The sequence below is a fragment of the Streptomyces sp. bgisy027 genome (assembly GCF_057710365.1).
In genome coordinates this window covers 1-57,288 of sequence record NZ_JBYIVZ010000064.1, presented here as the reverse complement: position 1 = coordinate 57,288, position 57,288 = coordinate 1, and the positions used below count along the sequence as shown (strand labels likewise).

46 protein-coding genes and 1 pseudogene are annotated in these 57,288 nt (G+C 70.8%); 16 read left to right on the top strand and 31 right to left on the bottom strand.

Annotation, left to right across the window (positions count from 1 at the left end):
* Window positions 1–43: 43 nt before the first annotated feature.
* On the bottom strand, window positions 44–3,583 hold the full coding sequence (dnaE, locus tag AC3ETA_RS41430; RefSeq protein WP_432198069.1) for a DNA polymerase III subunit alpha: 3,540 nt from the start codon (window positions 3,581–3,583) through the stop codon (window positions 44–46).
* 255 nt (window positions 3,584–3,838) lie between these two features.
* Here dnaE and AC3ETA_RS41425 point away from each other — a divergent pair, with 255 nt between their 5' ends.
* From AC3ETA_RS41425 to AC3ETA_RS41405, 5 genes are all read left to right on the top strand, one after another.
* Window positions 3,839–5,164, top strand: a complete 1,326-nt coding sequence (locus tag AC3ETA_RS41425) for a DUF2252 domain-containing protein (RefSeq protein WP_432198068.1) — start codon at window positions 3,839–3,841, stop codon at window positions 5,162–5,164.
* 89 nt (window positions 5,165–5,253) lie between these two features.
* Window positions 5,254–5,952 carry a hypothetical protein gene (locus tag AC3ETA_RS41420; RefSeq protein ID WP_432198067.1) on the top strand — a complete coding sequence of 233 codons (699 nt, stop codon included), beginning with the start codon at window positions 5,254–5,256 and terminating at the stop codon, window positions 5,950–5,952.
* A 97-nt stretch (window positions 5,953–6,049) separates the two neighbouring features.
* Window positions 6,050–6,862 (top strand): thioredoxin domain-containing protein, encoded by an 813-nt coding sequence (locus AC3ETA_RS41415; protein WP_432198066.1) that lies wholly within the window; start codon window positions 6,050–6,052, stop codon window positions 6,860–6,862.
* 80 nt (window positions 6,863–6,942) lie between these two features.
* The gene (locus AC3ETA_RS41410; RefSeq protein ID WP_432198065.1) at window positions 6,943–8,604 is read left to right on the top strand and encodes an alkaline phosphatase D family protein; all 1,662 of its coding nucleotides are present in this window, start codon (window positions 6,943–6,945) and stop codon (window positions 8,602–8,604) included.
* Between the two features lie 318 nt (window positions 8,605–8,922).
* On the top strand, window positions 8,923–9,915 hold the full coding sequence (locus AC3ETA_RS41405) for a zinc metalloprotease (RefSeq protein ID WP_432198064.1): 993 nt from the start codon (window positions 8,923–8,925) through the stop codon (window positions 9,913–9,915).
* Between the two features lie 2 nt (window positions 9,916–9,917).
* Here AC3ETA_RS41405 and AC3ETA_RS41400 read toward each other — a convergent pair whose 3' ends face one another.
* The gene (locus AC3ETA_RS41400; protein WP_432198063.1) at window positions 9,918–10,487 is read right to left on the bottom strand and encodes a dienelactone hydrolase family protein; all 570 of its coding nucleotides are present in this window, start codon (window positions 10,485–10,487) and stop codon (window positions 9,918–9,920) included.
* 95 nt (window positions 10,488–10,582) lie between these two features.
* Here AC3ETA_RS41400 and AC3ETA_RS41395 point away from each other — a divergent pair, with 95 nt between their 5' ends.
* Entirely contained in the window at window positions 10,583–11,704 is a 1,122-nt protein-coding gene (locus AC3ETA_RS41395; protein WP_432198062.1) for a mechanosensitive ion channel family protein, read from the top strand.
* Between the two features lie 105 nt (window positions 11,705–11,809).
* Here the strand turns inward: AC3ETA_RS41395 and AC3ETA_RS41390 are convergent, their stop codons facing one another.
* The 6 genes and pseudogenes from AC3ETA_RS41390 to AC3ETA_RS41365 form a co-directional block, all read right to left on the bottom strand.
* Window positions 11,810–12,550 (bottom strand): SDR family oxidoreductase, encoded by a 741-nt coding sequence (locus AC3ETA_RS41390; protein WP_432198061.1) that lies wholly within the window; start codon window positions 12,548–12,550, stop codon window positions 11,810–11,812.
* A gap of 38 nt (window positions 12,551–12,588) precedes the next feature.
* A pseudogene (locus AC3ETA_RS41385) lies at window positions 12,589–13,410 on the bottom strand (hypothetical protein).
* A 132-nt stretch (window positions 13,411–13,542) separates the two neighbouring features.
* Window positions 13,543–14,013: a GNAT family N-acetyltransferase gene (locus AC3ETA_RS41380; RefSeq protein WP_432198060.1), complete on the bottom strand. Its 471-nt coding sequence runs from the start codon at window positions 14,011–14,013 to the stop codon at window positions 13,543–13,545.
* The gene (locus tag AC3ETA_RS41375) at window positions 14,010–14,954 is read right to left on the bottom strand and encodes an RluA family pseudouridine synthase (protein ID WP_432198059.1); all 945 of its coding nucleotides are present in this window, start codon (window positions 14,952–14,954) and stop codon (window positions 14,010–14,012) included. Before AC3ETA_RS41375 ends, AC3ETA_RS41380 begins: the two co-directional genes overlap by 4 nt.
* Window positions 14,955–15,042: 88 nt before the next feature.
* Entirely contained in the window at window positions 15,043–15,618 is a 576-nt protein-coding gene (lspA, locus tag AC3ETA_RS41370; RefSeq protein WP_432198058.1) for a signal peptidase II, read from the bottom strand.
* Between the two features lie 71 nt (window positions 15,619–15,689).
* On the bottom strand, window positions 15,690–16,793 hold the full coding sequence (locus AC3ETA_RS41365; RefSeq protein WP_432198057.1) for a TraR/DksA family transcriptional regulator: 1,104 nt from the start codon (window positions 16,791–16,793) through the stop codon (window positions 15,690–15,692).
* Window positions 16,794–17,395: 602 nt separating this feature from the next.
* On the opposite strand from AC3ETA_RS41365, the gene ileS reads away from it, so the two are divergent.
* Complete coding sequence (gene ileS, locus AC3ETA_RS41360) at window positions 17,396–20,551, top strand: isoleucine--tRNA ligase (protein ID WP_432198056.1); 3,156 nt, start codon at window positions 17,396–17,398, stop codon at window positions 20,549–20,551.
* Window positions 20,552–20,761: 210 nt separating this feature from the next.
* Here ileS and AC3ETA_RS41355 read toward each other — a convergent pair whose 3' ends face one another.
* The 16 genes from AC3ETA_RS41355 to rsmH form a co-directional block, all read right to left on the bottom strand.
* A complete protein-coding gene (locus AC3ETA_RS41355) occupies window positions 20,762–21,922 on the bottom strand; it encodes a DivIVA domain-containing protein (protein ID WP_432198055.1) in 1,161 nt (386 codons plus the stop codon).
* A gap of 55 nt (window positions 21,923–21,977) precedes the next feature.
* Window positions 21,978–22,265 carry a YggT family protein gene (locus AC3ETA_RS41350; protein ID WP_432198054.1) on the bottom strand — a complete coding sequence of 96 codons (288 nt, stop codon included), beginning with the start codon at window positions 22,263–22,265 and terminating at the stop codon, window positions 21,978–21,980.
* A gap of 59 nt (window positions 22,266–22,324) precedes the next feature.
* Window positions 22,325–22,966, bottom strand: a complete 642-nt coding sequence (locus AC3ETA_RS41345; protein WP_030950524.1) for a cell division protein SepF — start codon at window positions 22,964–22,966, stop codon at window positions 22,325–22,327.
* 125 nt (window positions 22,967–23,091) lie between these two features.
* Complete coding sequence (locus tag AC3ETA_RS41340) at window positions 23,092–23,811, bottom strand: YggS family pyridoxal phosphate-dependent enzyme (protein ID WP_432198070.1); 720 nt, start codon at window positions 23,809–23,811, stop codon at window positions 23,092–23,094.
* 6 nt (window positions 23,812–23,817) lie between these two features.
* The gene (pgeF, locus tag AC3ETA_RS41335; protein WP_432198053.1) at window positions 23,818–24,546 is read right to left on the bottom strand and encodes a peptidoglycan editing factor PgeF; all 729 of its coding nucleotides are present in this window, start codon (window positions 24,544–24,546) and stop codon (window positions 23,818–23,820) included.
* A gap of 10 nt (window positions 24,547–24,556) precedes the next feature.
* Window positions 24,557–25,753, bottom strand: coding sequence for a cell division protein FtsZ (ftsZ, locus tag AC3ETA_RS41330; protein ID WP_432198052.1), 1,197 nt, complete (start codon window positions 25,751–25,753; stop codon window positions 24,557–24,559).
* 287 nt (window positions 25,754–26,040) lie between these two features.
* Window positions 26,041–26,838, bottom strand: a complete 798-nt coding sequence (locus AC3ETA_RS41325) for a cell division protein FtsQ/DivIB (protein WP_432198051.1) — start codon at window positions 26,836–26,838, stop codon at window positions 26,041–26,043.
* 23 nt (window positions 26,839–26,861) lie between these two features.
* The gene (murG, locus tag AC3ETA_RS41320; protein WP_030955152.1) at window positions 26,862–27,956 is read right to left on the bottom strand and encodes an undecaprenyldiphospho-muramoylpentapeptide beta-N-acetylglucosaminyltransferase; all 1,095 of its coding nucleotides are present in this window, start codon (window positions 27,954–27,956) and stop codon (window positions 26,862–26,864) included.
* A 6-nt stretch (window positions 27,957–27,962) separates the two neighbouring features.
* Window positions 27,963–29,336, bottom strand: a complete 1,374-nt coding sequence (gene ftsW / locus AC3ETA_RS41315; RefSeq protein ID WP_432198050.1) for a putative lipid II flippase FtsW — start codon at window positions 29,334–29,336, stop codon at window positions 27,963–27,965.
* A 103-nt stretch (window positions 29,337–29,439) separates the two neighbouring features.
* A complete protein-coding gene (murD, locus tag AC3ETA_RS41310) occupies window positions 29,440–30,864 on the bottom strand; it encodes a UDP-N-acetylmuramoyl-L-alanine--D-glutamate ligase (protein ID WP_432198049.1) in 1,425 nt (474 codons plus the stop codon).
* Entirely contained in the window at window positions 30,846–31,919 is a 1,074-nt protein-coding gene (gene mraY / locus AC3ETA_RS41305; protein WP_030956450.1) for a phospho-N-acetylmuramoyl-pentapeptide-transferase, read from the bottom strand. The genes murD and mraY overlap by 19 nt, the downstream gene beginning before the upstream one ends.
* Window positions 31,916–33,337 (bottom strand): UDP-N-acetylmuramoyl-tripeptide--D-alanyl-D-alanine ligase, encoded by a 1,422-nt coding sequence (locus tag AC3ETA_RS41300; RefSeq protein WP_432198048.1) that lies wholly within the window; start codon window positions 33,335–33,337, stop codon window positions 31,916–31,918. The genes mraY and AC3ETA_RS41300 overlap by 4 nt, the downstream gene beginning before the upstream one ends.
* 4 nt (window positions 33,338–33,341) lie before the next feature.
* Window positions 33,342–35,006, bottom strand: a complete 1,665-nt coding sequence (locus tag AC3ETA_RS41295; protein ID WP_432198047.1) for a UDP-N-acetylmuramoyl-L-alanyl-D-glutamate--2,6-diaminopimelate ligase — start codon at window positions 35,004–35,006, stop codon at window positions 33,342–33,344.
* Between the two features lie 37 nt (window positions 35,007–35,043).
* A complete protein-coding gene (locus tag AC3ETA_RS41290; RefSeq protein WP_432198046.1) occupies window positions 35,044–37,005 on the bottom strand; it encodes a peptidoglycan D,D-transpeptidase FtsI family protein in 1,962 nt (653 codons plus the stop codon).
* 5 nt (window positions 37,006–37,010) lie between these two features.
* Window positions 37,011–37,616: a cell division protein FtsL gene (ftsL, locus tag AC3ETA_RS41285; RefSeq protein ID WP_432198045.1), complete on the bottom strand. Its 606-nt coding sequence runs from the start codon at window positions 37,614–37,616 to the stop codon at window positions 37,011–37,013.
* Window positions 37,617–37,694: 78 nt separating this feature from the next.
* Window positions 37,695–38,651, bottom strand: coding sequence for a 16S rRNA (cytosine(1402)-N(4))-methyltransferase RsmH (gene rsmH, locus AC3ETA_RS41280; protein ID WP_432198044.1), 957 nt, complete (start codon window positions 38,649–38,651; stop codon window positions 37,695–37,697).
* Between the two features lie 442 nt (window positions 38,652–39,093).
* Between rsmH and AC3ETA_RS41275 the strand changes: the two genes are divergently transcribed.
* The 4 genes from AC3ETA_RS41275 to AC3ETA_RS41260 all read left to right on the top strand — a co-directional run bounded on the left by AC3ETA_RS41275 (window position 39,094) and on the right by AC3ETA_RS41260 (window position 44,753).
* Complete coding sequence (locus AC3ETA_RS41275; protein WP_030955286.1) at window positions 39,094–39,642, top strand: beta-class carbonic anhydrase; 549 nt, start codon at window positions 39,094–39,096, stop codon at window positions 39,640–39,642.
* 316 nt (window positions 39,643–39,958) lie between these two features.
* Window positions 39,959–41,002 (top strand): AAA family ATPase, encoded by a 1,044-nt coding sequence (locus AC3ETA_RS41270; protein ID WP_432198043.1) that lies wholly within the window; start codon window positions 39,959–39,961, stop codon window positions 41,000–41,002.
* A complete protein-coding gene (locus AC3ETA_RS41265) occupies window positions 40,999–42,372 on the top strand; it encodes a DUF58 domain-containing protein (RefSeq protein WP_432198042.1) in 1,374 nt (457 codons plus the stop codon). The genes AC3ETA_RS41270 and AC3ETA_RS41265 overlap by 4 nt, the downstream gene beginning before the upstream one ends.
* Window positions 42,369–44,753: a transglutaminase TgpA family protein gene (locus AC3ETA_RS41260; protein WP_432198041.1), complete on the top strand. Its 2,385-nt coding sequence runs from the start codon at window positions 42,369–42,371 to the stop codon at window positions 44,751–44,753. The genes AC3ETA_RS41265 and AC3ETA_RS41260 overlap by 4 nt, the downstream gene beginning before the upstream one ends.
* 123 nt (window positions 44,754–44,876) lie before the next feature.
* On the opposite strand, the gene AC3ETA_RS41255 is transcribed toward AC3ETA_RS41260, so the two are convergent.
* From AC3ETA_RS41255 to AC3ETA_RS41245, 3 genes are all read right to left on the bottom strand, one after another.
* On the bottom strand, window positions 44,877–45,269 hold the full coding sequence (locus tag AC3ETA_RS41255; RefSeq protein WP_030956416.1) for a DUF3040 domain-containing protein: 393 nt from the start codon (window positions 45,267–45,269) through the stop codon (window positions 44,877–44,879).
* 290 nt (window positions 45,270–45,559) lie between these two features.
* On the bottom strand, window positions 45,560–46,387 hold the full coding sequence (locus tag AC3ETA_RS41250; RefSeq protein ID WP_432198040.1) for a class I SAM-dependent methyltransferase: 828 nt from the start codon (window positions 46,385–46,387) through the stop codon (window positions 45,560–45,562).
* A 401-nt stretch (window positions 46,388–46,788) separates the two neighbouring features.
* A complete protein-coding gene (locus tag AC3ETA_RS41245) occupies window positions 46,789–47,367 on the bottom strand; it encodes an SAV_6107 family HEPN domain-containing protein (protein ID WP_432198039.1) in 579 nt (192 codons plus the stop codon).
* A gap of 166 nt (window positions 47,368–47,533) precedes the next feature.
* Between AC3ETA_RS41245 and AC3ETA_RS41240 the strand changes: the two genes are divergently transcribed.
* The 5 genes from AC3ETA_RS41240 (at window position 47,534) to AC3ETA_RS41220 (ending at window position 53,717) form a co-directional block, all read left to right on the top strand.
* Entirely contained in the window at window positions 47,534–48,418 is an 885-nt protein-coding gene (locus AC3ETA_RS41240; RefSeq protein WP_432198038.1) for an ATP-binding cassette domain-containing protein, read from the top strand.
* Window positions 48,390–50,474 (top strand): YhgE/Pip family protein, encoded by a 2,085-nt coding sequence (locus AC3ETA_RS41235; RefSeq protein ID WP_432198037.1) that lies wholly within the window; start codon window positions 48,390–48,392, stop codon window positions 50,472–50,474. The genes AC3ETA_RS41240 and AC3ETA_RS41235 overlap by 29 nt, the downstream gene beginning before the upstream one ends.
* A gap of 23 nt (window positions 50,475–50,497) precedes the next feature.
* Window positions 50,498–51,127, top strand: a complete 630-nt coding sequence (locus AC3ETA_RS41230; protein WP_030954870.1) for a TetR/AcrR family transcriptional regulator — start codon at window positions 50,498–50,500, stop codon at window positions 51,125–51,127.
* Window positions 51,128–51,526: 399 nt separating this feature from the next.
* Window positions 51,527–52,141, top strand: coding sequence for a DUF4126 domain-containing protein (locus AC3ETA_RS41225; RefSeq protein WP_432198036.1), 615 nt, complete (start codon window positions 51,527–51,529; stop codon window positions 52,139–52,141).
* A 55-nt stretch (window positions 52,142–52,196) separates the two neighbouring features.
* Window positions 52,197–53,717, top strand: coding sequence for a phytoene desaturase family protein (locus tag AC3ETA_RS41220; protein ID WP_432198035.1), 1,521 nt, complete (start codon window positions 52,197–52,199; stop codon window positions 53,715–53,717).
* Between the two features lie 28 nt (window positions 53,718–53,745).
* Here the strand turns inward: AC3ETA_RS41220 and AC3ETA_RS41215 are convergent, their stop codons facing one another.
* From AC3ETA_RS41215 to AC3ETA_RS41200, 4 genes are all read right to left on the bottom strand, one after another.
* A complete protein-coding gene (locus AC3ETA_RS41215) occupies window positions 53,746–54,696 on the bottom strand; it encodes an SCO2102 family sporulation regulator (protein ID WP_432198034.1) in 951 nt (316 codons plus the stop codon).
* Window positions 54,697–54,753: 57 nt separating this feature from the next.
* The gene (metF, locus tag AC3ETA_RS41210; RefSeq protein WP_432198033.1) at window positions 54,754–55,677 is read right to left on the bottom strand and encodes a methylenetetrahydrofolate reductase [NAD(P)H]; all 924 of its coding nucleotides are present in this window, start codon (window positions 55,675–55,677) and stop codon (window positions 54,754–54,756) included.
* A 178-nt stretch (window positions 55,678–55,855) separates the two neighbouring features.
* Window positions 55,856–56,518 (bottom strand): thiamine phosphate synthase, encoded by a 663-nt coding sequence (thiE, locus tag AC3ETA_RS41205; RefSeq protein WP_432198032.1) that lies wholly within the window; start codon window positions 56,516–56,518, stop codon window positions 55,856–55,858.
* Between the two features lie 326 nt (window positions 56,519–56,844).
* Window positions 56,845–57,210, bottom strand: a complete 366-nt coding sequence (locus AC3ETA_RS41200) for an Rv2175c family DNA-binding protein (protein WP_126898988.1) — start codon at window positions 57,208–57,210, stop codon at window positions 56,845–56,847.
* Window positions 57,211–57,288: the final 78 nt, after the last annotated feature.

The following is a 57,288-nucleotide window of genomic DNA, read 5'->3' as shown; positions in this document are numbered from 1 at the left end:
GCACACCCCGCGCGCGGGGTGCGCCCCTCTCGCATCACTCGGCTCAGCCGGCCAGGCAGGACGGTCCCAGCAGCACCTTCAGGTCACCGAACAGCGCCGGGTCGGGCTTCACCCGGTGCCGGTCCAGTCGGAGCACCGTCGTCCTGGTCGGGCCCTGGAGCTTGATGCGGACCTCGCTCTCGCCCTTGTGGTGGCTGAGGATCTCGCCGAGTCGGTTCACCATCGGCGGGGTGACCCGGGTGGCCGGGATGGTGAGGATCACCGGCGCGTTGGTGCCCGCGTTGGACAGGTCGGGGACCTGGAGCTCCATCGCGACCAGCCGCGGCACGTCCTCACGCTTGTCGAGGCGGCCCTTGACGAACACCACCGCGTCCTCGACGAGTTGGGTCGACACGAGCTGGTACGTCGCCGGGAAGAACATGCACTCGATGGAGCCGGCGAGGTCCTCGACGGTGGCGATCGCCCAGGCGTTGCCCTGCTTGGTCATCTTGCGCTGGAGGCCCGAGATGATGCCGCCGATGGTGACGACCGCGCCGTCCGCGTGCTCACCGCCGGTGAGTTGGGCGATGCCCGCGTCGGCCTTGTCGGACAGCACGTGCTCCAGGCCGAAGAGCGGGTGGTCGGAGACGTACAGACCGAGCATCTCCCGTTCCTGGGCGAGCAGATAGGTCTTGTCCCACTCGTCCTCGGTGAAGACGACGTCGAGTCCGAAGCCGGGCTCGTTGCTCTCCTCCTCGCCCATGCCGCCGAAGAGGTCGAACTGGCCCTCGGCCTCCTTGCGCTTGACCGCGACCACGTTGTCGATCATCGGCTCGAAGTGCGCGGTGAGGCCCTTGCGGGTGTGCCCCAGGCTGTCGAACGCGCCCGCCTTGATCAGCGATTCGGTGGTGCGCTTGTTGCACGCGGTCGCGTCGACCTTGTCGAGGTAGTCGGGGAAGGAGGCGTACTTGCCCTTCGCCTTGCGGCTCTTGATGATCGACTCGACGACGTTGGTGCCGACGTTGCGCACGGCCTCCAGGCCGAACAGGATCACGTCGTCGCCCTGGGCGGCGAAGTTGTGCACCGACTCGTTGACGTTCGGCGGGAGCACCTTGATGCCCATGCGCCGGCACTCGTTCAGGTAGACGGCCGACTTGTCCTTGTCGTCCTTGACGGAGGTCAGCAGAGCGGCCATGTACTCGGCGGGATGGTTCGCCTTGAGGTAGGCGGTCCAGTACGACACCAGGCCGTACGCGGCGGAGTGCGCCTTGTTGAACGCGTAGCCGGCGAAGGGGACCAGCACGTCCCACAGGGCCTGGATGGCCTCGTCGCTGTAGCCCTTGTCGCGGGCGCCCTTCTGGAAGAGGACGAAGTTCTTCGCCAGCTCGTCGGGCTTCTTCTTGCCCATCACGCGGCGGAGGATGTCGGCCTCGCCGAGGGAGTACCCGGCGATGATCTGGGCGGCCTTCTGCACCTGCTCCTGGTAGACGATCAGGCCGTAGGTGACGGCCAGGACCTCTTCGAGGGGCTCCTCCAGCTCCTTGTGGATCGGGGTGATCTCCTGGAGCTTGTTCTTGCGCAGGGCGTAGTTGGTGTGCGAGTCCATGCCCATCGGGCCCGGACGGTACAGCGCGGAGACGGCGGAGATGTCTTCGAAGTTGTCGGGCTTCATCAGCCGCAGCAGCGAACGCATCGGACCGCCGTCGAACTGGAAGACACCCAGGGTGTCGCCGCGCTGGAGCAGTTCGAAGGTCTTCGGGTCGTCGAGCGGCAGGGAGAGCAGGTCGAGGTCGATGCCCTTGTTGGACTTCACCATCTTGTTGGCGTCGTCCATGATCGTCAGGTTGCGCAGGCCGAGGAAGTCCATCTTCAGCAGGCCGAGCGACTCGCACTGCGGGTAGTCCCACTGCGTGATGGTCACGCCGTCGGTGTGCCGCACCCAGATCGGGGCGTGGTCGACGATGGGCTCGCTGGACATGATCACGCCGGCGGCGTGCACGCCCATCTGCCGGACCAGGCCCTCGACGCCCTTGGCGGTGTCGATGACCTTCTTGACGTCCGGCTCGTTCTCGTACATCCCGCGGATCTCGCCTGCCTCGCTGTAGCGCGGGTGCGAGGGGTTGGTGATGCCGTCGAGGTCGATGCCCTTGCCGAGGACGTCGGCGGGCATCGCCTTGGTGAGGCGGTCGCCCATCGCGTACGGGTAGCCCAGCACGCGCGCGGAGTCCTTGATGGCGTTCTTCGCCTTGATCTTGCCGTAGGTGCCGATCATGGCGACCTTGTCGGCGCCGTACTTCTCGGTGACGTACCTGATCACCTCGACGCGCCTGCGCTCGTCGAAGTCGATGTCGACATCGGGCATGGAGACGCGCTCGGGGTTGAGGAACCGCTCGAAGATCAGGCCGTGCGGGATCGGGTCGAGGTCGGTGATGCCCATGGCGTAGGCGACGATCGAGCCGGCCGCGGAGCCTCGGCCGGGGCCGACCGCGATGCCGTTGTTCTTGGCCCACATGATGAAGTCGGCGACGACGAGGAAGTAGCCCGGGAACCCCATCTGGATGATGACGTCCATCTCGTACTCGACCTGCTTCTGGCGGTCGTCGGGGACGCCGCCGGGGAAGCGGCGCTCCATGCCGCGGCGCACCTCCTCCTTGAACCAGGTGACCTCGGTGAAGCCCTCGGGGATGTCGAACTTCGGCATGAGGTCGCGCTTTTCGAACATGCCCTCGGTGTCGACCATCTCGGCCACGAGGAGCGTGTTGGCGCAGCCCTCCTGCCAGGCGTCCGAGGAGTCGACGGCGTACATCTCGTCCGTGGACTTCAGGTAGTAGCCGGTGCCGTCGAACTTGAAGCGGTCGGGGTCGGAGAGGTTCTTGCCGGTCTGGATGCACAGCAGGGCGTCGTGGGCGGTCGCCTCGTGCGCGTACGTGTAGTGCGAGTCGTTGGTGACCAGCGGGGGGATGCCGAGCTTCCTGCCGATCTCCAGGAGGCCGTCGCGGACCCGGTGCTCGATCTCGATGCCGTGGTCCATCAGCTCCAGGAAGTAGCGGTCCTTGCCGAAGATGTCCTGGTAGTCGGCCGCCGCCTTCAGGGCCTCGTCGTACTGTCCGAGGCGCAGCCGGGTCTGGAGTTCTCCGGAGGGGCAGCCGGTGGAGGCCACGATCCCCTCGGACCACTGGGAGATGGTCTCCTTGTCCATCCGGGGCCACTTCTGCAGCCAGCCCTCGGCGTACGCGTCCGAGGAGAGCCGGAAGAGGTTGTGCAGGCCCGTCTTGTTCACGGCCCACATCGTCTTGTGGGTGTAGCCACCGGAACCGGACACGTCGTCGCGCTTCTGGTGCGGCTGGCCCCACTGGATCTTGCGCTTGTTGCGCCGGGACTCGGGGGCGACGTACGCCTCGATCCCGATGATCGGGGTGACCCCGGCCTTCTTCGCGGTGTGGAAGAAGTCGTACGCCCCGTGGAGGTTGCCGTGGTCGGACATGGCGATGTGCGTCATGCCCATCTCGTTGCACGCGTTGAACATGTCCTTCAGCCGCGCGGCACCGTCCAGCAGCGAGTACTGGGTGTGGACGTGCAGGTGCGTGAACGGCGGCTTTGACACGGCTTGGCCTCCATGGATCAAACGCTGCGGCGCGAAGCGCCTCGTTGAGGGGTGGTGGTCGGGCGACGGGTGGGCGCTCGGTGACAGGCGGGCGGACACTTCTGGGGACAGCGTCGAAGTCTATGCCTCGGGACTGACACTCACGGGGCTGCCCCGCGTACCTTCACAGCGAGGGCTTCGGGCACTTTCCGGACGGCCCGCCCGTTGGATACGACAGAAACGCTGTCGTACACATGCACCAGGAGGCACCCAGCGATGTCGGTCCCCCAGCTCAACGACGAGCAGCGCGGCGACGAGATCCTCGCCGTCTTCGACACCGCCTTCGGCGAGCTCCTGGCCGCCGATCCGGCCGCGTTCCGTGTGAAGTTCCGGAAGATGGCGGCCTCGGCGTTCGCGTTCTACCGCGGCACGGCGTGCCTCTTCTACCACGACCTCGACGCAGAGAAGCGCGGCGGCCCGTTCCTCGACGAGCGCACCTCGCGCGTGTGGATCCACGGCGACCTGCACGCGGAGAACTTCGGCACGTACATGGACGCCAACGGCCGGCTGATCTTCAACGTCAACGACTTCGACGAGGCCTACGTCGGCCCCTTCACCTGGGACCTCAAGCGCTTCGCCGCCTCCGTCGCGCTCATCGGGTACGCCAAGGCGTTCGGCGACGACCAGATCAGCGAGCTGGTGCGGATCTATGCGGCCGCCTACCGCGAGCGCGTGCACGCCCTGGCCACCGGCGCCAAGAGCGACGAGGTGCCGCCGTTCACGCTGGACACCGCCCAGGGCCCGCTGCTGGACGCGCTGCGCGACGCCCGCGCGCTGACCCGCTTCGGGCTGCTGGAGACCATGACGGAGATCCGCGACTTCGAGCGCCGCTTCGCCCCCGGCGGCGGCTCCATCGAGCTGGACGCCGCCACCCGCTACAAGGTGCTCGCCGCCTTCGACGGCTACCTGGAGACGCTGCCGGACGCGTCCCTGGCCCGCCCGGACTCCTACCGGGTCAAGGACGTCGTCGGCCGCCGCGGCATCGGCATCGGCTCGGCCGGGCTGCCGTCGTACAACATCCTGCTGGAGGGCCACACCGACGCCCTCGAGAACGACGTCGTGATCTACATCAAGCAGGCCCAGACCCCGGCCGTCTCCCGGCACATCACCGACCAGGCGCTGCGGGACTACTTCCAGCACGAGGGCCACCGCACGGTGATCTCCCAGCGCGCCCTGCAGCAGCACGCCGACCCGTGGCTGGGCTGGACCGAGCTGGACGGCGCGGGCCAGCTGGTCGCCGAGGTCTCGCCGTACGCCGTGGACCTGGACTGGGGCGACATCGACGACCCGGAGGAGATCGCCTCGGTGGTCGCCGACCTCGGCCGGGCCACGGCCACGATGCACGCGGCGGCGGACGACACCTCCGGAGAGTCCCTGGTGCCGTTCTCCACGGAGCGCGCCATCGACGCGGCCATCGCGGCCGACGAGGACGGCTTCGCGGAGCTCCTGGTCGACTTCGCGCACGGCTACGGCGCACGCGCGCGTGCCGACCACCAGACCTTCGTGGACCTGTTCCGCAACGGCCGGATCCCGGGTCTGTGACGGACAGGCCACGCACGGTCGCCCTCCGACCGTTCACAGGCACCCTTTAGGGGTCTCTTACAGGAGCACGTGACACACTCTCCACCGCTATGGACATATCCGGGACCCAGCTGCGAGCCGTACGCGCGGCGCTCTTCACGGCACTCGTCGTGACACTGAGCACCGCGTCGCACGTGCTGCTGTCCCGGGCACCCCTGCCGCTGAACACGGTGACCCTGCTCACGGGCGCCGTGTTCGTCATCGCCTACGCCCTGGCCGGCCGCGAGCGGAACTTCGGCCGGATCGCCGCTCTGCTGGTGCCGCTGGAGCTCGCCGCCGACACGATCCTCACCACCGGCCAGCACGTCTGCTACGGCAGGGCGGGCGGCCCGGTCGCCGGTCCGCTGGCGTCGGTCGGCTGGGACGTGCTGTGCGGCGAGGGCACCCAGGTCGGGGCCCCGCTGGCCCAGGTCACCGGCACCGACCCCGAGCGGCTCGGCGGCCTGCTCGGCCATGTCGACCCGGTCACCGCCTGGTTCCTGCTCGCCGCCCACATCGGCGTCGGCCTCCTCGCCGCGGCCTGGCTGCGCCGCGGCGAGCGGGCCCTGGCCCAGCTGCTGAGCGCGGTCGCGGCGACCACGTTCCGGCCGCTGCTCACGGCGGCCGCCGCGGTGACGGTCCCGACGACCGCCCCCACCCGCCGTCTGCCGCGCCCCACCGACCGTACGGCCGCCGCCCGCAGCCGCCTCTTCGTGCACTCCCTGGGACGGCGTGGACCGCCGTGCTCGCCCGCCTTCACCTGCGTGTGACCAGCGTCCGACGCGCGTGAACGGCAGCTGAGCAGCACAGCCCACCCATACGTAATCCCGCACACGACGTGTGCGCGTCCCCATGGAGATCACCAACATGAGCAAGCGAAACAGCCAGGCCGCGAAGACGGCGGCCCGGGAGCGGCTGCGCATCGAGCGCGAGCGTGAGGCGAAGCGGGCGAAGATCAAGCGGCAGCTGATCGTCGCCGGCTCCATCGTCGGCGTCTTGGCCATAGCGGGCGGCATCAGCTACGCGGTGGTGCAGGGCAACAAGCCCGGCTACTGGGAGGCCGCGAAGGACGACAAGCTCGTCAAGCCGGCCAACACCTCGGGCAAGAACGGCACGACCGTCACCATCGGCGAGGACAGCGCCAAGAAGACCCTCGTGATGTACGAGGACCCGCGCTGCCCGGTCTGCGCCTCCTTCGAACAGGCCGTCGGCACGACCGTCGACAAGGGCGTCGAGGACGGCAAGTACAAGATGCAGTACGTCGGGGCCACCTTCCTCGACAACGGTCTGGGCGGCGAGGGCTCCAAGAACGCCCTCAGTGCCCTGGGTGCGGCGCTGAACGTCAGCGACGAGGCGTTCCTCCAGTACAAGGCCGCGATGTACTCGACGAAGTGGCACCCGGAGGAGTCCGACGACAAGCTCAAGGACGACGCCTACCTGATCAAGATCGCGGACACGGTCGACGCCCTGAAGGGCAACAAGGAGTTCCAGAACGCCGTGAAGAACGGCACCTACGACAAGTGGGCGCTGGAGATGTCGGCGACGTTCGACGACAGCGGTGTGCAGGGCACCCCGACCCTGAAGATGGACGGCAAGACCCTCACCGGGGCCGACGGGAAGAACGCGCCGATGACGGTGGCCGACTTCAACAAGGCGATCGAGACGGCCCTCAAGGGCTGATCCGACCTTCGGAGGAAGAGCGGGCGAACTTTTGCGAGTTCGCCCGCTCTTGCGCATACCGCTCAGTAACCTGATCGGCTGTGACCAGTCGATACAGATCATCCGAGACGTTCAATTCCCCTACCCCGCGCCGCCGTACGGTCGTCAAGGCCGCGGCGGCGACGGCTGTCCTGGCGGGTCCGCTCGCCGCCGCGCTGCCCGCGCGCGCGGCCGGGCAGGGGCCCGCCTTCCTGCACGGCGTCGCCTCCGGTGACCCGCTGCCCGACGGCGTCCTGCTGTGGACCCGTGTGACGCCCACCGCCGACGCCGCACCCGGCTCCGGGCTCGGACCGGACACCGAGGTCAGCTGGGTCGTCGCCCGGGACAAATCGCTGATGAACATCGTCGCCAAGGGCTCGGCCACCGCGACCGCCGCCTCCGACCACACCGTGAAGGCGGACATACGGGGCCTGGAGCCGGCCACCGATTACTGGTTCCGCTTCTCGGCCGGCGGCACGGACTCCCCGGTGGCGCGCACCCGCACCGCGCCGGCGGCGAACGCCTCCGTGGCCGGCCTGCGCTTCGGCGTGGTCTCCTGCGCCAACTGGGAGGCCGGCTACTTCGCCTCGTACCGCCACCTCGCCGCCCGCGGCGACCTGGACGCCTGGCTGCACCTCGGGGACTACATCTACGAGTACGGCACCGGCCAGTACGGCACGCGCGGCACGGTGGTGCGGCAGACGGCGCCCGCCAACGAGATCCTCACGCTCGCCGACTACCGCGGCCGGCACGGCAAGTACAAGACGGACACCGATCTCCAGGCCCTGCACGCGAAGGCACCCGTCATCGCCATCTGGGACGACCACGAGATCGCCAACGACGCCTGGTCGGGCGGCGCCGAGAACCACACCGAGGGCGCCGAGGGCGCGTGGGCCGCGCGTCAGGCCGCCGCAAAGCAGGCCTACTTCGAGTGGATGCCGGTGCGTCCGGCCGTCGCCGGCACCACCTACCGGCGGCTGCGCTTCGGCAAGCTCGCCGACCTGTCCCTGCTGGACCTGCGTTCCTTCCGCTCCGAGCAGGTCAAGGTCGGCAACGGCGAGGTCGACGACCCGGACCGCACGCTCACCGGCCGCGCCCAGCTGGACTGGCTGAAGGCGGGCCTGAAGTCCTCCGACACCACCTGGCGGCTCGTCGGCAACTCGGTGATGATCTCGCCGTTCGCGATCGGCTCCCTCTCCGCGGACCTGCTCAAGCCGCTGGCCAAACTGCTGGGCCTGCCGCAGGAGGGCCTCGCCCTCAACACCGACCAGTGGGACGGCTACACGGACGACCGCCGCGAGTTGCTCGCCCATCTGCGCTCGAACGCGATCCGCAACACCGTGTTCCTCACCGGCGACATCCATATGGCGTGGGCCAACGACGTGCCGGTGAACGCCGGCACCTACCCGCTGTCCGCCTCCGCGGCCACGGAGTTCGTCGTCACGTCGGTCACCTCCGACAACCTCGACGACATCGTGAAGGTCCCCGAGGGCACCGTCTCCGCGATCGCCTCGCCGCTCATCCGGGCCGCCAACCGGCACGTCCACTGGGTCGACACCGACCGCCACGGCTACGGAATCCTGGACATCACGGCCGGCCGCGCGCAGATGGACTACTACGTCCTGGCCGACAAGACGAAGCAGGACTCCGGCGCGTCCTGGGCGCGTTCGTACCGCACCCGCACCGGCACGCAGAAGGTCGAGCGCACCTACGACCCTGTGTAGCCCCTGTGCCTCGTGGTCGATTTTCGGCCACTCCTGGCCCGATTGCGGGCCGTTAACCGGAGATCACATCGCTACGGCGGGTGGTGCGAGTCGCGTTCCGAATACGGACACACCACCCGCCCAGGCATCGGAACCCGTTACGCCGCGATCTCGCACTCCGGACAGTTGATCATTCACTTACCCCAAATACCCCCATCTGTCGGGTACTTGATTGGGCCTGATCGATTCTCTTCGGACATGGGCATGTCCACGTAATGTCCGGGCGGCGGCCAGGAAGACCCCTGCGCCCCCTCCCCAACGCATCAGCCAGGAGTCAGCATGCGTGTGCTTGCCCGAATATCCCCCTCTACGCGCAGACGTGTTCTCGCCACGACAGCCGTGGCCGGAACGTTGATGCTCACTCCGCTGTCGGCTCCCACCACGGTCGCGGCGGCCCAGGCTCCGGCCGCCGACTGCGCAGAGGAGAGCGGCCACGCCGCGGCCCGCGAGGCCCGCCCCGGCCACGGCGACGAGGCCGTCGCCGAGCCCAACGAGGTCAGCGCGGCCAAGGCCCAGGCGATGGACGCCGATCTGCGGAAGAAGCTCGACAAGCTGCCCGCCACCGGCAACCGCAGCCTCGCGGCCGCCGCCTCGACCACCATCCCGGTCTACTTCCACGTCATCCACGACGGCGCGACCGGGCAGCTCGACTCCGCCGACATCGACGCCCAGATGAACGTCCTGAACGCGGCCTACGCCGGCCAGGGCACCGGAAACGTCGACTCCGGCTATCAGTTCACCCTGGCCGGCACCGACTACACCGACAACGCGGCCTGGTACGGCGTCGGTTACGGCTCGCCGGAGGAGAAGGCGATGAAGTCCGCCCTGCGCAGGGGCGGCGCGAACGCGCTCAACGTCTACACCGCCGACCTCGGCGACGGCCTCCTCGGCTGGGCGACCTTCCCCAGCTCCTACAAGTCGAGCCCGTCCATGGACGGCGTGGTCCTGCTCGACACCTCGCTGCCGGGCGGCTCGGCCACCCACTACGACGAGGGCGACACCGCGACCCACGAGGTCGGCCACTGGATGGGCCTGTACCACACCTTCCAGGGCGGCTGTAACGGCAAGGGCGACTACGTCGACGACACCCCGGCCGAGAAGAGCGCCGCGTACGAGTGCCCGGAGGGACGGGACACCTGCACGCGCAAGGCGGGCGCGGACCCGATCCACAACTTCATGGACTACACGTACGACGCCTGCATGTACCAGTTCACCGCCGGCCAGGTGAGCCGCATGCAGCAGAACTGGGCGGCGTACCGGGCGGCGGGCTGAGCCTAGAGGGAGTCCAGGAAGCCGAGCGCCACCCGCCAGGTGGCCTCGGCGGCCTGCTCGTCGTGGTCCGGCAGGTCGGGGTCGGTGTAGATGTGGCCGGCCCCGGCGTATCTGTACACCTCCACGTCGGCGCCCGCCCTGCCCATCTGGAGGTACCAGGCGCTCAGCCAGTCGTCCGTCTCGAACGGATCCGGCTCGGCGACATGCAGCTGCACCGGCAGTTCGTCCACCGAGGCGTTCGCCGCGATGTCCGACGTGCCGTGCAGAAGCAGCAGTCCGCGCGCCTTCTCGTCCCCGAGCCCGAGGGTCTGCGCGACGGAGGCGCCGAGTGAGAACCCGGCGTAGACCAGCCCCCGCTCCGAGTAGGGCGCGGCGGCGAGCACGGCCCGCTTCAGCAGTTCGTCCTTGCCGATCTGCCGGTTGAACTCCATGCCCTCCTCGACCGTGTCGAACGTACGGCCCTCGAAGAGGTCCGGCGTCCACACCTCGTGTCCGGCGGCGCGCAGCCGGTCCGCGGCCTGGCGCACGGCGGGCCTGAGGCCGTACGTCGAGTGAAACAGCATGATGTTCATGAGGCCATGGTGCCAGCCGGGTACGACAGCGCCGTGACCACCGCCTCACCGACGCGGATGTTCATGACCCCCCGATGCTGGTTACGTTCGGAGGCATGGAGAACATACTCCGACCGCTGATCGTGGTCGGTGGCTCGGTGCTGCTCACCCTGATCATCGGGTGGGCCACCGACCGCCTCATGCGCAAGGCCGACGAACGGCACAGCGAGACCCCGCTGTGGGGTCTGCTGCGCCAGGCCCGCATTCCCTACCAGCTCGTGCTGTGCACGGCCCTGCTCAGAGGGTCCTACGACGAGGCCGAGCTGTTCCTGGAGAACCGGGTCGCCGTCGGCAGGGTGCTGACGCTGGTGCTGATCGGAGCGGCGGCCTGGCTGGCGATCCGTATAGCGGCGGCCGTCGTGGAGACGTCGTACAGCCGCTATGCCCGGGTGCACCGCGATCCGGCACGGGTCCGCAGGGTGCGGACGCAGGTGACGTTGATCATGCGTGTGGTGTCCGCGGTCGTCGGCGTGGTCGCGGCGGCGTCGATGCTGCTGACGTTCCCGGCGATGCGGGCGGCGGGTGCCTCGCTGCTGGCCTCGGCCGGCATCCTCGGCATCGTCGCCGGTGTGGCGGCCCAGTCGACGCTGAGCAACATGTTCGCCGGGCTGCAGATCGCCTTCGGGGACATGGTGCGCATCGGGGACACCGTCGTGGTGGACGACGAGTGGGGCACCGTCGAGGAGATCACCCTGACCTTCCTGACGGTGCGGACCTGGGACGAGCGCCGGATCACGATGCCTGTGTCGTACTTCACGTCGAAGGCCTTCGAGAACTGGTCGCGCGGCGGCGCCCAGATGACCGGAACCGTCTTCCTGCATCTCGACCACTCCGCCCCGCTGGAAGCCATGCGCGAGCGGCTCCGCGACATCCTGCGCGACTGCCCGGCCTGGGACGGCCGGGACTACGGCCTGGTCGTCACCGACTCCACACCCAGCACGATGGAGGTACGGGCCCTGGTCACGGCGAAGGACGCGGACGACCTGTGGACGCTCCGGGTCACGGTGCGCGAGCAGCTGATCCGCTGGGTGTCCGAGCGCCACCCGTACGCCCTGCCGCGGGTCAACGCGGCGGACGCGGCCCTGCCGCCCGGCTTCCCCGTCCCCGGCCGGCTCTCGGGCGCCCGCCGCACCTACCAGCACGACCACCAGCCTCCACCACGACCGGACCGCCTCTGACCGCCGGGGCCGGCAACGCCGAAAAGGGGCGCGGGGAACTGCGCGGCCGGCCAGGACGGCGCCGCACACGACCACGCGTCTCCCACGCCCGCCGGCGCGAAGCGCTCAGTGGCCACGCTCTGCCCCTCCGTTGACCTGGATGATCTGCGAGGTGATGTGCCCGGCGCCGTGCGACGCCAGCCAGTGCAGGGTCGTGGCGACGTCCCCGGGCGTCCCGGCGCGCCCGGTCGAGGTCTCGGCGACCAGCCGGGCGTGCCGCGCCTCGTCCATCCCGTCGCCGAAGAACTCGGTGTCCTCGACGTAGCCGGGCGCGACCACGTTCACGGTGATCCCGCGCGGGCCCAGCTGCCGGGCCAGGTCGTGGGCGTACGGGTGCAGCGCGGCCTTGGACGCCGCGTACGCCCCGCTGCCGGACCCCCGGAAGGCGGCGATGGAACTGAGGAACAGCACCCGCCCGCCGGGGTCGGCGAGCCGGTCCTTCAGGGCCTCGGTGAGCAGGGCGGCGGTCAGGGTGTTGAGGCCGAAGTTGAGAGTCCAGTTGTGCAGGACGACGTCGAGGGGCTCGTCGCTGTCGACCTGGGGCTCCAGATGGCCGGAGCCGCCGGCGCTGTGGATGAGGACGTCGACGGTGCCGAGCTCCGACGCCACGAACCGCTCCACCCCCCGCACCCCGCGTGGCCTGCTCAGATCCGCGGCGCAGGTGAGGGCCCCGGGCACATCGGCCTGCTCCAGCACCTCCGCGCGGCGCCCGAGCAGGAGCACCCGGTCTCCGTCCGCCGCGAACAGCCGGGCCGCCGCGAGCCCGATTCCGGTACCGCCACCACTGATGACAACGTTGCGAGCCATGATCAGATCGTACGAAGCCGGAGCCCCTCGCGGCGAGGTCAGCGCAGACTCCGCACGTCCAAATGCCGCAGCACCCGGTCCACCACCTCCAGGTCGGCGCCCGGCTCTCTGCGTGCCGCCGGCACCTCGTGGCGTGCCGCGCTGAGCATCTCGCCCTGGATCCGGCGCACCCGCTTGAGCCGCCGCACCCGCTGCTGCTGCGCCTCACGGCGTTCGTCCTCCGCCATGTCGGGGCTGATCCGCACGCCGATCTCGAACGCCCGGCGCAACATCTGCTCGGACAGGTCCTCGGGCAGTTCCTCGACCGCCTCGATCTCCTTCAGCCTCCGTTTCGCAGCCTTCGCCGCGCGTACCGCCAGCTGCTTCTCGAACTCCTGCTCGCGTTCGCTGTCGGCGCGCACACCGAGCCATCTCACCAGCCGCGGCAAGGTCAGCCCCTGCGCCACCAGCGTCGCGTGGTCAGGCGGCGCGATGAGCGCCCCCAGCGCCACGGCGGCGGCGAGCGGCAGCCCCGGCACGATCGCGTGGGCGACCGCGGCCACGCAGAACGTCGTGACGAACACGAGCGCCACGGCGAGGAGGAAGATGGGCCGCACTCCCCCACTGCCCTATGGCGTGGGGGGGACCCCAGCCGCGAACTGCCGCCACGAGGTCCGCCGTACGGCGTACAGCAGGGGCGGCAGCAGCAGCGGGAGGATCAGGTCCGGCGGGATCTCGACGTTCGGCACGAACTCCAGCAGCGCGAGCACGATCCCGAGCAGCGTCTTCAGCACCGGCGCGGGCAGTCCGAACCGGTCCCCCACCGGGACACTCACCACGGCCCCGAGCAGCAGCACGAACAACAGGGCCAACTGATCCACGGTCAGCGCTCCGCAGGTCTGGGCGATCAAGAACCTTCAAACGTCCAGCGTGCCACGCCCACCCGCGCAACGGCCGCCTTGCCGGGCGGCGGCGGTCGCCGGCGTCGGCGTCGGCGTCGACGCCGGCGTCGGCTACAGAGCGCGCCGCATGGCCCGGTGCGGCATCCCGGCGTCCGGGAACTCCGGGCCGTACGCGACGTACCCCAGCCGCTCGTAGAAGCCCAGGGCGTGCGTCTGGGCGTGCAGGTCCACGGCCGCGAGGCCACGCGCGCGGGCCGCGTCCTCTATCGCCCGCACCAGGGCCGCCCCGACGCCGAGTCCGCGGGCCTCCTGCGTCACGGCGAGACGGCCCAGCGACCCCACCGACAGGTCCCCGTCGGTCTTGGCGGCGGTCGCCTCGCCGTACAGCAGCCGCCCGGTCCCGAGCGGCAGCCCGTCCTCCCGGACCGCCAGCACATGCACGGCATCGGCGTCGTGGGCGTCGTACTCGATCTCCTGCGGGACGCCCTGCTCGACGACGAAGACCTCCTTGCGCACCGCGAAGCACGCCTCGCGGTCGGCGGGGTCGTCGGCGACCCGCACGGCGTACGTCACCGGGCTCATCCCCACGTCTCCTCGCGGACCTGGTCCAGCGCCTTCTGGAGGTCGGCCGGGTACTCGCTCTCGAACTCCACCCACTGCCCGTCCCCCGGGTGCTCGAAGCCGAGCCGCACCGCGTGCAGCCACTGGCGGGTCAGCCGCAGCCGCTTGGCGAGCGTGGGGTCGGCGCCGTAGGTCAGGTCTCCGACGCAGGGGTGCCGGTGGGCGGCCATGTGGACGCGGATCTGGTGGGTGCGCCCGGTCTCCAGCTTCACGTCGAGCAGGGAGGCCGCGCGGAACGCCTCGATGAGGTCGTAGTGCGTGACCGACGGCTTGCCGTCGGCCGTGACGGCCCACTTGTAGTCGTGGTTGGGGTGGCGGCCGATCGGGGCGTCGATGGTGCCGCTGGTGGGATCGGGGTGGCCCTGGACGAGCGTGTGGTACCGCTTGTCGACCGTGCGCTCCTTGAACTGGCGCTTGAGCGAGGTGTACGCCCGCTCCGACTTGGCGACCGCCATGAGGCCGGAGGTGCCCACGTCGAGGCGGTGCACGATGCCCTGGCGCTCGGCGGCGCCGGACGTCGAGATCCGGTAGCCGGCGGCGGCCAGCCCGCCGATGACGGTCGGCCCGCTCCAGCCCGGCGACGGATGCGCGGCGACGCCGACCGGCTTGACGATCACGACCACGTCATCGTCGTCGTGCACGATCTCCATGCCCTCGACCGGCTCGGCGACGATCTGCACGGGCGCGGGCGCCTGCGGCATCTCGACCTCCAGCCAGGCCCCGCCGTGCACCCGCTCCGACTTCCCGACCACCGCCCCGTCGACCATGACCTTCCCCGCCGCGGCGAGCTCGGCCGCCTTCGTACGGGAGAAGCCGAACATGCGGGAGATGGCGGCGTCGACGCGCTCGCCCTCCAGGCCGTCGGGCACGGGCAGGGTACGGATCTCGGGAATCGTGCTCACCCGACGAGTATGCCGGACCGGGCGGACAGCCCCGTACGGAGCCTGTGGACAACTCCCGCGGGCCCGCTGTCGCGGCCCCTTGCGGGAATCAGTCCTTGTGCACGGTGCCGTCGGGGTCCAGCCCCCGGAACGACAGCAGCACGATCAGGATGCCGCCGCACACGATCGCCGAGTCCGCGAGGTTGAACACGGCGAAGTGCTTGGGCGCGATGAAGTCCACGACCGCGCCCTCGAAGACGCCGGGCGAGCGGAAGATCCGGTCGGTGAGGTTGCCGAGGGCACCGCCGAGCAGCAGGCCGAGCGCGATCGCCCAGGGCAGGCTGTACAGCTTGCGGGCGAGCCGGGCGATCACCACGATCACGGCCGCCGCGATCACCGTGAAGATCACGGTGAAGGCCTCGCCGAAGCCGAAGGCCGCGCCCGCGTTGCGGATCGCCTCGAACTTCAGCCAGTCCCCGATGATCTCGATCGGCGGGTGGTGCTCCAGCTTGGCGACCACGATCATCTTGCTGATCAGGTCGAGGGCGTACGCGAACCCGGCCACGCCGAACAGCACGGCGATCCGGCGCTTGCCCCGGGGCCGCTCCGCGCCGGACTCCTCCGGCTCGGCCGCCGCCGGCTCTGGGGTATCCGGCGTACCGATGATGCGCTCCGCCTCTGCCACGTGAGTCCCTCGACCTAGGTACCTGACTGAGGACGAGAGTACGACACGTCCCGCGGGGCCCGGGCCACCGGTCAGTACCGCCGTTCCTGCTTCTGCTTGCACTCGACGCACAGGGTCGCGCGCGGGAAGGCCTGCATGCGGGCCTTGCCGATCGGGTTCCCGCAGTTCTCGCACAGGCCGTAGGTGCCCGCGTCGAGCCGTTCCAGGGCGCGCTCGGTCTGGGTGAGCATCTCGCGGGCGTTCGCGGCGAGCGCCAGCTCGTGCTCACGCGTGATGTTCTTGGCGCCGGTGTCGGCCTGGTCGTCGCCCGCGCCGTCGCCGGAGTCGCGCATCAGGCCGACGAGGGACTGCTCGGACGACTCGATCTCGTCGCGCAGCCGCATCACCTCGGCCATCAGCTCGGCTCGCGCCTCCTCGACCTCCTCCGAGGTCCAGGGGTCCTCACCGGGGCGCACCGCGAGCTCGCCGGGCTCCACCGCCGCGGCGATGCGTGCCTTGGGAACGGCGGTCTTGGCCGCCGTGGCCGTGCCAGGGGTCTTCTTCGCAACCACCGTCGTGGCTCCTGTCTGCTCCGCGGCCTGCGCCGCGCCCACCTTCTTGACCCTGCTCTCGGCGACCGCACGCTTCCCGGCCGCGCTCTTCCTGGCGGTGCTCTTCTTGGCAGTGCCCTTCTTGGCAGTGCCCTTCTTGGCAGTGCTCTTCTTGGCAGTGCTCTCCCCGGCCGCGGCCTCCTCTGCCTCGCCCTTCTCCGCCGGCTTCCTGGCGACGGGCTTGGCCGCGGCCGCCTCCTTCTTGCCGGCGGCCTTCTTGCCCACGGCCTTCTTGCCTGCCGCCTTCTTCCCGGCCGCCCGGGGAGCGGCGGCCGTCTTCTCCGCAGTCTTGTGGGCGGCAGCTGCCTTCTTCTCCGCAGTCTTGTGGGCTGTGGCCGCCTTCTTCCCCGCGACCTTGCCGGACACCGCGGCCTTGCCGGACGCCGCAGCCTTGCCGGACGTCCCGCCGGCCTCCTGACCGGCCCCTTTGCGGCCCTTCTCCGTCTCCTGAGCCGCGCCCCCCTGCGCGGTCTTCTTCCCGTGAACGTCCTTGGCCGCCCCGCCGGCGGAACCGGCACGCGCATGTGTGGATCTGGTGGATCTGCTCGACGCCGACTGCTGTACGGCGGTCTTCTTCGCCACCATGCCGCGGCCCCTTCACATATTGTGATCTTGCTCGCGAATCGTGCTGGGACGATAAATCGACTTGAGTCCCGCGGCAACGGGGCACACCGCCCGATTCGCCCGCCTCGCGCACGGAGCGCGGGAGACATGCATGCGTTGTGCCCAGCTCCCCGCGGGGTATGCCGACGAGCCGGACGTCCCAGAATCCGAACAGGGGTACCGCACCATTCGGGTCATCGCGTCCCGTTCCCGATGCCCGCCCCCGCGCCCCGGAAATACGGTCGGCCACTGTCCGCGCGGCGCCGTACACTGGGCGGAGCGAAAAGCGTGGATGGGGACGAGTAGCGACGTACGCAGCCCAGAGCGACCCGGGGACGGTGGAAGCCCGGGGGCGAGCGCGACGTGAAGATCACCCCGGAGCCGCCGGAAGAAAGCCACGGCCGAGAGGCACAGGCGAGTAGACCCGGTATCGCGACCCCAATGAGGGGGTTCGCCGACGCACACCCCGCGTCGGAGGGCCAAGGAGGGTGGTACCGCGGGAGCGCGCCGAAACCGGCGTAAGGAAGAATCGGCTCTCGTCCCTCCGGACGGAAGGCAGCAAGTCCGCCGGAGGAAGCTCGCTGATGACAACGCCGACGTACCGCCAGGTGCCCGCCCAGGTCGACCTGCCCGCGCTCGAGCACGCGGTGCTCGACTTCTGGCGCGAGCAGAAGATCTTCGCCAAGACCCTGGAGCAGTCCGAGGGCCGCCCCGAGTGGGTGTTCTACGAGGGCCCGCCCACCGCCAACGGCATGCCCGGCGCCCACCACATCGAGGCCCGCGTCTTCAAGGACGTCTTCCCCCGCTTCCGCACCATGCGCGGCTACCACGTGGCCCGCAAGGCCGGCTGGGACTGCCACGGCCTCCCGGTGGAGCTGGCGGTCGAGAAGGAGCTCGGCTTCAGCGGCAAGAAGGACATCGAGGCGTACGGCATCGCCGAGTTCAACGCCAAGTGCCGCGAGTCGGTACTGCGCCACACCGACGCCTTCTCCGACCTGACGACCCGCATGGGCTACTGGGTCGACCTCGACGACGCCTACGTCACGATGGAACCCGAGTACATCGAGTCCGTCTGGTGGTCGCTGAAGGAGATCTTCAACAAGGGCCTGCTGGTCCAGGACCACCGCGTCGCCCCCTGGTGCCCGCGCTGCGGCACCGGCCTGTCCGACCACGAGCTGGCGCAGGGCTACGAGACGGTCGTCGACCCGTCCGTGTACGTCCGTTTCCCGCTCACCTCCGGTCCGCTCGCCGGCGAGGCCGCACTCCTGGTGTGGACGACCACGCCCTGGACGCTCGTCTCCAACACGGCCGTGGCCGCCCACCCCGAGGTCACCTACGTCGTGGCGACGAACGGCCCGGAAGGCACGGAGAAGCTCGTCGTCGCCGAGCCGCTCCTCGCCAAGGCCCTCGGCGAGGGCTGGGAGACCACCGGACAGAGCTTCACCGGCGCCGAGATGGAGCGCTGGACGTATCAGCGACCGTTCGAGCTCGTGGAGTTCCCACAGACCGAGGGCGGCACCCACTACGTGGTCAACGCCGAGTACGTCACCACCGAGGACGGCACGGGTCTGGTCCACCAGTCCCCCGCCTTCGGTGAGGACGACCTCAAGGTCTGCCGCGCCTACGGCCTGCCGGTGGTGAACCCGGTCCGCCCGGACGGCACCTTCGAGGAGGACGTCCCCCTCGTCGGCGGCGTCTTCTTCAAGAAGGCCGACGAGGCGCTCACCGAGGACCTCCAGCAGCGCGGCCTGCTCTTCCGGCACATCCCGTACGAGCACAGCTACCCGCACTGCTGGCGCTGCCACACCGCGCTGCTCTACTACGCGCAGCCGTCCTGGTACATCCGCACCACCGCCGTCAAGGACCGCCTCCTCCAGGAGAACGAGGACACCAACTGGTTCCCGGAGACGGTCAAGAGCGGCCGCTACGGCGACTGGCTGAACAACAACATCGACTGGGCGCTGTCCCGCAACCGCTACTGGGGCACCCCGCTGCCGATCTGGCGCTGCGAGGACGACCACCTCACCGTGGTCGGCTCCCGCGCGGAGCTCTCCGAGCTGACCGGCACCGACCAGTCGAGCCTTGACCCGCACCGCCCGTTCATCGACGACGTGACCTTCGACTGCCCGAGCTGCGCGAAGACGGCCACGCGCGTGCCGGAGGTCATCGACGCCTGGTACGACTCGGGCTCGATGCCGTTCGCACAGTGGGGCTACCCGTACAAGAACAAGGAACTGTTCGAGGCCCGCTACCCGGCGCAGTTCATCTGCGAGGCCATCGACCAGACCCGCGGCTGGTTCTACACACTGATGGCGATCGGCACGCTGGTCTTCGACAAGTCCTCGTACGAGAACGTCGTCTGCCTCGGCCACATCCTCGCCGAGGACGGCCGCAAGATGTCCAAGCACCTGGGCAACATCCTCCAGCCGATCCCGCTGATGGACCAGCACGGCGCCGACGCGGTGCGCTGGTTCATGGCGGCCGGCGGCTCGCCGTGGGCGGCCCGCCGCGTGGGCCACGGCACGATCCAGGAGGTCGTCCGCAAGACGCTCCTGACGTACTGGAACACGGTCGCCTTCCAGGCCCTGTACGCCCGTACGTCGAGCTGGGCGCCCTCCGCGGCCGACCCGGCCCCGGCCGACCGCCCGGTTCTGGACCGCTGGCTGCTGTCCGAACTGCACGCGCTGGTCGACCAGATGACCCAGTCCCTGGACGCCTACGACACCCAGCGCGCCGGCAAGCTGCTCTCGGCGTTCGTCGACGACCTGTCGAACTGGTACGTCCGCCGCTCGCGCCGCCGCTTCTGGCAGGGCGACAAGGCGGCGCTGCGCACCCTGCACGAGGTCGTCGAGACGGTCACCAAGCTGATGGCCCCGCTGACGCCGTTCATCACCGAGCGGGTCTGGCAGGACCTGGTCGTCCCGGTCACCCCGGGCGCCCCCGAGTCGGTCCACCTGGCGGCCTGGCCGGAGGCGGACCTGTCCGCGATCGACCCGGAGCTGTCGCAGCAGATGGTCACGGTGCGCCGGCTGGTCGAGCTGGGCCGTGCCACACGCGCGGAGTCGGGCGTCAAGACCCGCCAGCCGCTGTCCCGGGCCCTGGTGGCCGTCGCGGGCTTCGAGACCCTCGGCCCCGAGCTGCACACGCAGATCACCGAGGAGCTGAACGTCTCGTCGCTGGCGTCGCTCTCCGAGGTCGGCGGCAGCCTGGTGGACACCACCGCCAAGGCGAACTTCCGCGCCCTGGGCAAGCGGTTCGGCAAGCGCGTCCAGGATGTGGCGAAGGCCATCGCGAACGCGGACGCGGCGGCGCTGTCCCTGGCCCTGCGCGAGGGCACCGCGTCGGTCGAGGTCGACGGTGAGACGGTCGCCCTCGCCCCGGACGAGGTGATCATCACGGAGACCCCGCGCGAGGGCTGGTCGGTGGCGTCCGACGCGGGTGCCACGGTCGCCCTGGACCTGGAGATCACGGAGGAGCTGCGCCGTGCGGGCCTGGCCCGTGACGCGATCCGCCTGATCCAGGAGGCCCGCAAGAACAGCGGCCTGGACGTGGCCGACCGCATCGCCCTGCGCTGGACGGCGACGGACCCGGCGATGATCGCGGCGCTCGCCGAGCACGCCGAGCTGATCGCCGACGAGGTCCTGGCGACGGACTTCGCCCAGGGTGAGGCGGACGACACATACGGCTCCGCCTTCGCGGACGAGGGTCTGACCCTGACGTTCCGCCTGCGCAAGCAGTAGCGGGACCCGGCCGCACGACCGAAGGCCCGGGACCACCAAAGAATCTTGGTGGTCCCGGGCCTTCGGCGTTGCGTACGCCGGACACGCACACCCGGCTCCGAACAAACACCGCAAACTCCGTGAACACGCGTAGCAAAAGGGCGGGGCCCCGGATCGAAATCCGGGGCCCCGCCCTGAACGCTGCCGACGCCTGAGGCGTACTACCAACCGTCAGTTGTCGTCCTCGTCGATGAGGAACCCGCGCATGGGCGACGGGGCCTGACCCATGGGGCCGGGGCCCTGCGGCCGGACCGGAGCCATCGGCTGGGTCATCGCCGGGGACATCTGCTGCTGACCGCCGTAGGACGGAGCAGCCGGGGACGGGGCGCCGCCCATGCCCTGGTTGCCGCCGTACGACGGGGCACTCGCACCGGCCGGAGCCATGGAAGGCGCCGGGGACGGCGGGAGCGACGCGGCGGCCGGAGTGCGCGGCGGGGCGAGCGAGTCGTCCGCCTGCGTCTCCAGCTGGCGCAGCTGGGACTCGAGGTAGGACTTCAGCCGCGTGCGGTACTCGCGCTCGAAGCCGCGCAGGTCCTCGACCTTGCGCTCCAGCGTGGCGCGGGCGGACTCCAGGGAGCCCATCGCGACGCGGTGCTTCTCCTGCGCGTCCCGCTCCAGGGCGTCGGCCTTGGCACGGGCGTCACGCTCGAGACCCTCGGCACGCGAACGCGCCTCGCCGACGATCTTGTTGGCCTCGGAGCGGGCCTCGGCGATCGCCTGGTCGGCGGTCTGCTGTGCGAGCGACAGAACGCGTGCGGCACTGTCGCCGCCGGGGCCGCCCTGACCGGGACCGCCCATCGGGCCACCCATGGGACCGCCCATGGGGCCGCCCATCTGCTGCATGGGGGGCTGACCCATCGGCCCCGGACCCTGGCCCATCGGACCGGGACCCTGAGGGCCACCCTGACCGCCGGGACCGGCGGGCAGCTGCGGGGCACCGCTCGGCAGCTGGGGCGGACCACCCATGGGGCCACCCATCTGCTGCTGCGGCGGGCCCGATATGCCGGCGGGGACAGGAGACCCCGGCCCGCGCATGCCCTGCTGCGGCATTCCGCCCTGGGGCATGCCGCCCTGCTGGGGCATACCGCCCTGCTGCTGGTCCTGCGGACCGCCGGGCCCCTCCGGAGGCTTGCGCATGTTCTGCTGGTTCTGGGCAGCAGCACGCGTGGCCGCGGCCAGCTTGGCGCGCAGGTCCTCGTTCTCGCGGAGCAGACGCGTCAGTTCGGCTTCGACCTCATCGAGGAAGGCATCGACCTCGTCCTCGTCATAGCCTTCTCGGAGGCGGACGGTCGTGAACTGCTTGTTCCGCACGTCCTCGGGGGTCAACGGCATCTCTTCACCTCAACGTAGTCGTCGGCAGTCGGCAAGACCGTATCTGTCACATCGTTCACATCGCGCCCCGTACAACGGTGATCAGGATGTAGACGATGATCATCAGTACGAAGAAGGACAGGTCGAGCGCCACGCCCCCGAGACGCAGCGGCGGGATGAACCGCCGCAGAAGCTTCAACGGTGGATCGGTGACAGTGTAGGTGGCCTCCAGAACGACCACCATCGCCTTGCCGGGTTGCCATGAGCGGGCGAACTGGAAGACGTAGTCCATGACCAACCGGAAGATGAGCACGATGAGGAACACCATCAGCGCGATGTAGAGAACCTGCAGGACCACGCTCATGACTGGTGTTTCCCTCTCCCCTGTTTCCCAGTTCCGTGCTGTTCTTCCGGTGGTGCGTCTCAGCTCTGGTTGAAGAACCCGCCCTCTGCGATGCGGGCCTTGTCCTCCGCCGTGACATCGACGTTAGCAGGCGACAACAGGAACACCTTCTGCGTCACCCGCTCGATGCTGCCGTGAAGACCAAACACCAAACCTGCCGCAAAGTCGACAAGTCGCTTCGCGTCTGTGTCATCCATCTCAGTCAGATTCATGATCACCGGGGTGCCCTCACGGAAGTGTTCCCCGATGGTACGGGCCTCGTTGTAGGTCCGGGGGTGAAGTGTGGTGATCCGGTACGGCTCTCGTTCCGACACGACCTTGGGCATGATCACCGGTGCGTTCTTCTCCAGGCTTGCGCGTTCTTGTGTGATGGACGCCACGGGCGCGATGCGCGCCGGGCGGCCGGATTCCGCGGGTAGCGAAGTCGCACGGGCCACAGGTTCGCGAGGCGCGGGCGGCTGAACGATTCGCACCTCTTCGTCCCTTTGGGACTGATGTGCGCTGTGGGACTGGTGGGACGGCTCGTGCCGTCGGTGGTCCCGCTCGGGCTCCGGGTCCAGTTCGGGCTCGAAGTCGTCATCGGGGTCGAACCCCCGGCCGTCGTACCCATCGTCCTCCACGAGGCCGAGGTAGACCGCCATCTTGCGCATCGCGCCGGCCATGCTCTGAGTCCTCCGCTCTGTGGTGGATCGGCGACTGCCAAGTGCCCGCCATCCACGCGGTCGTTACGCCCGCCTTTCGGCGACATTGACCATATTTTCTGCTGTGGTCCGACTTCTTGGCGACGTTACCCGAGCCTGGGGCGGACTCCGAGTACCGCAGTGCCGACGCGCACATGTGTCGCACCCGCCGCCACCGCCTCTTCGAGATCCGCACTCATCCCTGCCGACACCATGTTCGCAGCCGGATGAGCTCGGCGCAGGTCGGTCGACAAATCCATCAACCGCTCGAAGGCCGCCCGTTGGCGGCCCGCATACTCCCCGGTGAGAGGGGCGACGGTCATCAGTCCGGCCATCCGCAGCCCCGGAGCCTTCGCGACGAGCCCGGCCAACTCCTCGATGCCGCCCGGCGCCACACCGCCCCGCTCGCCCCGGGCGCTCTCACCGGCGTCCAGCGCCACCTGGATCAGGCAGCCCACCTCCCGCTCCTGGCGTACGGCCTCCTTGGAGAGCGCCGTCACCAGCCGGGAGCGGTCGACCGACTGCACCAGGTCCGCGTAACCGACCACGGACCGCACCTTGTTGGTCTGCAACTGCCCGACGAAGTGCCAGGCGAGGGGCAGGTCCGAGCATTCGGCGGCCTTGGGTGCCGCGTCCTGGTCGCGGTTCTCGGCGACATGCCGCACACCGAGTTCCGACAGGATCCGCACATCGCTCGCGGGGTAGGTCTTGGTGACCACGATCAGGGTCACCTCCTCGCGGGCCCGCCCGGCGGCAGCGCAGGCGGCGGCGATTCGTTCCTCCACCCCCGCCAGGTTTGCGGCGAGTTCGTCCTTGCGGTCCTTGATGTTCATTCAGTCCAGCCAGACATATCCCGCGAGCCGCCCTGTGGAGCGGTCGCGGCGGTACGAGAAGTGGTCACCCGACTCCAGCGTGCACACCGGCGACTGCGCCCGGTCGTGCACTCCGAGCCGCGCGAGCTGGGCGTGCACCCCGGCGGCCACGTCCACCGCCGGCGTGCCCCAGCTCGTCTCGGCGTACGCCGTCGGTTCCTCGGCGGTCACCTCGGCGCGCATCGCATCCGGCACCTCGTAGCACCGGCCGCAGACGGCGGGGCCGGTGCGGGCGACGATCCGGGCGGGGTCGGCGCCCAGTTCCGTCATCGCGCGCAGCGCCGCCGGGACGACCCCGGCGATCATGCCGGGGCGTCCCGCGTGTGCAGCGGCGGCGATCCCGGCGACCGGGTCGGCCAGCAGGACCGGCACGCAGTCGGCGGTGAGGACGGCGAGGGCGAGACCCCGCCGGGCGGTGACGATCGCGTCGACCTCGGGCACCGGACGATCACGCCACGGCCCGTCGACCACGGCGACGTCCGCCCCGTGCACCTGGTTCATCCAGACGACGTCACCCGGGTCGAGCCCGAGCGACTTGGCGGCGATCTCACGGTTGGCCGTCACGGCCCCGGGGTCGTCGCCGACCGCCCCGCCGAGGTTGAGCTCCTCATACGGAGCGGCGCTCACCCCGCCCCACCGGTCGGTGAAAGCGAAGTGCGCGCCGCTCACGATGTCGCGCTGTCCTATCACGTCAGAAGGATCACTTAAGGAAGTCCGGGACGTCCAGTTCCTCGGCCGCGCTGTCGGCGTAGGTCCTCGACGGCGGGACCGGCGGGGCGACCGGGATGTCGGCCACCGGCTCCGGCGTGGGCTCCGGCTCCTCCTTCGGCGTGACGCTGCCGAGCGAGCCGAAGGACGGGCGGCTCTCGGGCTGCCGTGCCGGAGCGGGCTCCTCGCGGCGGGGCGCGGAGGAGGTCGAGCCGAGGACGTTGTCCCGGCGGGCCGGCGGCTGGCCGCCGTCGAAGCCGGCGGCGATCACGGTCACCCGGACCTCGTCGCCGAGGGCGTCGTCGATCACCGCGCCGAAGATGATGTTGGCCTCGGGGTGGGCGGCCTCGCTGACCAGCTGGGCCGCTTCGTTGATCTCGAACAGGCCGAGGTCGGAGCCGCCGGAGATGGAGAGCAGTACGCCCCGGGCGCCGTCGATGGACGCCTCCAGCAGCGGCGAGGAGATCGCCATCTCGGCCGCGGCCACCGCGCGGTCGTCGCCGCGGGCCGAGCCGATGCCCATGAGGGCCGAACCGGCCTCGGACATGACCGACTTGACGTCGGCGAAGTCGAGGTTGATCAGGCCGGGCGTGGTGATGAGGTCGGTGATGCCCTGGACACCGGAGAGCAGCACCTGGTCGGCCGACTTGAAGGCGTCGAGCACCGAGACCTGGCGGTCCGAGATGGACAGCAGCCGGTCGTTCGGGATGACGATGAGGGTGTCGACCTCTTCGCGGAGTTCGGCGATGCCGTCCTCGGCCTGGTTGGCGCGGCGCCGTCCCTCGAAGGTGAACGGGCGGGTGACCACACCGATGGTGAGGGCACCCAGGGAGCGGGCGATGTTGGCCACGACGGGCGCGCCGCCGGTGCCGGTGCCGCCGCCTTCACCGGCCGTCACGAAGACCATGTCGGCCCCCTTGAGGACCTCCTCGATCTCCTCGCGGTGGTCCTCGGCGGCCTTGCGGCCGACGGCCGGGTTGGCTCCGGCGCCGAGTCCGCGGGTGAGTTCCCGGCCGACGTCGAGCTTGACGTCGGCGTCGCTCATCAACAGCGCCTGTGCGTCAGTGTTGATGGCGATGAACTCGACGCCCTTGAGACCGACCTCGATCATCCGGTTGATGGCATTGACACCACCGCCGCCGACACCGATGACTTTGATGACTGCGAGGTAGTTCTGCGGTGCTGCCACGTCGAAGGCCTCTCGCCTCGAGTTACGGGTCGTCGGTTCACAAGAAGCGCTGCGCTTCCGGAACCGGCGACTGATGCCGAATGGGACGGTCCGTAGCGCCGACCCGAACCCTAACCCTGAAGTTTAGGGTTACCAGTGTGTCTGTTCCTTGAAGTCTTCTGAACAGGACACTAAGTCGACAAGTGGCGCACGTTCAACGAACACGCCGAACCTCCCGTTTTTCTTTTCACCCTATGTGATCAGCCATGTCGCTGCCCAACCAGGGTGCTGGCCTGCGCAGATGTGCGTCAACTCGCCGATGACGCGGGGGCGGTGGGAACGCTCACGTCGAAGTGCCGCGCACGCGGCGAGGCTTTCATGAGAGCGGTGAGTGTGCGAGCCTTGGCGGCTCCCTTCTCGCCACTGCCCCACGCGACGGTCCGGCCGTCGCGCAACTCCAGCGAGATGTCGTCGTAGGAACGGACCTTGACGACCAGGGTGTCCTGGGAGACGGCGGCCGGAATGGCGCCGGCGACGCGCACCGCCTCGCGCACCAGACGAGCCTCTCCGAAGCGGCGCAGGCTCGCGGCGGCGGAGCTCGACCGGGACACCGTCAATTCCAGCGCGGGAACACCTTTAGGTGGCGTGGAAACCGTGGCGAAACGGACACCTTCATCGTCCACTTCGATGAACTTTCCGCCTTTTTGCACCATGAGAACCGGAGTACGCTCCATCACTTTCAGGCTGATTCCATGGGGCCAGGAGCGGACCACGTCAACCTCGTCAATTCGGGGCAATTTCCGGCGCAGGCGCGCCTCAATCGCCTCGGTGTCGACGGAAATCAGCGGTGCCCCGACGGGGGTGTCGGCCGCGTCCAGGACCTGCTCGGGCGTCAGAACCCGGGTTCCCGCGACCGATACGCGCTCGACGCGCAGCCACTTGGAGCCGTAGAGCAGCCACACGGAGCTCCCGCCCAGGAGCGTCAGGACGACGGTAAGGATGATGATCGTACGAAGACGCGACCTCCTCAACCGCCGCCGGGCGAGGGGCGGGTCGGACGACTCCTGCTGGCGTTCACCGCGCTCGGCGGTCGTCGGTCCGGCCACGCTCCCTGCCCTCCGTCACACGGTTACTGGCGGCGGTGCGAGGCGATCGCCTCGTACACCATGCCGACGAGCAGGTCGTCGGCGTCCCGGCGGCCGAATTCGCTTGCGGCGCGGGACATCTCGTACAGCCGGTGCGGGTCGGCGAGCACGGGCAGGACGTTCTGCTGCACCCATTCGGGCGTGAGTTCCGCGTCGTCGACCAGCAGTCCGCCGCCGGCCTTGACCACCGGCTGGGCGTTCAGCCGCTGTTCGCCGTTGCCGATGGGCAGCGGGACGTAGGCGGCCGGGAGTCCGACGGCGGAGAGTTCGGCGACGGTCATCGCGCCCGCGCGGCAGAGCATCATGTCGGCCGCGGCGTACGCGAGGTCCATCCGGTCCAAGTAACTTACCGGGATGTAGGGGGGCATCCCCGGCATCTGATGCACCTGTGGCAGTTCGTTCTTCGGACCGACCGCGTGCAGGATCTGGATCCCGGCCTGCTGGAGCCAGGGCGCGACCTGCTGGACGACCTCGTTCAGGCGCCGTGCGCCCTGCGAGCCGCCGGAGACCAGCAGCGTCGGCAGGTTCGGGTCGAGGCCGAACATCGCGCGGGCCTCGGGGCGGCGGGCGGCCCGGTCCAGGGTGGCGATGGTGTGGCGCAGCGGGATGCCGATGTAGCGGGAGTTGCGCAGCTTGCTGTCCGGCGTGGCGACGGCGACCTGGGCGGCGTAGCGCGAGCCGATCTTGTTGGCCAGGCCCGGGCGGGCGTTGGCCTCGTGGATGATGATCGGCACGCCGAGGCGCTTGGCGGCGAGGTAGCCGGGCAGGGCGACATAGCCGCCGAAGCCGACCACGGCGTCCGCCTTGGTGCGCTCCAGGATCTGCTCGGTCGCCTTGATCGTGCCGCGCAGCCGGCCCGGGACGGTGATCAGCTCGGGAGTGGGCTTGCGCGGCAGCGGTACCGCCGGGATCAGCGCGAGTTCATAGCCGCGCTGCGGCACCAGCTTGGTCTCCAGGCCGCGCTCCGTGCCCAGGGCCGTGATCCCCACGGTCGGGTCCTGCCTGCGCAGGGCGTCCGCGAGGGCGAGCGCGGGCTCGATGTGGCCGGCGGTCCCCCCACCGGCGAGTACGACATGCACCGAAATTCACCGCTCTCCGGACGAACGCGCCGCCGAGGCACGCCGTCGCATCGTGTTCCATCTCCGAGGAGTCCCGGTCGCGCCTTTGACCGGCACCGAGCCTCCCGCACGCTTTCTACCAAAGCGGGGTTGCCGCACGGAAAGCGCTGCCCGCGCAGCGGGCTCGTCGCGTGCGAAGGCGATGAGCAGCCCGATGGCGAACATGGTCGGCAGCAGGGCGGACCCCCCGTACGAGAACAGCGGCAGGGGGACGCCGGCGATCGGCAGCAGGCCGAGCACCGCACCGATGTTGATCACGGCTTGCGCGGTGATCCAGGTGGTCACGCCTCCCGCGGCATACCTCACGAAGGGGTCCTCCGTGCGTCCGGCCACGCGGATACCCGCATAGCCTAGAGCCGCGAAGAGGGCGAGCACCGACAGCGTCCCCGCCAGGCCCAGTTCCTCACCGGTGACGGCGAAGATGAAGTCGGTGTGGGCTTCGGGCAGTTGGCCCCATTTCTCCACACTCGCGCCGAGCCCGGAGCCGAAGATTCCGCCGGATGCGAGCGCATAGATGCCGTGCACGGCCTGCCAGCAGTCGACGGCTCCGCCGCGCGGTTCGGTGGCGCCCAGGCACTCCAGTCGGGCCATGCGGTTGGCGCTGGTCTTGATCAGGAGCAGCCCGATCAGTCCGGCGACCGACAGGACGCCCACGAACAGCCTGGTCGGGGCCCCGGCCAGCCACAGCAGGCCGAACAGGATCGCCGACAGGATGATCGCGGTGCCCATGTCGCCGCCGAGCATGATCAGCCCGAGCAGCATGAACGCGACCGGCACGAGCGGGACCAGCATGTGCTTCCACTGGTTGAGCAGCTTCTTGTCCTGCTTGCGGGCGATCAGGTCGGCGCCCCACAGCACGAGCGCGAGCTTGCCGAACTCACTGGGCTGGATCTGGAAGGAGCCGCCGAGGGCGATCCAGTTCTGGTTGCCGTTGACCGCGACTCCTATCCCGGGCACCTGCACCAGCGCCATCATGAAGACGGCGCCCGCGAGGATCGGGTAGGCCAGCGCCCGGTGCAGCTTCACCGGCATCCGGGAGGCCGCGAACAGCAGCCCGGCGCCGATGACCGCGGCCAGCAGCTGCTTGCGGAAGAAGTACGACCCGGGCAGCGACATCTGCAGCGCGGTGATCTGCGAGGCCGAGTAGACCATCACCAGACCGAGCACCGTGATCAGCAGGCTGCCGCCGAGGATCAGGTAGTAGGCGGTCAGCGGCCGGTCCCACGCCCGTTGCAGACGTGTGTAGAGCCGCCGTACCGGGTTGTCGCGCAGCGGCCCCGGCGTCGCGGGCCGCCGAACGGCCCGCTGCACGGGCGGCCGGCCCGTACGGCTACCGGGCATCGGCGCTCACCGCCTCGCCGTGGGCGTACGAACCGTCCGGCCACATCCGAGTCACGCGTCCCTCCAAGGGTCCCGAAGCACCCGCTGTGGCCGAGACCCGCCGTCAGGCGCCCGCGCCGAGTTCGCGAACCGCTTCCGCGAACGCGTCACCGCGCTGGTTGTAGTTGGCGAACATGTCCATCGAGGCACACGCGGGGGCGAGAAGCACCGTGTCGCCTGGCCGGGCGAGCCGCTGCGCCTCCTGGACTGCCGCGAGCATCGCCCCAGTGTCGGTCCGGTCGAGGTCGACGACGGGTACCTCCGGCGCGTGTCGCGCGAGGGCTTCCCGGATCAGGGCACGATCGGCGCCCATGAGGACGGCCGCCCGCAGGTGTCCGGCCGACTTGGCGACCAGCTCCTCGAAGACGGCGCCCTTGGCGAGCCCGCCCGCGATCCACACGATGGACTCGTACGCCGCCAACGAGGCTTCCGCCGCGTGCGTGTTGGTGGCCTTGGAGTCGTCGACGTAGGAGACCCCGGCGATGTCCGCCACGTGGGCGATGCGGTGGGCGTCGGGGGTGAAGGCCCGCAGACCGTCCCGTACGGCCTTGGGGGGCACCCCGAAGGCCCGGGCGAGGGCCGCCGCCGCAAGGGCGTTGGCGATGTTGTGCGGGGCCGGCGGTTCGACGTCGGAGATCTCGGCGAGTTCCTGGGCGCTCTTGTGCCGGTTCTCGACGAAGGCGCGGTCGACGAGGATGCCGTCGACGACGCCGAGTTGGGAGGGGGCGGGCGCACCGAGGGTGAAGCCGATGGCCCGGCAGCCCTCCTCCACGTCCGCCTCGCGCACCAGGTCCTCGGTGGCCTTGTCGGCGACGTTGTAGACGCAGGCGACGCGGTTGCCCTCGTAGATGCGGCCCTTGTCGGCGGCGTACGCCTCCATGGAGCCGTGCCAGTCGAGGTGGTCGGGCGCGAGGTTCAGCACGGCGGCCGAGTGTGCCCGCAGCGAGGGCGCCCAGTGGAGCTGGTAACTGGACAACTCCACGGCGAGGACGTCGTACCGCTCCTCGCCGAGCACCGCGTCCAGCAGTGAGACGCCGATGTTGCCCACGGCGGCGGTGCGCAGGCCCGCCGCCTTCAGGATCTCGGCGAGCATCTGCACGGTCGTGGTCTTGCCGTTGGTGCCGGTGACGGCGAGCCAGGGCGCGGCGTCCGGGCCGCGCAGCCGCCAGGCGAGCTCCACGTCGCCCCAGATGTCGACGCCCGCGTCACGGGCCGCCGTGAACAGCGGCTTGTCCGGCTTCCAGCCCGGCGCGGTGACGACGAGTTCGGTGCCTTCGGGCAGGGTCGCCCCGTCACCGAGGCGCACGGCGATGCCCAGCGCCTCGAGTTCGGCCGCCTGGGCACGCGCGCGTGCGTCGTCGCCGTCGTTGACGACGGTGACCTTCGCGCCGAGGCCGTGCAGCACCTTGGCCGCCGGGATCCCGGAGACGCCGAGCCCGGCGACGGTGACGTTCTTCCCCTGCCAGTCGGTCACTTGTCCGCTGCCCATCCCGCGTAGAAGAGGCCCAGTCCGACGATCACACAGATGCCCTGAATGATCCAGAAGCGGACCACGACGAGCACTTCTGACCAGCCCTTGAGTTCGAAGTGGTGCTGGAGTGGCGCCATTCGGAAGACACGCTTGCCGGTGAGGCGGAAGGAGCCGACCTGGATGACCACCGACATGGTGATCAGCACGAACAGGCCGCCGAGGATGGCGAGCAGCAGCTCGGTGCGCGAGCAGATGGCGAGACCCGCGAGCGCGCCGCCGAGGGCCAGCGAACCGGTGTCACCCATGAAGATCTTGGCCGGCGAGGTGTTCCACCACAGGAAGCCGAGGCAGGCACCCATCAGCGCCGAGGAGACGACGGCGAGGTCGAGTGGATCTCGCACTTCGTAACAGGCGCCCGGGTTGGTCAGGGTCTGCGCGTTGGCGCAGGACTCCTGGAACTGCCATACGCCGATGAAGGTGTAGGCGCCGAAGACCAGCACGGAGGCGCCGGTGGCGAGGCCGTCCAGACCGTCCGTCAGGTTCACGCCGTTCGACATGGCGAGGATCATGAACAGCGCCCAGACCACGAACAGCACCGGGCCGATGGACCAGCCGAAGTCCTGCACGAAGGAGAGCTTGGTGGAGGCCGGGGTGTTGCCGCGGTTGTCCGCGAACTGGAGCGAGAGCACCGCGAAGGCGATACCGCCGAGCAGCTGGCCGGCCATCTTGGCCTTGGCCCGCAGCCCCAGCGAACGACGCTTGACGATCTTGATGTAGTCGTCCAGGAAGCCGACCAGACCCATGCCGCCCATCAGCCCGAGCACCAGCAGGCCCGAGTAGGTCACCGGCTTCCCGGTGATCACCTTCGACAGGAAGTACGCCACGATCGTGGCGAGGATGAAGGCGATACCACCCATGGTCGGCGTACCGCGCTTGCTGGCGTGCTCGCGCGGGCCGTCGTCGCGGATGTACTGGCCGTAGCCCTTGCGGGCGAGGAGCTTGATCAGCAGCGGTGTGCCGATCAGTGTCAGGAAGAGCCCGATGACACCCGCGAAGAGGATCTGATTCATCATCGGGCGTCGACCTCACCCTGGGCACCGCCCGCGAGCAGCGCTTCGGCGATGCTCTCCAGACCCACCGAACGGGACGCCTTCACGAGCACGACGTCCCCTGGGCGCAACTCGCTGCGCAACAGGTCGACCGCCGCCTGTGCGTCGGACACGTGCACCGACTCCTCACCCCACGAACCCTCGTTATATGCGCCCAGTTGCAGCCAGGACGCTTCCCTGCCCCCGACCGCGACGAGCTTGCTGACGTTGAGCCGGACGGCGAGCCGTCCGACCGCGTCGTGCTCGGCGAGCGCCTCGTCCCCGAGCTCGGCCATCCTGCCGAGCACCGCCCACGTACGACCCCCCTTTGCCCGTCGGGCGCCGCCCATGGCAGCCAGCGCCCTGAGGGCGGCCCGCATGGACTCGGGGTTCGCGTTGTAGGCGTCGTTGACGATGGTCACGCCGTCCGGGCGCTCGGTGACCTCCATACGCCAGCGGGAGAGGGAGCCCGCCTCGGAGAGCGCGGTGGCGATCTCACTTGCGGACATGCCCAGCTCATGGGCGACGGCGGCCGCGGCGAGCGCGTTCGACACGTGGTGCTCACCGTACAGGCGCATGGTCACATCGCTGCACCCGGAGGGTGTGTGAAGCACGAAGGAAGGCTGTCCGCTGTCCGTGAGTCGCACGTTCTCGGCGCGTACGTCCGCTTCGCCGGACTCTCCGAAAAGGATCACCTTCGCCTTCGTACGGGACGCCATGGCCCGTACGAGGGGATCGTCGGCGTTGAGGATGGCGGCGCCGTCCTCCGGCAGGCTCTCCACGAGTTCGCCCTTGGCCTGTGCGATCTGCTCGCGGCCGCCGAACTCGCCGATGTGGGCGGTTCCGACGTTGAGGACGAGGCCGATCCGCGGCGGTGTCAGATCGGCGAGGTAGCGGATGTGGCCGATGCCCCGCGCGCCCATCTCCAGCACGAGGAACCTCGTCTCCCCGGTGGCGCTGAGGGCGGTCAGCGGCAGCCCGATCTCGTTGTTGAGCGAGCCCGGCGTGAACACGGTGGGCGCCTTGCTCTGGAGCACCTGGGCGATCAGGTCCTTGGTGCTGGTCTTGCCGGCCGAGCCGGTCAGCGCCACGAGGGTCGCGCCGAGGCGCTGGACGACATGGCGGGCGAGGGCGCCGAGCGCCTTCTGCACGTCCGGCACGACGATCGCGGGCACCCCCACGGGCCGCGAGCCGAGGACGGCGACCGCGCCGGCCGCGACGACGGCCTGCGCGTAGTCGTGCCCGTCCACGCGCTCGCCGACGAAGGCGACGAAGAGACTGCCGGGCCCCACTTCACGGGAGTCCCGGACGACGGATCCGGTGACCTGGACCGACGGATCCGGTATGTCGTGCGTCTGCCCGCCGACGACTTCTGCGATCTCGGCGAGGGAGAGGGCGATCACAAGTTCATCCCTGGGTCTTCTGGATAGCTTCGCGAAGCACCTGGCGGTCGTCGAAGGGACGGACCACTCCGGCGATGTCCTGGCCCTGCTCATGGCCCTTGCCCGCGACCAGCACCGTGTCGCCGGGCCGGGCGCGTGCGACGGCCGCGGCGATCGCGGCGGCCCGGTCCTCGAAGACCTGGACCTCGCCACGCTCGTGTACCGGCACGGACGCCGCGCCCTGCAGCATGGTTGCAAGGATCGCGAGGGGGTCCTCGGAGCGGGGGTTGTCGGAGGTCAGTACGGCGGTGTCGGCAAGCCTGGCCGCGGCGGCGCCCATCGGCTCCCGCTTGGTCCTGTCGCGGTCCCCGCCGCAGCCGAGCACGACGTGCACCCGGCCCTCGGTGACCTTGCGCAGCGCCTTGAGCACCGACTCGACGGCGTCGGTCTTGTGGGCGTAGTCCACGACCGCGAGATACGGCTGCCCGGCGTCCACGCGCTCCAGGCGGCCCGGCACACCCGGCACGGCGGCCACGCCGTCGGCCGCGGTCTGCGCGTCGAGGCCGGCGGCGGCCAGGGCGACGATGGCGGCGAGGGTGTTCGCCACGTTGAAGGGACCCGGCAGCGGCGAAGTGGCGGCGATGCGCTCGCCCTTGGGGCCGATCACGGTGAACGTGGCGTCCATCGGGCCGACCTGGACGTCCTCGGCGCGCCAGTCGGCGTCGGGGTGCCCCTCGGCGGAGAAGGTGACGACCGGGACGGTGGCCTCCTCGGCGAGCCGGCGGCCGTACTCGTCGTCGAGGTTGACCACGCCGAGCCTGCTGCGCTTCGGGGTGAACAGCTGCGCCTTCGCCCCGAAGTAGTCCTCCATGTCGGAGTGGAACTCCATGTGTTCCGGGCTGAGGTTGGTGAACACCGCGATGTCGAAGACGCAGCCGTCGACCCGGCCGAGGACCAGGGCGTGGCTGGAGACCTCCATGGCGACCGCGTCGACGCCGCGCTCGCGCATGACGGCGAACAGCGCCTGGAGGTCGGTGGCTTCGGGGGTGGTCCGCTCGGACTTGATGCGCTCGTCGCCGATGCGCATCTCGACCGTGCCGATGAGGCCGGTCGACCTGAGTGTCTTCAGGCCGCCCTCGACCAGATAGGCGGTGGTGGTCTTGCCGGAGGTGCCGGTGATGCCGATCTGGAGCAGATCGCGGCCGGGCCGGCCGTAGATCGTGGCCGCCAGTTCACCCATCCGCCCGCGCGGATCGTCGACGACGAGGACCGGCAGGCCCGTCTCCGCGGCGCGTTCGGCGCCGGTCGGATCGGTCAGCACGGCGACCGCGCCGAGGCCCGCGGCCTGCGTGACGAAGTCGGCGCCGTGCATGCGGGCACCCGGGAGGGCGGCGTACAGGTCGCCGGGGCGGACGGCTCGCGAGTCATGGGTGATGCCCGTGACCTCGGCGGGGCCGTCCTGCTGTTCCGGCGCGGGGACACCCAGCTGGTCGGCAAGTTCCGCGAGGGGTGTGGCGGAGACCTGCGCCGGCCTGGGCGGTCCCGGATACGTCACAGGATGCCCCTTCTGGGTGGTTTGGGACTGATCAGCGTGTGGCACGGCGGTGAGCGTACCGGGCGCACCGGCGTCAGGGCGAAGTGAGGGGCGGGGCGTGCCCTGGTTCCCGGAGTCGGGGGTGATCGTCGTCACGAGGTGGTTCCTGGCTGCTCGGTGCTGATCAGGGTGGTCAGGGTTTGTAGGAGACCGGGAGCTTGGCGGCTTTGGCCCCGGTCGGCGGGACCTGGAGGGTCTTCAGCGCGAACTCCATCACCTGCTTGTAGATGGGGCCGCAGATCTGGCCGCCGAAGTAGTTGCCCTGGGTGGCGTTCTGGATGGCGCAGTAGACCGTGATCCGGGGGTTGTCGGCGGGCGCGAAGCCGGCGAAGGAGGACGTGTAGCCGCGGTACTTTCCGGTGGCCGGATCCACGCGGTTCGCCGTACCGGTCTTGCCCGCGACCCGGTAGCCGGGGATGCGCGCCTTGGTGCCGGTGCCCTCCCGGTCGTCCACGACGGACTCCAGCATCTGGGCGAGGGTCCTCGCCGTCTTCGCGCTCACGACCCGGGTCTTCTTGGGCTTCGGCGCCTCGGTGAACTGCCCGTCGGGTCCCTCGGTGCCGCGCACCAGCGTGGGTTCGACGCGTACGCCGCCGTTGGCGATCGTCGAGTAGATCGATGCCGCCTGCATCGCGTTCAGGGAGAGACCCTGGCCGAAAGGAATCGTGTACTGCTGCGAGGTCGACCACTTGTCGGGGGCGGCCAGGATGCCGGGGGTCTCGCCGGGGAAGCCGAGCCCGGTGTAGCTGCCGAGGCCGAACCTGCGCAGGTAGTCGTAGAGGACCTTGTTGGACTGCCGCTGGGTCTTGCCGAGCTGGCCGGTGGCGAGGATGGTGCCGATGTTGCTGGACTTGGCGAGCACGCCGTTGAGCGTGAGGTACCAGGTCGCGTGGTCGATGTCGTCCTTGAAGAGCCGGTCGCCGCGGTGCAGCCGGTTGGGCACGATGACATGCGTGCCGGGCGTGGCCACGTTCTCCTCCAGTACGGCGGCCATGGACATGACCTTCGCGGTGGAGCCGGGCTCGTAGGCGTCCTGGAGGGCGGCGTTGCCCATGTTCGCGCTGGAGGCCTCGGAGAGGTCGTTCGGGTCGAAGCCGGGCGAGTTGGCCATGGCGAGGATCTCGCCGGTACGGGTGTCCTGGACGATCACATAGCCGCGGTCCGCCCTGGACTCCTCGACCTGCTTGGTGATCGCGTTCTGCGCGGCCCACTGGATGTCGCGGTCGATGGTGAGCTCGACGTCGCTGCCGGGCACGGCAGGCGTCTCGGTGGAGTTCACCGTGGGAACCTGCCGGCCGCCGGACTGGGCGTAGCGGATCTCGCCGTCCTTGCCGGCCAGCGTCTTGTTCAGCTGCTGCTCGACACCGCCGCCGCCCTTGCCGTCGGCGTTGACCCAGCCCAGTATCCCGGCGGCGAGGTCGCCGTTCGGGTACACCCGCTTGCTGCTGGCGACGGAGAGGACGCCCGCGAGGACGTTGACCGCGCTCTTGTCGGTCTCGGCCTTGGTGGCCAGCGCGCTCTTCAGGTCCTTGATCTGCTTCCAGACCTGCGGGGTCTGACGGCTGGCCAGCAGCGTGTAGCGCAGGTTCCGGTTCGCCGGCCGGAGCTTGTCGACGATCTTCTCCTGGTCCTGGCCGAGGATCGGGGCGAGCAGGGCTGCCGCCTGCTCGGGACCGTCGTCGATCTTCAGCTGGTCACGGGAGAACAGCGTGGGGTCGGCCGTGATGTCGTACGCGTCCACGCTGGTCGCCAGCGCCACGCCGTTGCGGTCGGTGATGCCGCCGCGCTCGGCGGCCAGGGTGTAGCCGACATAGCGGTTCTTCTCGGCCTTGGCGGCATAGGTGCTCGCGTCGACGCCCTGCACCTGGAGCAGTCGTACGACGAAGGCGAGCAGGACCAGCGTCAGAGCCAGGCTGACCATGCGCAGCCGGGGGCGGGGGCTGCCGAGCCGGATGGCGGCGGGCGCCCCGGGACGCGGGCGGGCCGGGCGGCGGGCCGGGCGGGCGCCGGGACCCGGGCGCCGCTGGACGCCGCCGGAGCGGGCGGGCTTGGCGGGTCCGGGCACGCGGCGCCGCGGCGGTTCCCTGTCGGACACTTCCGTCACCTGCCGGGGGTCGGGTACGTGGAGGCCTGGGCGGACGGGGCGGAGGGGGCGGACTGCTGGAGGGGGGCCGTGCGGTCGGGAACGGTCTGCGGGGTCGCCTGGCCGGCGCCGGGCGCGGCCGGTGTCGTCGCGGAGCCCGGCGAGGTGGTGTCCGGGCCGGACGTCGAGGGCGTCGCGGGCGAGCCGGGGATGGCCTCGGGGGCGAGGACGAGGGCGTCGCGGGCGGCGGTCTGCCCGGCGGGCGCGGCACTGGGGACGCCCTTGACCGTGCCGTCCGGGGCGATGAAGGCGGGGTCGCCGCCCGGGACCATGCCGAGTTCGCGGGCCCGGCGCAGGAGCGCGTCGGGGGCGGAGTAGGCGTCGATGTCCCGCTGGAGGGACTGTTCCTCGTCGGTGAGGGCCTTCGTCTCCTTCTGGAGGTCGTCCTTCTGGAAGGCGCCCTCGCTGAGGGCGGAGTTCAGCACGAGGAGGCCGATGAGGCCGCCGCCGAGGAGAAGGACGACCAGGAGGACGAACGGGGCACGGGCCGCCTGCCCGGCGCCCGGGGGCAGGAGCCGCGCGAGCCGGGCGGCCCGCCCCCTCAGTTCGGGTTTCCTACTCACTCGCCCTCCCCCGGGTCCGGTTCTCCAACCGATGCCTTCGCGTCGCGGACCCGGACTCCCGCCCCTGCCTCACGGCCTTCATTCGATGGACTCCCTGATGCGCTCGGCCCCGCGCAGCCGCGCCGGTGCCGCGCGCCGGTTCTCGGCGATCTCTTCCTCGGTGGGAAGTTCGGCACCGCGCGTCAGCAGCTTGAGCCGGGGCTGGTACTGCTCGGGGACGACGGGCAGCCCGGGCGGCGCGGTGTTGGCGGCGCCGGCCGCGAACACCTGCTTGACCAGGCGGTCCTCCAGCGAGTGGTACGACAGCACGGCGATCCGCCCGCCGACGGCCAGGGCCGCCACGGCGCCCGGGATCGCCCGCTCCAGGACGGAGAGCTCGCCGTTGACCTCGATGCGCAGCGCCTGGAAGGTGCGCTTGGCCGGGTTGCCGCCGGTGCGCTTGGCGGCCTGCGGCAGCGCGTCCCGGATCAGCTCCACGAGCCGGGCGCTGTTGCTGAACGGCTCCTTGGCGCGCTCGCGCACGACGGCGGCCACGATCCGCTTGGCCTGCTTCTCCTCGCCGTAGGCGCGCAGGATCCGGACCAGCTCGCCGGGCGGGTAGGTGTTGAGGACCTCGGCGGCGCTGATGCCGGTCGTCTGGTCCATGCGCATGTCGAGAGGGGCGTCCTGGGCGTAGGCGAAGCCCCGGTCGGCCTCGTCGAGCTGCATGGAGGAGACGCCGAGGTCGAACAGGACGCCCTGCACGCGCGCGATGCAGAGCCTGGCCAGGACGTCCGGGAGCTCGTCGTAGACGGCGTGCACGAGGGTGGCGCGCTCGCCGTACGGAGCGAGCCGCTCGCCGGACAGGCGCAGGGCCTCCTTGTCGCGGTCGAGAGCGACGAGCCGGGCCTCGGGGAACTGCGTCAGCAGGGCCTCGCTGTGGCCGCCGAGCCCGAGCGTGCAGTCCACGACGACCGCGCCCGGCCGCTGCAGGGCGGGGGCCAACAGGTCCAGGCACCGCTGGAGCATCACCGGGACGTGTCGACTGGAACTCAAGGGGCCCTCTCAGATCCGGCGGGACGGTGCGCACCGCCGGGTCCCCACCCTCCCCCGACAAATTGGGGGACCCCCAGTGAACGGGAGGCCGGCCGGCGCCGGAAGCGTCAGCCGACCGGGAGCGGGAGGAGGCCGAGCCGTACGTACGCGCCGCGCACGCGGGGAGATCTCCGGACAAAATCGCCGGTGTCTCCGGGAAAATCAGTCCAGCAGGGAGTCACGCCTCCCGCTTCGCGTCACTTTAGTCCACCGTGTGGCACGGTCAATCAACCGGCCTGCGCGTCGCCGCTTCGGGTTCGGCGGAAGTCGTACCGCCGGGAAAAAGGCTCGTACGGGGGCACTCACACCACCCCTGTGGGTTAGCTCACAACAAGCCTCGATGACGTTCTTTGTCCCCTCTCACAACAGGACCGCCCTGGACGTGACCAGTAACGTCATGGGTATGACGACTTCTGCATCGGTTCCCACCGGCCCCGACAGTGCGATAGTCCGCCGCGGCACGGTCACCGACCGTCTCGTCGACGCCAACGAGCGCTACGCCGACGCCTTCACCGACCCGGGCATGGACGCCCGCCCCGTCCTGCACGTCGCCGTCGTGGCCTGCATGGACGCCCGTCTCGACCTGCACGCCGCGCTGGGTCTGGAGCTCGGCGACTGTCACACCATCCGCAACGCGGGCGGCGTGGTCACGGACGACGTGATCCGCTCGCTCACCATCAGCCAGCGCAAGCTCGGCACCCGCAGCATCGTCCTGATCCACCACACCGGGTGCGGTCTGGAGAGCATCACCGAGGACTTCCGCAACGAGCTGGAGCTCGAGGTGGGCCAGCGTCCGGCCTGGGCGGTGGAGGCGTTCCGTGACGTCGACCAGGACGTCCGGCAGTCGATGCAGCGCGTGCGCACCTCGCCGTTCCTGCTGCACACCGACGAGGTGCGGGGCTTCGTCTTCGACGTGAAGACGGGTCTGCTGCGCGAGATCGACCCCGCGTAACCGCCGGAGCGCGCTCCGTGCGACGGTCGGCCCGGATGCCGTTCGGTCGACGCCGTGCGACCGTCGCGCGAGAGTCGCGTGACCATGCGTGGCACCTGTCGTTCCGCTGTCAATTTGCGCTCGGGCGTGCCCAAAAGGCCGTAAGACCCGACATATCGCAGGCAGTTGTCCACAGGCGAGTGACACGAATCGGTAACGGCAGCAAGAATGCGGGTGTGGCAACACGCGGAACACTTCACGCGTGGTGTCCGTGTTCCAGGGGTGGGCCGGTCCGCGCATCGCGTCGGCCCGGAAAGAACGGGCCGAGGAGGGCCGGGTGACGACCTATGACGATCGAGCGAGCCTCACTGATCTGACCGCCACTGCGGAGCGAGTCCGCGACGCGGTGGAGGGAGTGATCGAGGGCAAGCCCGAGGTCGTACGGCTTTCGCTGACCGTACTGCTCGCCGAAGGACATCTTCTGATCGAGGATGTTCCCGGCGTGGGCAAGACCATGCTGGCCAAGACGCTGGCGCGGTCCATCGACTGTTCGGTGCGCCGCATCCAGTTCACGCCGGACCTGCTGCCGTCGGACATCACGGGTGTGTCGATCTGGGATCAGCAGCGCAAGGACTTCGAGTTCAAGCCGGGCGCGATCTTCGCCCAGATCGTGATCGGCGACGAGATCAACCGCGCCTCGCCGAAGACGCAGTCCGCGCTCCTGGAGTCCATGGAGGAGCGCCAGGTCACGATCGACGGCCAGACCTACGAGCTGCCGAGCCCCTTCATGGTGGTGGCCACGCAGAACCCGGTCGAGATGGAGGGCACCTACCCGCTGCCCGAGGCCCAGCGCGACCGCTTCATGGCCCGCGTCTCGGTCGGCTACCCCAGCGTCGAGGCCGAGCTCCAGATGCTGGACGTGCACGGCGGCGTCTCACCGCTGGAGGACATGCAGCCGGTGGCGCACGCGCACGACATCGTGAAGCTGATCGACGCGGTGCGCGGGGTGCACGTCGCCGAGCCGGTTCGCCGCTACGCGGTCGACCTGGTCGCTGCCACCCGCAACCACCCCGACCTCAGACTCGGCGCCTCCCCGCGCGCGACGCTGCACCTGCTGCGCGCCGCGAAGGCGTCCGCGGCCCTCAGCGGCCGGGAGTACGCACTGCCGGACGACGTGCAGGCCCTCGCTGTGGCCGTCCTGGCCCACCGCCTGCTGCCCACCGCACAGGCCCAGCTCAACCGCCGCACGTCCGAGCAGGTCGTCCAGGAGATCCTCCAGCGCACCCCCGTGCCCACCGCGCAGCAACAGCAGCACGGCTTCGGTGGCCTGGGCCGCGGCACTCAGCCGTACGGCCAGCAGCCGCCGCGGAGGCTCGGATGACCTCCGGCAGTACGGGCCAGGCCGAGGCGGAGCGCGACGAGAAGGGCGGGATCCGCACGGCACTGGCCGGTCTGACCACGCGCGGGCGCTCCTTCCTGGCCGCCGGCATCGCGGCCGCCGTCTGCGCCTACGTCCTCGGCCAGAGCGACCTGCTGCGCGTCGGACTGCTGCTCTCGGTGCTCCCGCTGGTCTGCGCGACGGTCCTGTACCGCACCCGGTACCGCGTCTCGGGCAGCCGCAGGCTCTCCCCCGCGCGCGTGCCCGCCGGCAGCGAGGCGCGAGTGCACCTGCGCATGGACAACGTCTCCCGGCTGCCCACCGGCCTGCTCATGCTCCAGGACCGGGTGCCCTACGTCCTCGGCCCGCGTCCCCGCTTCGTGCTGGACCGGGTCGAGCCGGGCGGCCGCCGCGAGGTGTCCTACCGGGTCCGTTCCGACCTGCGCGGCCGCTATCCGCTGGGCCCGTTGCAGCTGCGCCTGAGCGACCCGTTCGGGATGTGCGAGCTGACCCGCTCCTTCTCGACGTACGACACCCTCACCGTCATCCCGCGCGTGGAGCCGCTGCCGCCGGTGCGCTTCAGCGGCGAGGCGAAGGGGTACGGCGACGGGCGGCAGCGCTCGCTGGCGCTGGCCGGCGAGGACGACGTGATCCCGCGGGGTTACCGCTACGGCGACGACCTGCGCCGCGTCCACTGGCGCTCCACCGCCCGCTACGGCGAGCTGATGGTGCGCCGCGAGGAGCAGCCGCAGCGCGCCCGCTGCACGGTGCTGCTGGACACCCGTGGCCTCGCCTTCCAGGGCGCGGGCCCGGACTCGGCCTTCGAGTGGGCCGTGTCGGGCACGGCGTCCGTGCTGGTCCACATGCTGGAGCGGGGCTTCTCCGTCCGGCTGCTGACCGACACCGGCAGCTCGGTGCCCGGCGAGGGCGCCGACGGGTTCGCGGGTGCGAGCCAGGAGTCGGCGGACGCTGCGGGCCTGATGATGGACACCCTCGCGGTGATCGACCACTCCGACGGCACGGGTCTGTCGCGGGCCTACGACGTGCTGCGCGGCGGCAACGAGGGACTGCTGGTCGCCTTCTTCGGCGACCTGGACGAGGAGCAGGCGACGGTGGCCGCCAAGATGCGGCAGCGCAGCGGGGGCGCGGTGGCGTTCGTGCTGGACAGCGGGACCTGGGGGCGGGAACCCACCGATGTGCCCGGCGCGTTGGACAGGGGCGAGGAGCGGCTGCGGATGCTGCGGGAGGCGGGCTGGACGGCCCTGGGCGTGCCGCGGGGCGCCTCGGTGAACGAGCTGTGGCGCCAGGCGGACCGAGCGCGTACGGACGCCGCGGCGAGCGGCGGCGGGCTGGGCGAGGGGGGAGCGGCATGAGCGGGCGGACACGGATGGCGCTGTGCGCGGCGGCGGCCACGCTGATGGCCTCGTGCGCCCTGCTGCCGCTGGTCTCTCCGGTGACCTGGCTGCTGCAGGCGATCTTCCTGCTCGCGATCCAGACGGGCGTGGGCATGGCGACCCGGCGGGTCCCGCTGGCCCGGCCGGTGACGGTGGCCGCGCAGGCCCTGGTCGCGCTGATGCTGCTGACCCTGACCTTCGCCGACCAGCAGGCGATCGTCGGAGTGATCCCGGGGCCGGAGGCCTTCGCCCACTTCGCCGACCTGTTGCAGTCCGGCGCGGACGACGTCAGCCGGTACTCGATCCCGGCGCCGCTGTCCGACGGCATCCGCCTCATGCTCATCGGCGGCGTCCTGATCATCGGCCTCGCGGTGGACACCCTCGCCGTGACGTTCCGCAGCGCAGCGCCCGCCGGGCTGCCCCTGCTGGCGCTGTACTCCGTGGCTGCCGGGCTGTCCGACGGCGGCGCGGACTGGCTGTGGTTCCTGGTCGCCGCCATGGGCTATCTGATGCTGCTCCTGGCCGAGGGCCGCGACCGGCTCTCGCAGTGGGGCCGGGTCTTCGGCGGGGCACCGCGGACGCCGGGCGGGGAGCCGAGCGGCGCGGTGGCGCCGGTCCGCACCGGCCGGCGCATCGGCGTGGTCGCGCTGGGCATCGCCCTGGCGGTGCCGCTGGCACTGCCCTCGATGAACGGCGGGCTGCTGGACGCCGCGGGCACGGGCGTGGGATCCGGCAGTGGGAACGGGGGCACGATTTCCGCGGTGAACCCGCTGGTGTCCCTGCGCGACAGCCTGAACGTCGACGAGGACCGTGAGGTCCTGTCCCTGAAGACCGACTCGGCCGACATCTCCAACCTCTACCTGCGGATCGTGTCCCTGGACGACTTCGACGGCACCACCTGGCAGCCGTCCAAGCGCAGCATCGAGGCCGTGCCGGACAAGTTCCCCACCCCCTTCGGCCTGGGCGCCGACGTCAAGCGCGCCGAGGTGGAGACGACCGTCTCGGCGGCCGACTGGTACGCCCAGAACTGGCTGCCGATGCCGTACCCGCCGAGCGGCGTGGACATCAGCGGCAACTGGCGGTACGAACCGCTGGGCATGACGGTGGTCGGCGACCGCCGCCAGACCACGCGCGGGGTGACGTACACCGTGCGCAGCCTCGACGTGCAGCCGACGGCGGACCAGCTCGCGGGCGCCCCGGAGCCGCCGGCAGCGCTGAAGCGCGAGTTCACCAGGCTGCCGGATTCGCTGCCCGGGGTGGTCGGCCGGACCGCGCGCGAGGTCACCGAGGGCGCGACCAGCCACTACGAGCAGGCGGTCCAGCTCCAGGAGTACTTCGCCGTCACGGGCGGCTTCCAGTACGACACCGACGTCAAGGTCGGCAGTGGTCCCGAGGCCATCGCCCGCTTCCTGCGGGACAAGGAAGGCTTCTGCGTCCACTTCTCCTTCGCGATGGCGGCGATGGCCCGCTCGCTGGACATACCGGCCCGGGTCGCGGTGGGCTTCGCGCCCGGCACCCCGCAGGGCGACAACTCCGTCTCGGTGGGGCTCAGGGACGCGCACGCCTGGCCCGAGCTGTACTTCGAGGGCGTGGGCTGGACCCGCTTCGAGCCGACGCCGACCCGTGGCTCGGTGCCCTCGTACACCCAGGCGGACACGCCGGGCTCCACGCTCCCGGACGTGGCACGGCCCTCGCAGTCGGCGAGCACGGGCCCGTCCGCCGCTCCCTCGACCAGCGAGAGCTGCGCGGGGCAGAACCCGGAGCTGTGCGCGAGCGAGTCGCCGGAGGCCGCGGTGGCCGTCGGCGGTGACGGCCCGAAGTGGTACGTCCTGCTGGCATGGGCGCTCGGCGGCGCCGCGGCACTGCTGATCCCGTCGGCTCCGATGCTGTGGCGACTACGGACGAGATCGGTACGGCTGGGAGCACACGGCCGCGCCGAGGCGGACATCCCGCTGCACACCCTGTCGGTCTGGCAGGAACTGACGGACACGGCCTGGGACTTCGGTATTCCGCCGGACGACTCCCGGACTCCCCGCAAGACAGCCGCCCGCATCGTCCGTCTGGGTCACCTCGACCCGCCGGCCGCGGCCTCGGTCCACCGCGTGGCCGACGCGGTGGAGCAGGTCCTCTACGCCCCCGTCCCCCACCCGACGGCGGGCCTCGCGGAGGACGTCCGGCGGGTCCGGTCCGACCTTCGCTCCAGGGCCGCCTGGACGGCCAGCCTGCGCGCACTGCTGCTCCCCCGGTCCAGCGTGCGTGTGGCCTGGGCGGTGTCGGACTGGTGGACCGCGCTCAAGCGCCGGGCGGCAGCGGCCCGGCCGACACTGCGGAAGCCGTCGACGCCCGGCCAGCGGGGGTAGGTGGCGGCTGCGGCCGTGACAGGACGTACGTCAGGCGCGGCAGGACATACGTCAGGGGGGTGACCACCGGTCGGTGGTCACCCCCCTGACGCATGTCCTGGAGCTGTCGGGGAGCTCTTCGAATCAATGGCCGCCTTGTTCGTCACGGCGGCGCTGCCAGCGCTGTTCGATGCGGTCCATCATGGAGCGCTTCTGACGTGGCTGACGGCGGGCCTGCTGGCCGCCGGAGGGCTGTTCGCCCGGCTTGGGGGCCTTGCGCCAGCCGGTCACCGCGAGTACCGCACAGCCCAGCATGACGAGGAATCCCACCACGCTGAGCCACACCTGCTTGGCGACCATTCCAGCCATGAGGAGCGCGATACCTACGAGGAAGCCCGCGACCGCCTGGTAGACCCGTCGCCGGGTGTACGTACGCAGCCCGCTTCCCTCAAGCGCTGTCGCGAACTTGGGATCTTCGGCGTACAGCGCTCGCTCCATTTGCTCGAGCATTCGCTGCTCGTGCTCCGAGAGCGGCACGGAGTCCTCCTCATCGTGCAGTCGCCGGGGCGACCCGGGGGTCCCTTCAGGATAGGCAGGGAATCGCCCCCGTGAAACCCGCCCCTCTACGCCAATTGGCCAACCGGGCTCCGGCATGGGCGTCCCGGCTCGCTGAGATCTTCATTCCCCAGCGGCCGACCCGTCATGCCGGAACGGTCTCCCTCGATCATACGGCGCCGCGCGCTGGATCGGGGGGCCTGTGGCGTACTCCATGTGCAGCCAAGTCCCTGATCAAGGCGCACCCTGGGGGTCCGGGCGCAGTAAGCGGCTCAGGTCCCGGAGCTCTCTCCCGTCTCGCCCAGCACATGGAGCTGGGTGGCCACCGAGTGGAAGGCGGGCAGCTCGGCCGCCGCCTCCTCCAGCTTCAGCAGCGCCTCCAGCGCCCCCGGCTCGGTGTCCACCAGCACGCCGGGAACCAGGTCGGCGAAGACCCGCACACCGTGCACGGCGCCGACCCTGAGCCCGGCTCCCTCGACGAGCTCGGTGAGCTGCTCGGCGGTGAAACGGCGCGGCATGGGGTCACCCTGGCCCCAGCGGCCGTCCGGGTCCTCAAGGGCCTGCTTGGCCTCCTTGAAGTGCCCGGCGAGGGCGCGCGCCAGCACGGCACCGCCCAGCCCGGCGGCGAGCAGGCTGAGGACGCCCTCGGAGCGCAGGGCGGCCACCGCGTTGCGGATGCCCTCGGCGGGGTCGTCCACGTACTCCAGGACGCCGTGGCACAGCACGACGTCGTACCCGCCGCGCTCGGCCACGTCGAACAGGCCGTGGGCGTCTCCCTGCACGCCCTTCACCCGGTCGGCGACCTCGGCCTCGGCGGCGCGCCGCTCCAGGGCGAAGAGCGCGTTCGGGCTGGGGTCGACCACGGTGACGCGGTGACCGAGGCGGGCCAGGGGCACGGCGAAGTTGCCGCTGCCGCCGCCGGTGTCCAGGACGTCCAGCGCCTGGCGGCCCGTGGCCTTCACCCGGCGGTCCAGAGCGTCCTGGAGGACCTCCCAGACCACGGCGGTACGCAGGGAGGCACGGGGGCGAGGGGGGTCGGAGCGCAGCGACGCCGTCTGAGGGTGCTGGTGGGAGACGGGCGGGCGCATCGGGTCCGACACGGCGATTGACTCCTCGGCGGGGCGCCGCCGTCTGCACGGCGGAGCGAGCGGGCTGCCTCCCTCGGCCCGGGTCACGGGCGGGAAGGCTTCAGGCGCCCTCCACCCTATTGCCTGCGCCAGCCCTCTCGGGCATCGCGGTGCCGCGCGACGCCGTACGTCTCGCACGGCGGACAGATGCGGTGCGGCAACGCGGTGACCGGGCCGGATCCCGCTCACCTCGCCGACCGGATCGCCCTCTCCCCTCGACCCGTCAGCCGGATCGCCGTCCCCGGTCTGCCCGGTCCCCCTCACCCCGTCAGCCAGATCACCGTCCCCCGTCGGCCCGGTCCCCCTCACCCCGTCAGCCGGATCGCCCACTCCCCGTCGACCCGATCGCCTTCACCCCGTCAGCCGGTTCTCTCTCACCCCGCGTCCGGCATCTCATCCCTCCCCCGCTGCGCGCCACCGGGCTCCTGCGTGTCGCCGTCCGCGTCGGTGCGCGGCTGGGGCAGGACCGGCTGGAGCACCAGCATCCGTTCGACGAGGCGCAGGAACATCGCCACGTCGCGTATCAGGTCGTCGGCGTCCCGGCGGCTGGCCGCGCCCTGGATGCCGGCCTCGGCCCGGGCTCGGCGCCGGGCGCCCGAGGCGAACAGGGCGCTCCACTCGGTGAGTTCGGGCACGATCTCGGGGAGCACTTCCCAAGCGCTCCGGATGCGGGCCCGGCGCCTGGATGTGGGCTCCGGGCGCCCGCGCGCGGCCAGCACGGCGGCGGCGGTGCGCAGGGCGGCGAGGTGGGCGGTCGCGTACCGCTCGTTCGGTGTCTCCAGAACGGCGGCCTCGTCCAGTCCTGCACGGGCCTGGGCGAGCAGATCGAGGGCGGCGGGCGGGGCCGTGGCCCGGCGGAGCACGGGATGCACGTCGCTCGCGGGGCCGGTCAGTGAGGGGGCAGGGCCGGTGGCGCGGCGCCGACGGGCGGCGGCTGCGTGGTAGCTGGCCATGACGAACCTCCTGTCGTCTCTGTGACGGCATGCCCGATACGGGATGCCGTATGTGCCCATCGTGAGGTATGGCACTGACAATCCGTTCTGACCTGCGGTTTTGCCTCGATCGCAAGTTCGGACTAGCTTTTGCACTGACCAGTCAGTTCAAATCGAGGGGGCAGGGATGGGGGGAACCGTGGCCGGAGTCGGCGTCACGGCCCTGGGGCTCGGGCTCGAAGGGCCCCGCGGATGGGCGTTCCGCGGGGTCTCGTTCGAGGCGGAGCCCGGTTCGCTGATCACGATCGAGGGGCCGTCGGGCACCGGCCGTACGTGCCTGTTGCTGGCGCTCACCGGGCGGATGAAGTCCACCGAGGGGACCGCGACGGTGGGCGGTTCGGCGCTGCCCAAGCGCATGGCGGCGGTGCGGCGCGTGAGTGCCGTGGCCCACGTTCCGGGTGTGACCGACCTGGAGCCGGCCCTGACCGTCGCCGAGCACCTCCACGAACGCGCGCTGCTCCAGCGGCGGTTCGGGGACTCGCTGCGGGGGCTGCTGCGCCCGCGTGCCGAGCGGAAGTCGGACGAGCGGCTCCGGATCGACGCCGCGCTGACGGCGGCCGGACTCGACCTGGCGTCCCTGCCCAAGGGCTCCCGTACGGCCGTACGGGACCTGGAGCGTCAGGAGGCGCTGCGGCTGTCGCTGGCGCTGGCCCTGATCGGGCGTCCGCGGCTGCTCGGCGTCGACGACACCGACCTGAAGCTCTCGGACGCCGAACGGGCCGAGATCTGGGCGCTGTTGAAGTCCGTCGCCGAGAGCGGGACCACGGTCGTCGCGGTGTGCAGCGAGGCCCCCGCAGGCACGGTCGTGCTCTCCACCGGGCCGACCGAGCCCGCTGAGCCCGGCGGACCGGCCTCACCGACCTCACCGACCTCACCGACCTCACCGACCGAGCCCACCGAACCAACCGGCGCGACGGACGAGGCGCCGGCCTCCCGGGACGCGCAGGAAGACGTGCAGGAATCCGACGGAAAGGAGGCCGCCGATGCGCTCGCCGAGGCTGGCCGCGCTTGAGCTGAGGCGCTTCGGCCGGGGGAAGCTGCCGCGCGCCGCCCTGGTCGCGCTGCTGGTACTGCCCCTGCTGTACGGCGCCCTGTACCTGTGGTCGTTCTGGGACCCGTACGGCCGTCTCGACAAGATCCCCGTGGCGCTCGTGAACGACGACAAGGGGGCGGCCGTCGGGGAGAAGAGGCTGACGGCCGGCGACGACATCACCAAGGGCCTGCGCGAGAGCGACGTGTTCGACTGGCGCGAGGTGAGTGCGGCCGAGGCGGAGAAGGGTGTGGAGGACGGCACTTACTACCTGTCGCTGACCATGCCGTCCGACTTCAGTGAGCGGATCGCCTCCAGCGCGGGCGACGCACCGGAGACGGGCGCCCTGCAGGTGCGTACGAACGACGCGAACAACTACATCGTCGGGCAGATCTCACGGACGGTCTTCAGCGAGGTGCGCGAGGCGGCGTCCACGAAGGCGTCGCGGTCGTTCCTGGACCGGATCTTCGTGTCGTTCTCCGACATCCACGGCGCGACCGTGAAGGCCGCGAACGGCGCCGACCGGCTCGAAGGCGGCATCGGCAAGGCGGAGAAGGGCTCCAAGGACCTCGCCGACGGTCTGAAGGACGCCAAGGAGGGCAGCGGCAAGCTGTCCACCGGTCTGAAGAAGCTCAACAAGGGCGCGGGCGACCTGGAGGACGGCTCGCGGCGGGTCGCGGAGGGCACGCGGACGCTGGCCGACAAGGTCAACGGGATCGACAAGAAGATCGGCCCGTTCCTGAAGGACAACGAGAAGACCATCGGGGACACGGCCAAGCTCGTCGCCGACTTCTCGGGGGCGATCCGCAACAACCTCGACGACTGGGTGGAGCGCGCTCCGGCCGCCGCCAAGGGCGCCCACACGGCCTCCGACGCGCTGGATCTCATCGTCAAGGCGCGCTGCGAGGACGCCGTACTGCCCGACCCGGCCTGCTCCGACCTGAAGGAGGCCAAGCAGTCCGCAGCCGACGTGGCGACGATCGCCGACGACCTCAACACGCTGATCGCCGACCAGGACGGCGACCTGAAACAGCTCGACAAGCACCTCGCCACGCTCCAGAAGCAGGCCCAGGGTCTCGCCGACCGCGCGCCCCGCCTCTCCGAGGACCTCGACGACGCCGTCGGCCGGATCAACAAGCTCAACCAGGGCGCCGCGAAGGTCGCCGCGGGCGCCAAGAAGCTGCACTCCGGGCTCGGCGACGCCAAGGGCGGCGCGGCCGATCTGGACACCGGCGTGGGCGAGTTGAAGACCGGCGCCCACGACCTCAACGGCGGCATCTACAAGCTCGTCGACGGCTCCGGGAAGCTCTCGGAGGGCCTGCACGACGGCGCGAAGCAGATCCCCGACTACGACAAGAAGGACCGCGACCAGCGCACCGAGGTCATGGCCGACCCGGTCCAGCTGCTCTCCCGCGACCTGCACAAGGCGCCCAACTACGGCACCGGGTTCGCCCCGTACTTCATCCCGCTGTCCCTGTGGGTGGGCGCGATGGTGGCGTACATGCTGATCGCCCCGATGAACCGGCGCGCGCTCGCCGCGGGCGCCCCCGCGTGGCGGATCGCGCTGGCCGGATGGCTGCCCGTGGTGGCGATCGGCGTGCTCCAGACGGTGGCCCTGATGTCGGTGCTGCACTGGGCCGTCGGGCTGCAGATGGCGCGCGCGGCGGGCACGGTGGGCTTCCTGTTCCTGGTGACGGCGTGCTTCGCGGCGATCGTGCAGTGGCTGAACGCGCGCTTCGGGGCGGCCGGCCGGATCCTCGTCCTGGCCCTCCTGATGCTCCAGTTGACGTCCGCCGGCGGCACCTACCCCGTACAGACCAGTCCGGGCTTCTTCAACGCGCTGCACCCCTTCCTGCCGATGAGCTACGTCGTGGAGGCCCTCAGGAGGCTCATCACGGGCGGCGGTCTGGGACCGGTGTGGCACGCGTGCGTGGTGCTCGTCGCCTTCACCGCGGGCGCCCTCGCGCTGACGGCGCTGTCGGCCCGGCGCCGCCAGGTGTGGACGCTCGACCGGCTGCACCCGGAGCTGAGCCTGTGAGCGCGCGCGGGACAATCAGCCCCATGGAAAGCAGCAGCGCCGCGTCGGGCGGCAGCACGCGCCGTGAGGCCACCCGGCAGAAGCTCTACGAAGCGGCCGTCACGCTCATCGCCGAGCAGGGCTTCTCCGCCACCACCGTCGACGAGATCGCCGAGCGGGCCGGGGTGGCGAAGGGCACGGTCTACTACAACTTCGCCAGCAAGTCGGTCCTCTTCGAGGAGCTGCTGCGGCACGGAGTGGGCCTCCTGACCGCCTCCCTGCGCGAGGCCGCCGAGCGGACCGCGCGGGAGGGCGGCGGCAAGGTGGACGCCCTGGACGCGATGGTCCGCGCGGGGCTGGTCTTCATCGACCGCTACCCGTCCTTCACGCAGCTGTACGTCGCCGAGCTGTGGCGGACGAACCGGGCCTGGCAGTCCACGCTGATGGTGGTCCGTCAGCAGGCGGTGGCGGTCGTGGAGGGTGTGCTGCGCGAGGGCGTGGAGAGCGGCGAGTTCAGCGACGAGATCGACGTACCGCTGACGGCCGCGGCCCTGGTCGGCATGGTCCTGGTGGCCGCGCTGGACTGGAAGTCCTTCCAGCCGGAGCGCTCCCTGGACGATGTGCACGCGGCGCTGTCCCGGCTGTTGCAGGGCCGGGTGAGCGGCCGCCGCTGAGACCGGCCGGAGCGCACACACGAAAGCGCCGGTTCGAAGTGGCCGCGTCCCCCGCGGGCCACTGTCGAACCGGCGCCCTCTCGTGCTCCCCCGTTCCCCCGTACGCCCCCCGATTTCCCCCGTGTCCCCCTGGACCCCCGTGCGGTCGTTCCCCCGGGTCCCCCGGTCTCACTCCCGCCGACACCAGGCCGGCGGAAGGAGCGGATCCGGGGATGCTCCGTTCCGGCGCCCCGTGTCGCCGGTGCCGGAGCCGATCCCCTTCTCCGTGTCTCCACTCTCTCGTTCACGCAGGTCGTGCCCCATCCGCGCGCGTACTCATCTCGTCGGCTAGGTACGCGTACTCAGAGCTGCGTGCTCATCCCCAAGACCCGGTGTTGCCCAGTGGTTACGATCGCCCCCGTGTCTGTACTCCCATTGGTGTTCACAAGCGGCTGGGCCAGCGGAATCAACGTCTACGCCGTCGTGCTGCTGCTCGGCATATTCGGCGCGACGGGGCTGAGCGACGAGGTGCCCGAGGCACTGCAGCGGCCCGACGTCCTGACAGCGGCCGGCGTGCTGTTCCTCATCGAGGCCGTCGCCGACAAGATCCCGTACGTCGACACGGCATGGGACTCGGTGCACACCGTGATCCGGCCGGTGTCGGGCGCGGTCGTCGCGGCGCTGCTCGCCGGGCAGAGCGGGTCGGTGCCGGAGCTGGCGGCGGGCGCGGTCGGCGGTTCCACGGCGTTGGTCAGCCATCTGGTCAAGGCCGGGACGCGGATGGCGGTCAACTCCTCGCCCGAGCCGTTCAGCAACGTCGTCGTGAGCCTCGCCGAGGACCTCGGGGTCGCCGCGATCATCACCTTCGCGATCTTCCACCCCGTCGCCGCGGCCGGCGTCGCGGGCGCCCTGCTGCTCGCCGGGCTGTTCCTGCTCTGCTTCCTGGTCTCGCGGATCCGTCGCTTCCTGCGGCGCAGGGCCGAGCGGCGGGCGGAGAAGCGGCTCGGGCAGGCGGTCACACAACGGCCCGGCTGAGCCCTTCGCCCAGGTCGGTGAGCCGTTGTCGGTGCCGGCCGATAAAGTCCCTGGCATGGCGAGGATTGCGGTGATCGGCGCGGGGATGGGCGCGATGGCGGCCGCTGCCCGACTGGCCGTCGCGGGCCACCGGGTGGCGGTGTACGAGCGCACGGAGACGTACGGCGGAGCGGTGCGCCGCCTCGGGCGGGACGGCTTCGGCTTCGACACGGGCCCCGGACTGCTCGCGGTCCCCGCCGTGTACCGCGATCTGTTCATCAAGACCGGCAAGGAGCCGCTGGCGGCGTGCGTCGAGCTGGTCCAGGTCGACCCGTCCGCGCGGCACGTCTTCGCGGACGGCACCGAGGTGTCGCTGCCGAACGCATCGCGCGCGGGCGTGGTGGCCGCACTCGACGAGGCGCTGGGTGCCGGAGCGGGCGGCCGCTGGGGCGACTTCCTGATCCGCGCCCGCGAGACCTGGGACCGCACCCGCAGGCCACTGCTGGAGGAGCCCCTGTGGCCCAACTGGCAGGTGCTGGCGGAGCGCGAGCCCTACCCCGCGGTCCCGCACAAGCGCCTCCTGCGCACCCGCCGGGCGGGCACGCTCGCCGAGGTCGGCGCCTGGGAGCTGCGCGACCCCCGGCTCGTCGCCCTGCTGGAGAGCCACGCGCTGGCGTACGGCCTGGATCCCGGCACCGCTCCGGCCAACGCGGCCGTGCTGCCGTACATGGAGCACGCCTTCGGGACCTGGTATGTCCGCGGCGGCATGCGGGAGTTGGCGCGGGCCGTGTACGAGCGGTGCCTGGCCAGGAAGGTCGAGTTCCACTTCGGCGTCGAGGTCACCGGGATCCTGGAGAAGGACGGCCGCGCGGCGGGGCTGGAGCTGGCCGGTGCCGAGGGGCCGACGGTGGCCGAGGCGGACCTGGTCGTCGGCACCGGGCCGTGGCGCCTGAGCGAGCTGGCGCACGGACGCGAGCTGTACGCGGCGGAGGGTGTCGGGCCCGCCCGCGAGGGCATGTCCCCGGGTCGGGTCGTGGTCTGCCTGGCGCTGTCCGGCGCGCGGGACGCGGACGCCGCTCACCGCACGGTGGTGCACACCCCGGACCGGCAGGCCGAGCTGGCGGCGTTCGGGCGCGGCGAGCCCGCCGCCCGTCCCACGGTCGTGCTGGACCGCCCGGGCGACCCGGCGCTGCGCCCCGACGACGCCCACGAGTCCATGGTGCTGACGGCGACGGTGCCGTCGCAGGCGCGGTACGACTGGGAAGCGGCTGGGGCGGCGGACACGTTCGCCGACCGGATGGTCGCCGCCGCCGAGCGTGCTCTGCCCGGCCTGCGTGAGCGCGTCCTGTGGCGTGAGGTCCGCACGCCGGTGCACACAAAGCTGGAGACCGGCGCCGAGGGAGGCGCCGTACCCGCACCCGCGCTCGCGGCGGCCGAGGGGAGCTTCCTGCGCCCGTCCAACAGCACGGGCCTGGCGGGCCTGTTCACCGTCGGCGGCTGGTCCCACCCCGGCGGCGGCCTTCCGCATGCCGGCATGTCGGGCGCGCTGGTGGCGGGACTGATCGTGGAGGGGCCGGACTTCCAGGGCTCGCAGTGACGCCGCCGGACAGCGGCTCACCCGGGCGTCAGAAACGGTACTGCTCGTCGTACCCCTGGCCCTGCTGCTGACCGTTGCCCTGGTAGGGGTACTGCTGCTCCGGCGGGAGTTCGCCGCCGTAGGCCTCGTCGGTGCGCTGCTGCGGGACCCAGACGCCGCTGGACGGGGTCTCGCCGTAGGTGCCGGTGGCGTACTGGTCCTGGGCGTAGCCCTGCTGGCCGTACTGCTGCTGGCCGTAGGCGTCGTAGGAGGCGCCGTCGTAGGTCTGGTTGCCGACGTACGGGTCGGAGTAGGCGGCGTACTGCTGCTGGGCGCCCTGGTCGTAGCCGTACTGCTGCTGGTCGTAGCCGGCGTAGGCGTCGTATCCGTAGCTCTGGTCGGCCGTCGCGTACTGGTCCTGGGACTGGCCCGCGGCGGCGTGGTTCTGCTGGCCTGCGGCGGCGTAGGCGGCGTCGCTGTATATGCCGTACGAGCCGGTGTCCTCCGGCATGGGCTGCGGCTCGTAGACGGCGGTCGACTCCGCCGCCGTGGGCTGCCCGCCCCGGGTGGGGGTGAAGACGTCGTCGCGGTCGTAGTCGTCGCCGTATCCGGCGCCGTCCGGGCCGTAGGGATCGTCGTGGCCCGCGAATCCGCCCCCGGACGCCTCCAGGTCGGAGACCTCCAGGGTCGGTTCCTGGCGGTCCGGCTCGTCGCGGCGGCGCTTGCTGCCGAGGGGACCCAGGGCCGGAGCGGAGACCGCCCAGCCCGCCGAGAAGCCGCGGCGGAACGACAGCGTGACGTAGGTCTGGCCGATCGCGAAGGCGGCCGCGCCCAGACCGATGACGACGACCGACGGGATCAGCACCCCGACGACGACGCCGAGGAACCCGACGAACGCGAGCAGCCGCCAGCGCAGCCGCGCCTTGTACTGCAGCAGCACCTCGCCGAGCAGCCACAGCGCGACGACGCCGAACGCGATGTAGAGGACCGTCCAGCCCATGTACGCCCCTCTCCCAGTGGCCGCCTACGCAGTGTGACGTATGTCAGGACGGCCGGTCTAGGCCTGCGGGGGATGGTGCAAGCCCAGGTTCTCGTAGATTTCCAGTGTCGCCGTGGAGTTGTTGAGCGTGATGAAGTGCAGTCCGGGCACTCCCTCGGCCAACAGCCGCGCGCAGAACTCCGTGGCGAACTCGATGCCAATGGAGCGTACAGCCGCCGGATCGTCCTTTGCTGTGAGGATCCGCTCTTTCAGGGCGGCCGGGAAGCCGGCGTTGGTGAGCGAGGGGATCCGCTCCAGCGTCTTCGCGCTGGCGATCGGCATGATCTCGGGGATGATCGGGGTGTCGCAGCCGGCGGCCGAGACACGGTCGCGCAACCGCAGATAGTCCTCGGGTTCGAAGAACATTTGCGTGATCGCATAGTCCGCACCCGCACGGCACTTGTCGACAAAGTGACGTACGTCGGTATCCCAGTCGTCGGAGCGCGGGTGCATCGCCGGGAAGGCCGCGACGCCCACGCAGAAGTCGCCGGACGCCTTGATCAGCTCGACGAGCTCGGCGGCGTAGGCGAGGCCCTCGGGGTGGCGCACCCAGTCACCCAGCGGGTCACCCGGTGGGTCGCCGCGCAGCGCCAGCATGTTGCGGATCCCCGCGTCGGCGTACTGGCCGATGATGTTGCGCAGGTCGGCCACCGAGTGGTCGACGGCGGTGAGGTGGGCGATCGGGGTGAGCGTGGTGTCCGAGGCGATGGCCTCGGTCGCCTTGACGGTGCCGGCGCGGGTGGAACCGCCCGCGCCGTAGGTCACGGAGACGAAGTCGGGTCCGACGGCCTCGACCCGGCGCAGCGCGTTCCACAGGTTCCGCTCGCCCTTCGGGGTCTTGGGCGCGTAGAACTCGAAGGAATACGTCGTTTTGCCGGTCGCGAGCATCTCGCGCACGGTACGAGCGTGGTCCGATCTGATGGATGCGGTGCCGAGGGCCATACCCGCAGGTTAGCCAGGGGGCACCGGTCCCCCAACCGGACGCCGGACATTTGCCCGAATTGTCCGGTCGTTGTCCACGCCTTGGACAAACAGGGGCCGAACAACGGCCGAATACGGGGATCGGCCCGCGGGAAACCGGCCGGGTTGCCCACTGGCTGAGACACACCCCATCGGCCGTCTACGCCTGCCGCAGCCGCTTGGCGAACTCCGCCGCCGCGGCCGCCGGGTCGCCGGCCTCCGTGATCGCCCGTACGACGACGACACGGCGGGCGCCCGCCTGAAGCACCTGGTCGAGGTTGCCGAGGTCGATGCCGCCGATGGCGAACCAGGGGCGGTCGGTGCCGAGCCGGGCGGTGTGCCGGACCAGGTCGAGGCCGGGTGCGTGGCGGCCGGGCTTGGTGGGGGTGGGCCAGCAGGGGCCGGTGCAGAAGTAGTCCACGCCCTCCTGGCCGGCGGCCGCGTCGGCCTCCGGGTCGGCGTGCGTGGAGCGGCCGATCAGGACGTCGTCCCCGAGGATCGCGCGGGCGGCGGGGACCGGAAGGTCGCCCTGGCCGAGGTGCAGGACGTCGGCGCCGGCGGCGTGGGCCACGTCGGCCCGGTCGTTGACCGCGAGGAGCTTGCCGTGCCGGGCGCAGGCGTCCGCGAAGACCTTCAGGTGCTCCAGTTCCTCGGCCGCCTCCATTCCCTTGTCCCGCAGCTGCACGATGTCGACACCGCCGGCCAGGGCGGCGTCCAGGAACTCCGCGAGGTCGCCCTGCCGCTTGCGGGCGTCGGTGCAGAGGTAGAGCCGGGCGTCGGCGAGCTGGCTGCGGACGCCGGCGGCGGTGACGGAGTCGGACATGCGGTGCCCCCTGTGATCGGGTTGCCGGGCGGGTGGGACCGGCCGGTGAGGTCGGGCGGTTGCCGGACGGTGGCACACGGTAGCCGGAGCCGACGGTACGGCGGACGCGGCCCTCGCGCGCTCCGCGGGTGCCGTGCCGATCCGACCGGAGAACCCGGGGGCACGGCTGGTGCGCACGGCAGGTGCTGCCCACCGCGCCCCGCGCAGTCGCAGTCGGCCGGAGCCCTGGACGCGGCCGCAGTCACCCGCGACCGCGGCCCTGGGCCCCGGCCGGTACGCCGGACGGATTCGGATTCACGCCCTTCGCGCGTGAGGCGTGCTTCGGATCAGACGGCGAGCGCCTGGGCGCGCCGCTTCACCTCCGTGCCGCGGTTCTCGCTGAGGGCCTGCGCGGGGGTGCCCGGCAGGCTCTCGTCGGGCGTGAAGAGCCACTCCAGCATCTCTTCGTCCGTGAAGCCGTCGTCCCGCAGGAGCGTCAGGGTCCCGGACAGGCCCTTGACGACCTTGTCTCCGTCGATGAAGGCGGCAGGGACGTGCAGCGCGCGGTTCTCACCACGGCGTACGGCGATGAGCTGGCCCTCCTTGACCAGCTGCCGGACGCGCGTCACCTCGACGCCGAGCTGTTCGGCGATGTCGGGCAGGGTGAGCCAGGCGGGGACGAGAGCATCGGTCTTTGCGTCAATCTCGGTCACGGAACAAGCCTGCCATCTGCCACTGACAGTCGGAAGTCAGGCCGGTCCACCCGGGGCGGGCGTCGCCCCGCCGTGCTA

Excerpts from the sequence above, each read along its gene's own strand:
- AC3ETA_RS41425 (WP_432198068.1), top strand. The coding sequence starts at position 3,839 with ATGTCGGTCCCCCAGCTCAACGACGAGCAGCGCGGCGACGAGATCCTC.
- AC3ETA_RS41420 (WP_432198067.1), top strand. The coding sequence starts at position 5,254 with ATGGACATATCCGGGACCCAGCTGCGAGCCGTACGCGCGGCGCTCTTC.
- AC3ETA_RS41415 (WP_432198066.1), top strand. The coding sequence starts at position 6,050 with ATGAGCAAGCGAAACAGCCAGGCCGCGAAGACGGCGGCCCGGGAGCGG.
- AC3ETA_RS41405 (WP_432198064.1), top strand. The coding sequence starts at position 8,923 with ATGCGTGTGCTTGCCCGAATATCCCCCTCTACGCGCAGACGTGTTCTC.
- AC3ETA_RS41400 (WP_432198063.1), bottom strand. The coding sequence starts at position 10,487 with ATGAACATCATGCTGTTTCACTCGACGTACGGCCTCAGGCCCGCCGTG.
- AC3ETA_RS41395 (WP_432198062.1), top strand. The coding sequence starts at position 10,583 with ATGGAGAACATACTCCGACCGCTGATCGTGGTCGGTGGCTCGGTGCTG.
- AC3ETA_RS41390 (WP_432198061.1), bottom strand. The coding sequence starts at position 12,550 with ATGGCTCGCAACGTTGTCATCAGTGGTGGCGGTACCGGAATCGGGCTC.
- AC3ETA_RS41380 (WP_432198060.1), bottom strand. The coding sequence starts at position 14,013 with ATGAGCCCGGTGACGTACGCCGTGCGGGTCGCCGACGACCCCGCCGAC.
- AC3ETA_RS41365 (WP_432198057.1), bottom strand. The coding sequence starts at position 16,793 with ATGGTGGCGAAGAAGACCGCCGTACAGCAGTCGGCGTCGAGCAGATCC.
- ileS (WP_432198056.1), top strand. The coding sequence starts at position 17,396 with ATGACAACGCCGACGTACCGCCAGGTGCCCGCCCAGGTCGACCTGCCC.
- AC3ETA_RS41355 (WP_432198055.1), bottom strand. The coding sequence starts at position 21,922 with ATGCCGTTGACCCCCGAGGACGTGCGGAACAAGCAGTTCACGACCGTC.
- AC3ETA_RS41350 (WP_432198054.1), bottom strand. The coding sequence starts at position 22,265 with ATGAGCGTGGTCCTGCAGGTTCTCTACATCGCGCTGATGGTGTTCCTC.
- AC3ETA_RS41345 (WP_030950524.1), bottom strand. The coding sequence starts at position 22,966 with ATGGCCGGCGCGATGCGCAAGATGGCGGTCTACCTCGGCCTCGTGGAG.
- ftsW (WP_432198050.1), bottom strand. The coding sequence starts at position 29,336 with ATGCCCGGTAGCCGTACGGGCCGGCCGCCCGTGCAGCGGGCCGTTCGG.
- murD (WP_432198049.1), bottom strand. The coding sequence starts at position 30,864 with ATGGGCAGCGGACAAGTGACCGACTGGCAGGGGAAGAACGTCACCGTC.
- mraY (WP_030956450.1), bottom strand. The coding sequence starts at position 31,919 with ATGATGAATCAGATCCTCTTCGCGGGTGTCATCGGGCTCTTCCTGACA.
- AC3ETA_RS41275 (WP_030955286.1), top strand. The coding sequence starts at position 39,094 with ATGACGACTTCTGCATCGGTTCCCACCGGCCCCGACAGTGCGATAGTC.
- AC3ETA_RS41265 (WP_432198042.1), top strand. The coding sequence starts at position 40,999 with ATGACCTCCGGCAGTACGGGCCAGGCCGAGGCGGAGCGCGACGAGAAG.
- AC3ETA_RS41260 (WP_432198041.1), top strand. The coding sequence starts at position 42,369 with ATGAGCGGGCGGACACGGATGGCGCTGTGCGCGGCGGCGGCCACGCTG.
- AC3ETA_RS41245 (WP_432198039.1), bottom strand. The coding sequence starts at position 47,367 with ATGGCCAGCTACCACGCAGCCGCCGCCCGTCGGCGCCGCGCCACCGGC.
- AC3ETA_RS41240 (WP_432198038.1), top strand. The coding sequence starts at position 47,534 with ATGGGGGGAACCGTGGCCGGAGTCGGCGTCACGGCCCTGGGGCTCGGG.
- AC3ETA_RS41235 (WP_432198037.1), top strand. The coding sequence starts at position 48,390 with ATGCGCTCGCCGAGGCTGGCCGCGCTTGAGCTGAGGCGCTTCGGCCGG.
- AC3ETA_RS41230 (WP_030954870.1), top strand. The coding sequence starts at position 50,498 with ATGGAAAGCAGCAGCGCCGCGTCGGGCGGCAGCACGCGCCGTGAGGCC.
- AC3ETA_RS41220 (WP_432198035.1), top strand. The coding sequence starts at position 52,197 with ATGGCGAGGATTGCGGTGATCGGCGCGGGGATGGGCGCGATGGCGGCC.
- AC3ETA_RS41215 (WP_432198034.1), bottom strand. The coding sequence starts at position 54,696 with ATGGGCTGGACGGTCCTCTACATCGCGTTCGGCGTCGTCGCGCTGTGG.
- metF (WP_432198033.1), bottom strand. The coding sequence starts at position 55,677 with ATGGCCCTCGGCACCGCATCCATCAGATCGGACCACGCTCGTACCGTG.
- thiE (WP_432198032.1), bottom strand. The coding sequence starts at position 56,518 with ATGTCCGACTCCGTCACCGCCGCCGGCGTCCGCAGCCAGCTCGCCGAC.